The organism is Flavobacterium muglaense, from assembly GCF_014305155.1.
GTDB lineage: Bacteria > Bacteroidota > Bacteroidia > Flavobacteriales > Flavobacteriaceae > Flavobacterium > Flavobacterium muglaense.
In genome coordinates, this window is record NZ_JACRUK010000013.1 from 1 (window position 1) to 57671 (window position 57671).

Below are 57671 nucleotides of genomic sequence, written 5' to 3' on the forward strand. Positions count from 1 at the left end.
TATACAACTTTTCTTCCTTTTATATTATATTATGTGTTATATTTGAAAGAAATAAACGGAAGTTTTTTCACAGACTGACGTTAGCGGTAATGTTACCGTGAAAAGGAGAATTCAATAGTATAATATTGATTGATCAAAATGGAACGATTTGATCAAAAAAACTGCTCATAACGGATAGAAGATCAATAGTTACTGCATGAATCCAGGCAAACAAAAGCAAAATAAAACATGAAAAAGCAATTGGTAATACTACTTATTTCAGCTGTGATCTTGAGTTGTACAGCTACTAAAACAGTTAAAACAACTGATGAAGCAGTTGGTATCAAGCAAAAAACTTCGAATCCAAATAATCCCTATATTTACAAAAATGGCTATAAAAATTGGAAAATTAAACCCAATCTAATTATCCAAGATGCTGATTCAACTTACTTGAATGAATTGCGGTTCAATGCTGTTTTTTCGGCTATGTACACCCAAAAATTAATGTTTGATAAATACGGAAAATGGGACAAAGAAATTTGGCTTGAAGGAGATAGCACACCAATTCTAATCTGGGAAAACCGACAGTTGATCGATTCTAATCCCGAGTTATTTACTGTTGCTGCTACTGGAACCGAATCCATAACTGAAATGTTTGCCTCGGTCAATGTATTTAATTCTAAAAAGCAGGATTGTTTCAGTCAACAGTATCCTGCAAAAGATACACTCATTCATTTCTTTGCAACTGCAATTAGAAACTTGAAATCTAACCATACATTTTACACGCAATACTGGAAGTTGAAAACACAACACAGTGAAGAGCAATACCGCACTGTGGCACCTTAGTTTAAAGGGTTCATTTATTGCCTATTGCCCTACTGCTAGTTCTTTTGCCCTAGCAAAAAATTTCGTTTTTTTTAACGATAGTAACAATGGTGCATGATTTGGGTGAGGGATAGCAGCTAGCTACCATAGTAGCGCGTATGAGCCCGACAGCATTGTGGCAAGGGGCTTTATTAATGCAAACAAAGATAAGCCTCTTGACGCAATGGTGGCACGCCCCACTACTTAGCATGAAAATCAATGTATTGTGCCCTCTTTATGGAGATAAAAAAGTATATTTGAAATCTGTTTTTTTTAAACGTTTCGTACTTAAAGCCCAATATGATGAAAAAACATTATCTTATTATTAACTTATTTTTAAGTAGCATTATTAGTTTTGCGCAACAAAATCCGTTTTATGTAGGCCATAGTTTAGTCAATCAAGATATGCCGGCAATGACTCAGGCTTTGGCGGTAAATGCCTCTAAAACTTCGAGTTTTGGCTACCAAATTATCAATGGTTCTAGCTTGCAATACAATTACAATAATGCGGCGGGTGCACAAGGCACATCCTTTTTTAATGCTTTTCCGGCTGGGAATTTTAATAAATTGATTGTTACGGAAGCTGTGCCTTTGCAAAATCATTTGACTTGGAGCGCATCCTATCAATACGCCAACAATTTTTATACCTACGCTAAAAATAACAATTCTGGCAAACCCCTTAAATTTTATATTTACGAGACTTGGCATTGTATTAATTCGGGGATTTTAGGGACTAATGGCACTACTTACGGCTGTGCGTATGATGATTCGCAAAACAGTACCTTATTGTGGTACCCTAGATTAAAGGCTGATTTCCCACTGTGGACGGGAATTGTAAATTCGGTTCGCAGTCAAAACAATACAGACACACAAATATGGATGGTGCCTGCTGGACAAGCTATGTACAACTTGGCTACCTTAATAAATGCGGGATCTGTGCCCGGAATTTCTAGCATACGCGAGTTGTTTAAAGACGATATTCACTTGACAAATAAAGGAAACTATTTTATTGCTTGTGTAATGTTCTCGTGTATTTACGAACAGTCACCACAAGGGCTGACTAACAGTTTGAATACAATTTATGGCACTGCTTATGATGATATGCCTACCACGGCACAGGCTACTATAATGCAACGAATTGCTTGGGATACCGTAACGAGTTTGTCTAGTTGGACTGGCATACAGAGCTTGGATGTAGTGGAGTTTAATAAGGATAAAAAGGCGATTGTATATTATATAAAAAATCATTTACTAACCCTAGATTTTAAAGCGTTTGACCCTAAAAATATTAATATTTTTAATGCCTTGGGTCAAAAAGTTTTATCGGCAGTTACCAATGAAACCCATGTTGTGATTGATGTTTCTGGCCTTGCTACTGGAGTTTATTACATGAAGAATAATCAAACTAATGTGGGTAAATTTAGCCGTTAATCCTTATACTTATTTTCAAGACATGCAGTCCAATGAGTGGTGCAATACGGTGCTATTTAAAAGTATTTAACAATAATTTATCAGCAGTTCTTCGGGTAAATCAAGGCTGTTCCTTTAATAATGTTTAATTTTACGATAAACATAATTAAATTACAATACAATGAAAAACCTAAAACTGATTGCTGTAGGAATGATTTTGATCACTGCTATAGGCTGTAAGGACGCTAAAAAAAACACCGAAGAACCTATTACCGAAGTTGCAACAACAACAGGAACTTATACGGTAAATAGTGACTCAACCAAGGTAAGTTTTACGGCCTACAAAACTACGGATAAAGTGGCTGTGGGAGGTGTTTTTAAAGAAATCACATTGACAGAGACTCATGAAGGAAAGAGCGGATTAGAAAGCTTAAATGGTACTCAATTTAACATTCCGGTAAGTAGCTTGTTCACCAATGATGCGACGGGAACAAGAGATCCTAAAATCTTGAAATTCTTTTTTGGCATCATGAAAGATACGGAACTTATTAAAGGAACTTTTAAGCTGGCAGCCGATAATAGTTGCGAAATTGAGGTGACTTTAAACGGCAAGACTGCTACAATTCCGTTACAGGTGACAACTAATAGTGATACAAGCTTGTCATTTGATGGGGTGATGAATCTCGAAAATTGGGATGGCCTAGCAGCTGTTGCTTCGATCAATAAAGCTTGTGAAGCTTTGCATACTGGTAAAGATGGTATAAGTAAAACATGGAGCGAAGTGGCCGTACATGCTGATGTTTTGATGAATAAAAACTAAGAAGTGCACGCCTATTAATCACACAAAGATTGCTTTAAAATCTTAAATAACAATCCTGATAAAACGATCCGAACGCCATTAAGAGCTACTGACAACAAGTTAGTAGCTTTTATTTTGAGAGATTGTGGATACGCCAAAATAATATAAATAATTATGAATCCAAAAAACACTCCCTTCCTAGTAGGCAGTACAGTACTAACGATTACTGATCCTAAAAACAATCTTTCGTTTCCCGTTTTACTGCACTACCCTACTCTAGATGGTAGTAAGCCAACTCCTTTTGGACCATTTATAATGGATGTTGCAGTTGATGGAGTCCTAGCGGAAGGCAAGTTCCCTTTGGTCCTTATTTCACATGGCAATAGTGGGTCGCAGTATGTGTATCGTACGATTAGTACTTATTTAGCTACTCGCGGTTTTATTGTGGCGATGCCGGAACATTTTGGTAATAATCGGACGGATAATTCGCTTTCGGATAGTGTGAAAAATTTAGAATATAGACCACAACACATTAGCTTAATTATTGATTATCTGTTGGATAAGACTACTTTTAAGCAGCAAATAAATCCTAATACAATAGCCCTAATAGGCCATTCTTTTGGAGGTTATACGGCCCTAGCTGTTGCTGGAGGGAAACCGTACTCGATGACTGGCGAAGCCATTTCGACTCATAAAGACGAGCGCGTTAAAGCCTTAGTGATAATGGCGCCTGCAGCAGGGTATTTTAGTCCAAAGAGTGCGCTCGATCAAGTCAATATTCCCATTTTACTATACATTGCGACCGAGGATATTTACACTCCTAAAAAATGGACGGCTGATGTGATTTTAAAAGGCATTCAAAACCCAGAACAAGTACTCTTACGCGAAATTAAAAACGCAGGGCACTTCTCTTTTATTAGTCCGTTTCCTGATGGAATGAAAAACCCTAGTTTCCTTCCGGCAAATGATCCCGAAGGTTTTGACAGAGTTGCTTTTCATGAGGAATTGCCTGAGGAAATTTTTCAATATTTAGAAGAAAAACTAACTATTGACTAAAATTTAAAATCTATTTTTACCTTTAAGAAACTCTATTAAATTATTATGATTACACCAGCTACACTTGAAGACGTTAGTAGTTTAACGCGCTTAATTAACTCGGCTTATCGCGGAGAAAGTTCAAAAAAAGGATGGACTACCGAAGCTAATTTATTATCAGGAAGCCGAACGAACGAAGCCGAAATACAGCAAATCATAACCAATCCTAAGCATACGATGTTGAAGTTTACCGAAAAAGATAGTATTCTGGCTTGTGTGTTATTGATCGAAAAAGAAACCAAATTGTATTTAGGGATGTTAACTGTTTCTCCTGAATTGCAAAATAGTGGTATTGGTAAAAAATTATTGGCTGCAGCCGAAATTCATGCTCAAAAACTAGGTCTAAACCGAATTGTAATGACCGTGATTTCAATACGAAAAGAGTTAATTGACTGGTACAAACGCCATGGCTACGAAGACACAGGAGCGCGAGAAGCTTTTCCTGTAAGCGACATACATATTCCAATTATTGAAGAGCAATTGGATTTTATGGTGCTAGAGAAAAGACTCTAAATAATAAAGGTGATACAAATCAATGTATCACCTTTGATTTATAGCACCAACTCGGCAAATAAACGTTCTACTGTTTGGTCGAGATCATCGCAGATTCCTGGATGTGGTCTTGAAGTTTGAATTACGGAACTACGCAAAGCCGTTAACCATCGAAAACGAGACGGAATATCCATCATGGCAATAGGGCCACCATCTTTAGTACCGTGAGCTACTTTTGCGAAAGCTTGAATATTGGCTTGAATTTGTTCTACATCCGCCTCTACAGATAAAGCCAGAATTTTTTCAAGAGGAACGATTTGTTTCACTTTTATAAATTTGGCTTTTTTGCAAAAAAGAATAATCCCTACATTCAGGAATTCTTCGCGTTCTACCCTAGGCACAACCCGAATTACAGCATACTCATATAAGTTTTTCTCTTGCATTTTGTGCTTCCTTTATAAAAATTTCTGAATGATTTAATCGGGTGGTTAGGAACTGCAAATAAACCGTTCGTAACTCTTCTGGCGTGGCATCAACATCTTCCCATTGCAACCAATCTGTTGGAATTAACGCTACTATTGCAGTTAAAACCTCTGGAGTTAGTAGTTTTTTAAATGCCGTATCGATTGCTTCAAGATCTGATGCTTGTGGTAATAAAACATGATCTTTAATTAAGGCAAACGGACTCTGGGCATGTTTCTCCCAGGTCGTCCACGAATGATGAAAGTACAAACTTGCACCGTGGTCGATGAGCCATAATTCTTTGTGCCAAATCAACATATTGGTATTTCGAAACGTTCTATCAACATTTGTAATATAAGCATCTAGCCACACAATTTGTGAAGCTAAAACAGAATCAACCGCTGTAACTACGGGATCAAAATTAATAGCTCCTGAAAGAAAATGCAAAGCCAAATTCATGCCTTGGCTTCCTTGCAACAAATCCTGAATTTCCTCATCGGCCTCGGTTCTACCAAAAGCTTCATCGAGATTTGCAAAAACTAATTCGGGCATTTTCATTCCTAAAGCGCGGGCAATTTCGCCACCAATTAATTCGGCTATCAAGGCTTTTACGCCATGACCTGCACCTCTAAACTTAAGGACATATTTAAAATCATCATCGGCTTCCGCCAAAGCAGGCAAAGAACCGCCCTCGCGCAAAGGCGTGATGTACCGTGTGACATTTACGGTTCGAAGATTGAAGTTGGTTTTCATATTCGGGTTTTACTGAGGTACAAACTTACAAATAAGTTGAATGGATCCGGTTATTTCAATCCGAATTCCTGAATTCGAAATCTTGGATTACTTTTCGTTTTCCAATGTCAAAAACGCCTTTCCTAAATAATTAATGATATCTGATGCGATGAAAGCATGATGACCCGTTTCGGGCAAAGCAACATCAGCAGTCAAACCATGAAGGTAAACACCTAGTATTGATGCGTTTATGGGTTGGTAAGCTTGCGCTACAAGACTTGTAATAATTCCAGTGAGTACGTCTCCGCTTCCAGCGGTTGCCAATGCCGAATTTCCCGTACTATTTTCGTAAATAACAGCTCCGTCTATAATAAAGGTAGGCGCACCTTTCATCACGATAATGACATCGTGTTGTTTTGAAAACGCAATCGTTTTATCGAATTTCTCTTCGTCAGAATTCCATTTTCCTATTAACCTTTCTAACTCTTTAGGATGTGGGGTGAGGATGGTCTTGGATTGTAACAGTGACAACCATTCTTTTTTACTAGATAATATATTCAAGGCATCGGCATCTAGAATCAATGGAACTGTATTGTTTTTCAAGAACTGATGCAAAGCGTTTTGGGTTATCATTTCTTGACCTAAACCTGGCCCAATGGCAATAGCTTGTGGTTTGATATCGAATGTAATATTCGAAATAAACTTTTCCTGTTCATCCGTTATTGTCATGACTTCTGGATTTGAAATTTGCAGGATTTCGTAGCCACATTTTGGAACAAAAGCTGTTACGAGTCCGCAACCAGATTTCAAGCAAGCTTTTGACGATAGCGCCGCTGCTCCCATTTTGCCATAACTTCCAGCTACAATTAAAGCATGCCCTTGCGTTCCTTTGTGCGCCTTAGGATCGATGGGGTTGTACCTTTTAACAATTTCGCTTTTAGTACTATACAGTGTATCCATTATTCAAGTTTCTTTCTTTAAAATTACAACTTTTTAATTAAACTATAGATCAAAAACAAAAGCAAATCAGGTTGTTTTGTACTTAGACAATTGCTAAAACAACCGCCTTTCTTTTGTCATTCCTTTAAAAAAGAATACTTTAGTAACTTCGAATCTCTATTAAAAACAAAGCCATGAGAAAAACAATATTGCTATTACTACTAGCAGCACTTAATCTGCCCGTTCAAGCACAGGAAAAAGCTTCAAAAGCAAAAGAAGTTTCAAAAGAAACAGCCTCTGATGCCAATCTCGTTTTTAATCCTGATCAAAGCACTATTACCAATCACATTACCACTATCAAAGGACAAAAAATTCCTTATAAAGCCACAACAGGGACTATGCCTGTTTGGGATGCAGATGGAAAAGCAATAGCGGGACTGTTTTATACCTATTATGAACGCACCGATGTGAAAGATCGCGCTTCTCGCCCACTTGTGATTTCGTTTAATGGTGGCCCTGGATCTGCATCGGTTTGGATGCATATTGCTTACACAGGTCCTAAATTGTTGAATATTGACGACGAAGGATATCCAGTACAACCGTACGGAATTAAAGAAAACCCCTATTCTATTCTAGATGTGGCCGATATCGTTTTTGTTAATCCCGTTAACACCGCTTATTCTAGAGCAACAAGCAAAGACATTCCAAAAGAAAAGTTTTTTGGAGTCAATGCTGATATCAAATACCTAGCCGATTGGATTGGCGGATTTGTCACTCGATCTGATCGTTGGGCTTCGCCAAAATACCTTATTGGAGAAAGTTACGGAACTACTCGTGTTTCTGGGCTTGCACTAGAATTACAAAACAGTCAATGGATGTACTTGAACGGTGTGATATTAGTTTCACCAACTACTCTAGGCATTGATCGTGGTGTTGCTGCAGATGCAGCTTTGAAATTACCTTATTTTTCAGCTACAGCTTGGTTTCATAAAAAACTTCCTGCCGATCTTCAAGCCAAAGACCTGACTGCAATGCTACCCGAAGTCGAGGATTTCACCCTAAACGAACTACTACCTGCCATCAGTAAAGGAAGCTCACTAGACAAACAAAAAAAGAAAGAAATAGCGGGTAAAATTGCGCGCTACTCGGGTATATCCGAAAAAGTGGTTTTGCAAAATAACCTTGATGTCCCTTTTAATTATTTCTGGAAAGAGTTATTACGTGACGAAGGATTCACCGTAGGAAGACTTGATTCTCGTTACAAAGGAATTGACCGTAAAGACGCTGGAGACAGCCCTGATTTTAATGCGGAACTGACTTCTTGGTTACACTCTTTTACACCATCGATCAATATGTACATTCGAAATGAGTTAAACTATAAAACCGATTTTAAATACAATATGTTTGGTCCTGTGCATCCTTGGGACAGGTCTGGTGATGAAACAGCCGAAAATTTACGCCAAGCCATGGCACAGAACCCGTATTTAAACTTGATGGTACAATCCGGTTATTATGATGGGGCTTGCGATTATTTTAATGCCAAATATAATTTATGGCAAATGGATCCTAGCGGTAAACTAAAAGACCGAATGTCTTGGAAAGGCTACCGTAGCGGACATATGATGTACTTGAGAAAACAAGATTTAGAAACTGCTAATGAAGACATTAGAACTTTTATAAAAAACTCATTGCCTAAAGCTGGCGCACCAGCCAAATACTAAAACAAGTTTACTTTAAGACAACCCTCTTTAAAAAGACAAATCGAAATCGTATTTTGGTTTGTCTTTTTTTTGGATAAATTGAACTTGCTTTAAGCCGTTGTGAGTGACACCAACTTTATTGTTTTTTTTAACCACATAGAAGCATAGATTTTAAAAGTCATTTCATTTTATTGTAGAAAGTCATATCCGTTTGAGTCCTTGAATTGAGCTAACTAACTATGTTACTATCTAGCTAAATTTTGTATTTAATAAATTATTTGACTTTACGGTAAACACGACCAATATCAAGTGCTAATTTAATATGGGACAACTTAAAAACACAAATGCCCTAGCCCAGATAGCAGTGGAAATCCTTTTACTTTTTTCTTAAAAAGTAAAAGATTACTTCACTTATACTATTTATTTCGGTGTTCAGTGAATTACATTTGCAACGGATAGCTGAAAATAGCTCCTAAATACTATTAAATTTACATATTTGATGCCTTTAATTTGATAATTTTTCAATAAATTAGCCACTTCAAATTTTATATACACACACAATGAAAAATACTGCGCTTACGCACATACACGAAAGTTTGGGAGCAAAAATGCTTCCGTTTGCTGGATACAATATGCCTATTTTATACGAAGGGGTGAATGCTGAACATGAAACGGTACGTAATGACGTGGGTGTTTTTGATGTTTCGCACATGGGAGAATTTTTACTTACGGGTCCAAATGCTTTGGCTTTGATCCAAAAAGTGACTTCAAATGATGCATCCGTTTTAACGGTTGGTAGAGCGCAATATTCTTGTTTACCGAACAGTGACGGTGGAGTTGTAGATGATTTGATTATCTATAAAATGAAAGAAGAGCAGTATTTATTAGTAGTAAATGCTTCGAATATTGAAAAGGACTGGAACTGGATTTCGTCTCACAATGATTTAGGTGTAGAGATGAAAGACCTTTCGGAAGATTATTCTTTGCTTGCAATTCAAGGTCCAAAAGCGGTTGAAGCAATGCAATCCTTATCTTCAATTGATTTGGCTGCTATTAAATATTACCATTTTGAAGTAGCTGATTTTGCTGGAATTGACAATGTGATTATCTCGGCTACGGGTTATACGGGTTCAGGTGGATTTGAGATTTACTGTAAGAACAGTGAAGTAGAACAAATTTGGACTAAAGTTTTTGAGGCTGGAGCAGCTTTCGGAATAAAACCAATTGGTTTAGCAGCACGCGATACGTTGCGTTTAGAAATGGGTTTCTGTTTGTACGGTAATGACATTAGCGACACAACATCGCCACTTGAAGCAGGTTTGGGATGGATTACTAAATTCACGAAAGAATTTACAAATTCTGAAAACTTGAAAAAACAAAAAGAAGAAGGTGTTACTAGAAAATTAGTCGCTTTTGAAATGCAAGAACGCGCAGTACCAAGACATGACTACGAAATTGTTGATGGAACGGGTGCTGTAATTGGGATTGTCACTTCGGGAACTATGTCGCCTTCTATGAATAAAGGAATTGGATTGGGCTACGTAACTATTGCTAATAGTGCAGTCGATAACGATATCTATATCCGTATACGTAAAAATGATGTTGCTGCTAAGGTCGTGAAATTGCCTTTTTACAAGAAGTAAAAGGAATCAAAACAACTCATTTTAAACTTTTTTACTGGAATTAAATGTATTTTATGACGTGAAAGTTTGCTTATTTATAGTTCCTTTGTGTAACTTTATCTGATCCAAAAGCAAATTGTTTATATGTCCAAATTTACATTCGTATTTTTATTGTTGCCGTTTTTAGCCATCGCTCAAAATGATGCCCAAACATGTGAAATACTTTCTAAAATTAATACCCTAATTGAAAAGTATCATATACAACCTAAACCGATAGACGATAGTTTATCGGTTTTTGTGTTTGATAATTTGATTGATAATCTTGATGATGGTCGAACGATTTTCTTAAAATCAGAATACGACCAACTTTCAAAAAAATACCGTCTGCAAATTGACAATTTTATTGCCAAAAAAAATTGCTATTTCCTGACTGATATTCAAAAAATCTACACCGCTAATTTATTGAGAAACCAAGCTGCTCTTGAAAAAATAAAATTAAGCGAAATTGATTACTCCATTATCGATAGTATACGGTTTTACAAGAAAAACTTTCCTGTTTACCTGCAAAAAGAAGAGGTCCAAAAGGTCCTTACTAAAAAGTTACGCTACGACATCTTAGAAGATATTGCTTCTTCTAGCACCAATAAAGACAGTTTGAATTTGAATTTTAAGACACTCGAACACGAGGCTAAAAACCGAATAATAGACAATGAACTTTGTAGAATAAGTGCCGTTTTAGAAAACAAAAACAACTTACAAGAGTTGTTGTACAATATCTTCTGTACCTACTTCGACCCACATACTGCTTACTTTAGTAATGATTCCAAGTCAAATTTTGTTGCTTCATTGTCCAAAGAGCATTTGTCACTGGGCATGAACGTCAGCCTTAATAAACAAAATGAGATAATCATACAAAACATCGATACTAATGGACCGGTATTTAAAACAGGTCTAATAAAAAAAGGAGACCAAATTATATCCATTTCAAACTTAAAAGACACCTTACAGGTTTCCTGTGCCGCTTTAGAATCGATTTCGAATATGATATTATCTGATTCGAATAAAAAAATTATTCTGACTTTAAAAAGAAATTCAGGCAAATCATTTGATGTTTTAGTCGAAAAACAACTAATCAAGGATGAGGAAAACTCTGTCTACAGCTTTGTAATTAAGCAACGTAGTAAAAAATATGGATACCTAAAAATACCTAACTTTTATGGAGACCTTGAAGGAAACAATGGAAAAGGCTGTGCCGAAGATACCGCACTAGAAATTCTAAAGTTACAAAAGGAAAAAATCAAAGGCCTTGTAATTGACCTTACTGATAACGGTGGAGGGTCTATGGAAGAAGCCATAAAACTAGCTGGGATGTTTGTAGACTCTGGCCCTATCTCTATAGTTGTAGACAACAGCAAAAAGCAAGAAGTGATCTATGACCCCTACAAAGGAATGATTTTTAAAGATCCTATTGTTGTACTTATTAACGGAAATTCGGCCTCTGCAAGTGAGTTTTTCTCTTCGATCCTCCAGGATTACAACAGAGCGTTCTTAGTGGGATACCCATCGCTAGGCAAAGCAACTATGCAGTCTATTTTGCCACTGGATAATGATGACACTGAGAACTATGCCAAAGTAACCATCAATAAATTTTATCGCATAACAGGCAAAAGCCATCAAGGAATAGGTGTTATCCCTAACATAAAAATGCCTACCGTATACGAAACCATTAACGCAAAGGAAAGTGATAGTCCTACTGCGCTAAAAAACGACAGTATTGCGAGTCAATTGCGCTACAGAGTATATATGACAGATGACAGCGTATCCAAAATAGTGAACACAAGCACTAATAGAATCGCAGCGACACCATTCTATAATGATGTGATTCAAATGAATATTAAAATTGATGAATTATTAGAAAATCCCAAAGCAATTGTACCTATAACACTTGATGCTTTATTTGAGCAACAAACAGTTTTAACTCAATTATGGAAGGAAATTAGTATCCTTGAAAATCAGCCGAGCGATTTAACCATCAGCAACTCGAAAATCAACAACTTCTTACTGACACTCAATCCATCAGACAACGAAAACAACCTTTCTCAAATAGCCAATTTGAAAAAAAATTACTATTTACTGGAGGCAATATCCATCTTGGAAGATGTGAATACGTTGAAAAGTAACTAAAAAGGCGATTATTAACTTAATTTCTTGAAAAGAAGATACTATGTTTTTGGTAAAATAAGGAATAACTGTATTTTTGCAGTTCAAAATAATAATTTAGAAATGGGAAGAGCGTTTGAATTCAGAAAAGGTAGAAAAATGAAACGTTGGTCAGCAATGGCTAAAGCATTTACCAGAATTGGAAAAGATATTGTAATGGCCGTTAAGGAAGGTGGACCAAATCCTGACGCCAATTCAAGATTAAGAGCCGTAATCCAGAATGCGAAGGCTGCAAATATGCCTAAAGATAATGTTGAACGTGCAATTAAAAAAGCAACCGATAAAGATACTGCCAACTATAAAGAAGTACTTTTTGAAGGATATGCACCACACGGAATTGCATTATTGATCGAAACAGCTACTGATAATAATAATAGAACAGTTGCTAATGTTAGAAGTTATTTTAACAAATGTAACGGTACCATGGGAACACAAGGATCAGTTGAATTCATGTTTGACCATACCTGTAACTTCAGGATTCCTGCTGAAGGATTGGATGCTGAAGAATTAGAATTAGAGTTAATCGATTTTGGAGCCGAAGAAGTTTTTGAAGATGAAGACGGAATCTTAATCTACGCTCCTTTTGCTAGTTTTGGAACGATCCAAAAAGAATTAGAAAATCGTAATCTTGAAATTTTATCTTCTGGGTTCGAAAGAATTCCTCAAATCACTAAAAAACTATCTGAAGCTGAAATGGCAGATGTAGAAAAATTGATTGAAAAAATGGAAGAAGATGATGACGTTATGAACGTGTATCATACTATGGAAGAAGCATAAACTGTACTACAATTTTATATGAAACTCCAGCTCCGGCTGGAGTTTTTTGTCTTAAAAACATTCCTTAAAAACAATACTCATGTTATTTCTTATTTTAAGTATCCTTTGCAGTGTTACTGTAGGCGTGATTTTCAAACTAGGTCGCAACTATAGTTTGACCATTAGTCAAGTTGTATCTTGGAACTATGTCATGGCATTACTGCTTTGCTACTTCTTTTTTACCCCCGATTTAACAATGATTGATAGCACCGCGCCTTGGGAAATCTACGTTCCGTTAGGGATTTTATTACCCACTGTATTTCTATTCCTTGCGGCTTCAATCAAGCACATGGGAATCGTAAAAACGGATGCTGCACAGCGCTTATCTTTATTTATTCCCATTCTTGCGGCTTGGTTACTATTTGATGAAGCATTTAATAGTACCAAGCTCGTTGCCTTCCTAATTGCCCTACCCGCTTTATTGTTGATTTTAAATAAAAAAACCGACAATCATAACAACAATTGGATCTATCCTGCAGTGGTTTTAGTAGGTTTTGGAGCAATCGATATTTTGTTCAAACAAATCGCTTTGGCAACAAGCCTACCCTTTACAACTTCTCTATTTATAACCTTTGGAATTTCTTTAATTGTTATTCTAGCTGTTGCTATGTATGAACTAATCGCAAAAAAAGCTACACTTAAAAGGAATAATCTCTTTTTTGGAGCTGTTGTAGGATTGTTTAATTTTGGGAATATCTTGTTTTATCTAAAAGCACATCAGGCTTTCGCCAAAAATCCATCGACGGTATTTGCGGCTATGAATATGGGCGTTATCATAATAGGAAGCCTCGTAGGTGTGTTATTATTCAAGGAAAAGCTCAACACTAAAAATTATATTGGACTCGCATTTGCGCTGATAGCAATCGTACTCATAACATTTTCACAGATGGCAAATTAATAAAAATTATTAGCTGTAAATACTGTTTATTATTACTATATTACTTCATTATTTAATTGTGAAATACAGCCTTATGAACTTCAGAACAAGCTAACGGACCACTTTGTTGAACCAGTTTTTTTTTAGATGGTTTCAAGTTCATTATATTTGCTTCATTTTGAAAATTAAAAAAATAAGTAAATGAAACTTTTTTAGCGTTTAATAACCAACAAAGTGCTAAAAATCAGTTATTTAAAACCAAAAAATAGAATATTAAAGAACGAAATCAATAATAGGTTACGAATACCATTAGGATAAAAATGCCGATTGAAGCAAATGAAACTGACAATTATTCCTACTAAAGAATACCGTTCGCAAGAACATTATAAAATATCACACTTATGACAAACAACATTTTAATTGAAAATCAATATAATAGAACAAGTTTATTCGAAAAAGAAAATGTCAACTACCTGGTTCGCATTTTAAAGAGATTCAACACCGTACCGAAGGTAAATAACATCAATATTATTACCTCGACTACTCAACCTGATGTATTTAAAATAGTCCCTAATAAATCTATTATTATAGGTACTGCTTTTTTAGACAAACCTATCTTAGCGTTGCTGTATTTACGTTACGGAATCGAATGGCAACTATGGTACAAAGCATTGAATAATGAAAGTAAAGATGCATTGCTATGCGATATTGCAGCGCTTGAAGTGATCAAAATATTTTATAATTTACTACCAAAAGACGATAAAGAAAAACTAGAAGATCTAGACTATTTATTGATCAATTTAATTAAAGAAGATAATAATTTACAAAAAGAATGTCCATCAAAAAATGAAGAGCTACAGGCTTTTCATGGTATTCATAATGCAAACACACAGCTTAACAAGTCTTGGAAAGCTGTAGTTGAAAATCTAGCCAAACCTACAGAATATCTATTGATGTCTGGAGGTGATCTTAGATTGAATATTGACGAAATTGAGTTATTAAACAAATACGGTTGCCGCCCGTTCCCGAGACCTGATGCTTTTACATTTGCTTCTTCTACGGCTTCAAGCGTGTCAAATTTTGCTTTTGATAAAACAGATAAAGTACGAAGTATTCTAATTAGAAATAGCTTAAAAAACGGATTTAAAGAAACGACTATCGCATTTTCGGAATTATTAAAAACAAACCTTCGAAAAATATTCAAATTAAATGAAGAGTGCGAAATCATTTTCTCCCCTTCAGGAACAGACTCTGCATTGCAAATTGCCGCAATAACTCAAATTATTTCTGACAAAGAAATTACACATATCCTTGTAGCCTCTGACGAAACGGGAAGCGGTGTTGCTGCTGCCTTGAAAGGATGTCATTTTGAAAATACAACAGCATTGAATCATCCTATTAAAAAAGGAGATCAAATCGAAGGATTTAGAGATGTTGATGTGATTAAAATCCCTTTTAGAGATGAAAATGGCGACCTTAAATCGGCTCAACAATTAGACGATGAAGTATTTAACGCTGTTTCTAAAACCAAAGAATTAGGAAGACATGTGGTGCTACATACCATGGATCAATCTAAATTAGGGTATCAAGCACCTACTGATGAATTTATCAAAAAACTGAATGACTTGAAAGATTTATCAATGCAGATTATCGTTGATGGATCACAGTTAAGACTCGATCCTAAAGACATTCAGCATTATTTAAACAAAGGCTATATTGTTACTATTACAGGAAGTAAGTTTTTTACAGGACCTCCTTATTGTGGCGCTTTGATACTACCAAAAACGGTTAGTAAACTCATCAACTCTTCTAAAAACATTTTGCCGAAAGGCTTAACCCAATATTACAACCATTCTGATTGGCCTACTACATGGGCATGTGCCAATCAATTATCCGAAGGATACAATTACGGTTCATACATGCGCTGGAATGCAGCCGTTGTTGAAATGGATCGCTATTATAAAACACCTATTTTATATAGGAATATGGGTATTGAAATGTTTTGTGGCTTTGTTGACGACTCTATAAAAGAAGCTGCTTTTTTACAGCCTATTTATGGTGACGAGACTAACACGAAACGGTACAGCAGCAAAGAATTTGGAATTAGAAACATACGTACAATTTTCCCTTTCTTTATTTTTAAAGACAACGAAGTCCTCTCTGTTGAAAAAGTAAAAAAACTATACAGCTTGTTAAATTCTGATTTGTCTGACTCTTTTAAAGATTCATCTCTAGAAATCATTCGTCTTGCAGCACAAAAATGTCATATTGGTCAAGCCGTAAATGTAAAATACTCGAATGAAATTGAAAGTGCCATTTTACGTATTAGTTTGGGTTCACGTGTTATCTCTGAAAGCTGGGTAAATAGAGACATCAGTTTGTTTTTTAGAAACATAGAATTACAAATGAGCCAAATAACAATTACAATTAAAAAGATTGAATTGATTCTTGATCACCCAGATTTATTAAATTAAATATACGCTATAACCATATTTAGTGGTCTAAAAAAAGTCCCATTTGTAATTGCAAATGGGACTTTTTTAAATTAAATAAACTTGAACTTTATTTTATCATTTCGATTTTTTGAGCTTCTTCTTCGTTTACACTATCAAAGAACCCTTGTTCGTTCATCCAGTCATCACTAAATACTTTACTCATGTAACGTGAACCATGATCTGGAAAAATAGCAATTACATTACTGCTCGCGTCAAATTCTCCTTCCTCTGCATATTGCTTGATGGCTTGCATAACTGCTCCAGAAGTGTACCCAACAAATAATCCTTCTTTACGAGTGATTTCTCTTGCCGTATGTGCACTTTCTTCATCGGTTACTTTCATGAATTTATCAATCACATCAAAATCAGTTGCAGATGGAATCAAGTTTTTCCCTAACCCTTCAATTCTATACGGATAGATTTCGTCATTATCAAATTCTCTTGTTTCATGGTATTTTTTTAATACTGAACCAAAAGCATCTACTCCAAGTATTTTGATATTTGGGTTTTGTTCCTTCAAGTATTTTGCGGTTCCTGAAATTGTTCCTCCAGTTCCGCTACAAGCTACAAGGTGTGTAATCTTACCATTCGTTTGTTTCCAAATTTCAGGACCCGTTGATTTATAATGTGCATCAATATTCAACTGATTGAAATACTGATTAATATACACCGATCCTTTCGTTTCTTCATGTAATCTTTTGGCAACATTATAATAAGAACGTTCATCATCTGCAGATACGTGTGCAGGGCACACATAAACCTTAGCGCCTAAACTACGTAACATATCAATTTTGTCCTTAGACGATTTTGAACTTACGGCAAGAATGCAATTGTATCCCTTGATGATACTTACCATTGCTAAACTAAATCCAGTATTCCCAGATGTTGTTTCAATAATAGTATCACCCGGAGATAAAATTCCTTTTTTCTCGGCTTCTTCTATAATATATAATGCAATTCTGTCTTTCGAGGAATGACCTGGATTAAAAGCTTCTACTTTAGCATAAAAATTACCTTCTAATTTTTCGGTCACTTTGTTTAGCTTGATAAGAGGCGTATTGCCTATTAGCTCTAAAACGTTATTATAAGCATTTATTTCTTCTTTCATAAAAAAATAGTTAATCGAGCTCATTTTTATTCAAACACGATAGGTTGCAAATTTAACTAAAAATTCCTAATTACTTTTTAATTTTCTCTAAATCCAATAAAAAGCTGAATTCTTTGGCCAATTCTTTCAATGCTTCAAACCTTCCAGAAGCACCGCCATGCCCCGCATCCATATTGGTATCAAGGTACAAGACGGTATTATCATTTTTTAGCGCTCGCATTTTGGCAACCCATTTAGCTGGCTCCCAATACTGAACTTGCGAATCATGAAGCCCTGTAGAAACATAAATATTAGGATATTTCTTCGCTTTTACATTGTCATAAGGCGAGTATGACTTCATGTATTTGTAATATTTCTTTACATTAGGATTCCCCCATTCGTCATATTCACCTGTCGTTAACGGAATAGAATCATCTAGCATTGTTGTAACTACATCTACAAAAGGCACTTGTGCAATAATCCCTTTGTACAATTGTGGCGCCATATTGATAATTGCTCCCATTAACAAACCTCCAGCTGAACCTCCTTCGGCATACAAATGCTTTGCCGAAGTGTATTGATGTTGGATTACATATTTTGAGCAATCAATAAAATCAGTAAAAGTATTTTTCTTTTTGGCCAATTTTCCTCCTTCATACCACGGTCTTCCTAAATCCTCTCCTCCTCTAACATGCGCAATGGCATATATAAAACCTCTATCTAAAAGAGACAATCGTGTTGACGAAAAATAAGCATCCATTGAATGTCCGTAGGAACCGTAAGCATACAATAACAACGGATTTTTACCATCCTTTTTCAAGTCTTTTTTGTAGACCATTGAGATTGGTATTTTGGTTCCGTCTTTGGCTGTAGCCCAAACTCGTTCTTCGTGATAATTATTTTTATCGAAATTTCCTCCTAGTACTTCTTGTTCCTTCTTAACTTCTTTTTCCTTAGTCTTCATATTGAAATCAATCACAGACGAAGGAGTTGCCATCGATTGGTATCCATAACGAAGAATATCAGTGTCAAAGTCAATGTTTGCGGTTGTATAGGCAGTGTAAGTTTCGCTTTCGAAAGGCAAAAAATACTCCGCATCACCATTCCAAGGCATAATTCGGATGCGATTCAAACCATTGCTACGTTCTGAAACTACTAGAAAATCTCTAAAAATATCAATATCTTCTAGCAGTACATCTTCGCGGTGCATGATTACTTCTTCCCAATTTTTTCTATTGGTTGCCTTTTCGGGCGTTTTCATTAGTTTAAAATTGGTTGCTTTGTCTTTATTGGTAACAATATAAAAACTATCTCCATAAAAGGAAATACTATATTCTAAACCGCGGACTCTTTTTTGAAAAACCTTAAATTTTCCATTAGGATTATCGGCTAATAAGGTTCTAAACTCTGTTGTTAAAGTACTTGACGAACTAATCAAAATGTATTTTTTTGACTTTTCTTTCCCTACTGCTACATCAAATGTATCGTCTTCTTCAAAGTAAACCAATTCATCAGTAGCGGTATCTGTACCTAATTTGTGCTTCAACACTTTATCTGAACGTAAGGTTTTAGGATCTTGATTGGTATAAAACATTGTTTTATTATCATTCGCCCAAGTCGAATTCCCAGTTGTGTTTTCGATCTTATCGGTTAGAATCTCACCTGTAGTAAGATTTTTAACTTGTAAGGTATAAATGCGTCTTCCAACGGTATCAACCGCATAAGCAGCTAGTTGATTGTCAATACTAATACTTAGCCCGCTTAACTGAAAATACTTATGGTCTTTGGCCAATTCATTACAGTCAAACATGATTTCTTCATTTGCCGAAAGGCTTCCTTTTTTTCGAGAATAAATAGGATAATCTCTTCCTTTTTCAAATCGGGTGATGTAGTAATAGCCATTGTATAAATAAGGTACAGATTCATCATCCTCCTTGATACGGGCTTTCATTTCTTCAAATAAATCTTTTTGAAAATCTTTAGTATGAGCAGTCATGGCCTCATAATATTCATTTTCTTTATTGAGGTAATCTATGACTTCTGGATTTTCCCTGTCTTTCAACCAAAAATAATCATCGGTTCGAACGTCGTCAAACTTTTCTAATTGAGTAGGAATCTTCTTTGCAACGGGTGCTTGTATATTTTCTGTCATTTTTTGAGGATACATATTTTTACAAAAATAACACAAACGGGATTTAGAATACAACGTCTTTTCATGTTATTTAACATTGGTTATTGATTCAAAAATAGTAATTTCGTACGTAATAACTTTAAAAAGTACAAAAATGGATTTAATGGGAATGATGGGAAAATTAAAAGAAACCCAAAATAAAATTGAAGAAACTAAAAAACGTTTAGATACTGTTCTTGTAGACGAACAAAGTACAGATGGTTTATTAAAAGTAACCATGACTGCCAATAGAAAAATAAAATCATTGAGTATTGATGATACCTTGCTAGAAGACAAAGAGCAACTGGAAGATTATATGATTTTAGTACTAAACAAAGCCATCGAAAAAGCAACTAGAGTCAATGAAACGGAACTTGACGCTGTTGCAAAAATGGACATGCCTATGATTCCTGGTATGGACAATTTGTTTAAATAGTCCGAAAAAAAAAGGTGAATTAGGAAATTCAATTTTAAATTGTGCCTAATTCACCTTTTAAATTTACATTTTAGACAAGGTTTCCAGTACATAAGTATGCATCACTTCTCTATAATCAAGGTGCGTAACCATTCTTAATTTTCCCTGTCCCATAGAACTAATTGAGATGTTTTTTTGTTTCAAATTTTCAACTAAATCTTTCTCTTTATAATTAGTTTTTAAAGTAAAAATCAAAATATTTGTCTCTACAGGCTCTACCTTGGCAACCCATTCTCTAGTACTTAAGATCGATGCCAATTCCTTAGCCCTTCTATGATCTTCGGCAAGGCGGCTGATGTTGTGGTCTAAGGCATATAATCCGGCTGCCGCCAAATAACCTACTTGACGCATTCCGCCACCCAATATTTTACGAATACGCAAAGCACGATGAATTGTGGCTTTATCACCTAAAAGTACCGAACCTATTGGCGCACCTAACCCTTTAGAAAGACAAACTGAAATGGTATCAAAAATTTGCCCGAAGGATTTTGGATTTTGCTTCTTTGCAATCAATGCATTCCAAATTCGAGCTCCATCAAGATGAAATTTCAAATTATTAGCGTCGCAAACGGCTTTTATTTTTTGTAAATCTTCAATTTCATAACAAGCACCACCCCCTTTGTTAGTCGTGTTCTCAACACATACTAAACTCGTTAATGGACTGTGGTAAAACTCAGGATCGTTGATTGCGCCCGCTACTTGCTCAGCCGTAATCATACCGCGATCACCATCTAATAACGAAAAAGAAACACCGCTATTAAAGGATGCCCCCCCGCCTTCATACAGGTAAACATGTGCATATTTATCGGCAATAATTTGCTCGCCTGGTTGTGTATGTAACTTCAATGCGGCTTGATTTGCCATGGTTCCTGACGGAAAAAACAATCCCGCTTCCATTCCAAAAAGATCGGCAATAGTACTCTCTAACTCAATAACTGTGGGGTCTTGCTTGTACACATCATCACCAACTTCGGCATTGAACATGTACTGTAACATTTCATATGTGGGCTTAGTAATTGTATCGCTAACTAAATTTATTTCCATATAGCACTTTTATATTTATTTAAAAAGACAAGTCAATACTTGCCTCTTCTTAAATTTTCTTATTTTTGTCCAACAAAATTACACAATTTATGACAACTACCGAACAAATTAAAGGTATTGTAGAGCGCCTTGGTGCGTTGAGGAGGTATCTTTGACGTTGATGCCAAACTTATTGAAATTTCTAACGAAGAAGAAAAGACATTTGCTCCCGATTTTTGGAATAACGCCAAGGAAGCCGAGCTTATTGTAAAGAACCTTCGAAACAAGAAAAAATGGATCGAAGACTACGACAAAGCTGTTGAAATCACAGACGAATTGCAGCTGGCTTACGAGTTTTATCGCGAAGGCGAATTGACCGCTGAGGAGCTCGATGAACAATATGCTCTTGTTGAAAAACACATTGATGCCATTGAATTCAAAAATATGCTTTCGGACGAAGGCGATACTTTGAGTGCCGTGGTACAAATTACAGCTGGTGCCGGTGGTACCGAAAGTTGTGATTGGGCTTCCATGTTGATGCGCATGTACATGATGTGGGGTGAAAAATATGGCTATAAAATAAAAGAATTAAACTTTCAAAAAGGAGATGCTGCGGGTATAAAAACCGTAACACTTGAATTTGAAGGCGATTATTCTTTTGGTTACTTAAAAGGTGAAAACGGTGTGCATCGATTGGTGCGTATTTCTCCTTTTGATAGTAATGCCAAACGCCATACTTCATTTGCCTCTGTTTATGTATATCCATTAGTGGATGATAGTATCGAGATTGACATTAATCCGGCTGATATCGAAATTACAACTTCGAGATCAAGTGGTGCTGGAGGACAGAATGTAAATAAGGTAGAGACTAAAGTGCAGCTTTTTCATAAGCCTACAGGAATTCAGATTCAATGTTCGGAAACACGTTCACAACAAGACAACAGACAACGCGCCATGCAAATGTTACGTTCTCAATTGTACGAAATTGAATTAAAAAAACAACTTGCACAACGTGCCGATATTGAAGCCGGAAAAATGAAAATTGAATGGGGTTCACAAATCAGAAACTACGTAATGCAACCTTACAAATTAGTAAAGGATGTGCGCACTGGCTATGAAAGCAGCAATGTAGATGGCGTCATGAATGGTGAAATAGACGAGTTTTTAAAAGCCTATTTGATGATGATGGGACAAAGAGACGAAGAATAAAACAGCTTGTCCGTGACACTTAAAACATACAAAAATCGCTCTATTTTGATCTAAAATAGAGCGGTTTTTTTTATTTTTATCGAAAGTAAATCTACAAACCGTTTTTCAAAACGCCATAATTCCCCATAAGAATCATTGGGTTTTGTTGCGGATCTAGCCAATTTACCATGAGTTTCATATTTGTTTCATCAATAGCCACGCAACCAGCAGTAAAAACAGGCTTTTTTACAGCCAAGTGGAAGAAAATGGCACTACCCGCTCCTTTTATAATTGGGTTTGTATTGTACTCTATAACCATACAATATTTATAAGCATCGTTTTTTAATACTAAATTCTCATAGGACTTGGCATCCGTAGCGCCTTGCACATACCTGTTATACTGATCTGAATTGGGATCATCAATCCATTTATCATCGGCAGTAGTTTGCTGGTTTTCAAGTAAGGTATTTTGTTGCTTCTCGTACGAAAATAATTTTCCCAATCGAAAAACTCCCGTTGGCGACTTGCCATCGCCTTCACGTTTTTCTAGTGGCAAAGCAAAACCGTTTTTACCAATACCCACATCCACAGGTCCCTCTTTAACAATCCAATTAGATCCTTTTCGCTCGAAGGCAACAAAAACAGCTGCATAACTTTCCGCTACATCATTATATACTACCAATAATTGATTGCTGTTTTCCAACAATTTTTCATTTCGAGTCACTATTTGTTCCGCTTTTTTCATAACAATTTCATCCGATTGGGCTTGTACCTGCATTCCTCCAAAAAACAGGCTCATCAAAAATATTTTTCCATAAAGTATTCGTCCCATTTTACATCCTGTTTTAATCCCATTAGAAACAAAAATACAAATTTATTCATGACTCCAGTTTGACTAAACTAAAATAAACAGCTTATCAGTATACTGTTTCTTTAATTGTAAAAACAAACCCTAAAATTTAATTTTGTTCAATCAATAAAATCTTTATTTGTAAGAAATAAATCCTATTTTTGCTCCGAAAATTCAATAGCAACATCATGAAAAAATTACTACTCCTATTTATTTTAATAGCAACCGTTACATTATACGGGCAAAAAAAGACATACTATACCGAAGATTTTAAAGAAGTCCCTACAGCCGAAGGTGCTACTTATTACAGTACCTACGAAGATTTTGAAGGCGGAACCCAAAGAAAAACTTATTACCTAGACGGGAACATTAGAAATGCGGACCAATTTTCGAATATGAAAAGAAAAATACGCAATGGATTAGCTGAGACTTGGTACAAAAGCGGCGCTAAAGAAACGACCGCAACTTATAGTAAAGACAAACTAGAAGGGGCTCAAACACGGTATTATGAAAATGGAGCAGTAAAACGAATAGAAAATTATAAAAATAACGAATTCGTTGATGGAAAATGCTTTGATGAAAATGGAGCCGAAATCGCTTTCTTTCCCTATGTTGTAAAACCAGAGTTTCCTGGCGGAATTAAAGAATTCTACAAATACGTTGCAAAGAATTTCAAAAGACCTAATAATTCAAAAGGCGAAATTAAAGTTTCATTCTTTGTTGAAGTTGACGGTACTTTAAGAGATTACAAAATACTGGAAGGATTTAATTACGATATGAATGTTGAGACCTTAAGAGTATTATTCAACAGTCCGCTATGGATTCCTGGCAAACTAGACGGAAAGATAACGCGAACACGCTACAATATGCCGTTAACATTTAAATAATGGTATCAATAAAGTGTGTGCAACTCATCGTGTGTCTATGACGATTCGTTTTCAAACCCATTAAAGAGTTTCGAAATATTAGGAAATCCAAAGTCAATTTGTTTTATTTGGTGTCTATTACAAACCAAACACATTCCAGACTACATGAAAACGTATTCAATCGAAGAAATTAATGACATTTTAAATGGTACTATTGTGGGACAAGTACTTCACAAAATTACTGCTCCCGAACAACTTGAAGTGGCAACCGAACATGAAATTTCATTTATTGGCAACAAAAAATATGAGAAACTATGGTTGACGTCAAAAGCTGGTGTAGCAGTCGTTAATGAAGACATTTCGATTGAACCGGGTGAAAACAGAGCTTTTATAAAAGTAAAAAATGCCGATTTGGCGATGTCACAAATCTTAACACTTTTTGCACCTCCTACTCCTGTTTTTCAAGTCGATATTCATCCTACTGCTGTTATTGATGCCACTGCTACAGTTTGCAATGGTGCTAGAATTGGAGCTAGCTGCTACTTGGGTCCCAATGTAATAATAGGCGACAACAGTACTATTTATCCTAATGTGACCATTCTAGACGAAAGTACCGTAGGGAAAAACACTGTAATCTGGTCAGTAACTGTCGTTAGAGAACGTTGTCATATTGGGAATGATTGTATTATTCATCCTAATGCAACTATTGGAGCAGATGGATTTGGATTCCGTCCTGATCCACAAAGAGGATTAGTAAAAATACCACAAATAGGAAACGTAATCATAGGAAACAGTGTCGAAATTGGCGCAAATTCATGCGTTGATAGAGGTAAATTTAGCTCGACTGTTCTAGGTGACGGATGTAAAATTGATAATCTAGTACAAATAGGTCACAACAGTAAATTAGGTCGTTTTTGTATCATGGCTGGTAACAGTGGATTAGCCGGATCAGTTACTTTGGGTGATGGAGTTATCATTGGCGGAAGCGCTTCTATAAAAGACCATACTACCATAGGTAGTGGTGCAATTGTAGGTGCCGGATCTGGTGTAACTGGTGATATTGCTGCTGGAAAAACCATGCTTGGTTACCCTGCAGTTGAAGCACGAGATGCTTTAAAACAATGGGCCATTTTAAAAAGACTGGTTAACGAGTCTAAAAAATAAAGACATAAATTTTATTATATTCATAAAAAAACAGAAGTTCGCTTCTGTTTTTTTGGTTATAATACCTAAATTATTTCCTTTTTAAAAGATAATCCCATTCAAATACTAATTTTATTTGATGGGATTTTGTACTTTAGCACAAACTATTATAACCTTATTTTACTTATGGATTTGAACTTCAACAAAAACGAAGACCACAATAAACTTTTATTAAGTCAGTTAAAACAAAATTTCTCTAAAGTAAAACTAGGCGGTGGAGAAAAACGCATTCAAAAGCTTCATGCCGAAGGCAAAATGACAGCTAGAGAACGTATTGACTACTTACTAGATCCTAAGGCTAAAAGTATTGAAATTGGTGCTTTTGTAGGAGAAGGAATGTATGCTGCTTACGGTGGTTGTCCATCAGGTGGTGTTGTTGTGAAAATTGGGTACATCCGAGGCAAACAATGTATTGTGGTTGCTAATGATGCTACCGTAAAAGCTGGCGCTTGGTTCCCAATTACCGCTAAGAAAAATTTAAGAGCGCAAGAAATTGCCATGGAAAATAAGTTGCCTATCATTTATTTAGTAGACAGCGCGGGTGTGTTTTTGCCTTTACAGGATGAAATTTTCCCTGATAAAGAACATTTTGGACGCATCTTTAGAAACAATGCTCAAATGAGTAGTATGGGTATCACCCAAATTTCGGCAATTATGGGAAGCTGTGTTGCTGGTGGTGCGTACTTACCTATCATGAGTGATGAGGCAATCATAGTGGAAGGAACGGGAAGTATTTTCCTTGCAGGAAGTTATTTAGTAAAAGCGGCCATTGGCGAAAGCATCGATAATGAAACACTGGGCGGCGCAACTACACACTGCGAAATCTCGGGCGTGACAGATTATAAAGCGACAGACGATAAAGATGCCTTAGATAAAATAAAAAATATCGTTGATAAAATAGGCGATTTTAACAAAGCAGGATACAGCCGCATTGCACCGGCAAAACCAGCCTTGGATGAAACCGAATTGTATGGTGTGTTACCCAAAGCGCGTAATGAACAGTACGATATGATGGAAATCATCAACCGTTTAGTCGATAATTCAGAATTTGAAGCATACAAAGACGGTTACGGACAAACCATTATCACGGGTTATGCACGTATTGATGGATGGGCTGTAGGTATTGTTGCCAATCAAAGAAAAGTGGTAAAAACTAAAAAAGGCGAAATGCAATTTGGAGGTGTGATCTATTCTGATAGTGCTGATAAAGCCACTCGTTTTATAGCCAATTGCAACCAAAAGAAAATCCCGTTAGTATTCGTTCAAGATGTAACTGGCTTTATGGTTGGTTCAAAATCTGAACAAGGCGGAATCATAAAAGATGGGGCTAAAATGGTAAACGCAGTAAGTAACTCTGTAGTTCCAAAATTTACAGTAATTGTAGGGAACTCCTACGGAGCTGGAAATTATGCCATGTGTGGAAAAGCATATGATCCAAGATTAATTTTTGCTTGGCCAAGTGCCGAGCTAGCTGTAATGGGCGGAACGCAAGCGGCAAAAGTATTGGCACAAATTGAAGCTTCTTCGCTTAAAGCAAAAGGAGAAAAAGTGGATGAAGCTAAAGAAGCTGAATTATTTGCTAAAATTAAAGCTAGATATGACGAACAAGTTTCACCATATTACGCTGCTTCTCGTTTGTGGACTGATGCTATTATTGACCCGCTAGATACTAGAACATGGATATCTATGGGAATTGAAGCCGCTAACCACGCTCCTATTGAAAAACAATTTAACTTAGGAGTAATTCAAGTTTAATTTAAATATAAATGAATTAGTAGTCTGATAGACTAAAACTCTTTGAGCAATACTAAGAAGTACACTATTAACTTCATTGTGAAGAAAATAGTTACAATTTAGTATTGCTTTTTTTATTTAATTATCTAAATTCGTCGTAGGATGCTTTTTTACTGAACATCCTTTAAAACTAACTAATGAAAAAAGCAACACTATTTGTTTTAACTACAATCCTAATTTTAGGTTGTTCAGCGGCTAAAATCAGAAAAAACAATACTCAGCTCGAGCAACTAATCGCTATAAATGATCTAAAAGCAGATGTAGATTATATGCATAAAAACATCCTGCAATTGCATCCGGACTTGTACCGCTATATCGACAAAGCGGCATTCGATTATAAATTTGATAGTATAAAAAACACTATTCATAGTCCGATGAACAATGTAGCTTTTTATAAAAAAATAAGTCCGCTTGTCGCTTCCATACGCCAAGGCCACAGCTTTATTTATGCTCCAGCAAAACAGTTGGATAAAAAAGAAAGTAAAGCCATGACTAAAAAAGGAACTGGACCTTTTTCTCAGTTTGATTTTGCTTCATTCAACGATAAACTATATGTAATTAAGAATAAATCCTACAATCCAGCGATGAAAGTAGGTAGCGAAGTTGTTGCTGTCAATGGTATAAAGCCAATTGATGTCATCAATGAACACAATCATTATTACAGCTCCGATGGATACAACACCACTTTCAAAACCAACACCTATAGCAGACGGTTTTCTAATTATTTCACGGACGATTACGGCTATAAAGACAGCTTAAAGTATGATTATAAAATAAACGATAGCATCAAAACCGTAACTATTTTAAGACGCAACAAAGACACCGCAAAAACTAGCGTACAGAAACTAGTATCAAAAAAAATAGTGGTAGACAAAGCACAACAAAAAGCATTAAAAAGAAGAAGAAAAATTGCTGGCTTTGATAAAGCAAACAATCGATACAATCGTAATTTACGTTTTGTAGAAAAAGACAGCAGTGTAGCAATCCTGAAGATCAATAGTTTTTCTCTGGGGAAATACAAAAAATTCTATAAAGAAACTTTTACTGCAATAAACCGCCACCATACCAAAACGCTTATCATCGATTTAAGAGACAATGGAGGTGGTGATTTGAGCGAAATTGTAAACTTATATTCCTACTTATCCCATGATGACTTTATTTTTCTAGACGAATCTGAAGTTGTTTCTAAAGCAAGTCTATTTCGAGGGGCTTATTTTAACGAAGGCTCAATACTTAAAAAATCAATTAAAGCGTTATTCTCCCCGCTCGTTTATGGGTATTTGCTTTTTAGCGTTCATAAAAAAGATGACGGTAAAAACTATATTGTCAACAACTCAAAAATTCGTAAAATAGATGAGAAAACCTTCAAAGGAAAGTTGTACGTACTAATTAATGGAGGTAGTTTTTCGGCTTCTAGTATTATTTCTTCCAATTTAAAAGGATCGAAAAGAGCCACTTTTGTAGGTGAAGAAACGGGAGGTGCTTATAATGGGACAGTTGCCGGATTCATGCCTATTGTAAAACTACCCAACTCTAAACTAAAAATGCGAATTGGAACTTTATTGATTGCACCTCATTATAAAACGGATATTGAAGGCCACGGAATCTATCCCGATGTTGCCATTAAACCCACTTTACAAGATGTTATTTCTGGTAATGATCCAGAACTCAACTGGATTTTAAAAGACCTCCAGAATAACTAATCCGATGTTTTAACTACATAAAAAAATCCCGATTAAATTCCAAACGTCCATCGTTTGGGGTTTAATCGGGATTTAATATTTTAAGAAAACTATTTTAATGTACGCAGCATTTCTTTCCTTTTTATTTTTCCGGTAGCTGTTTCTAGAAAATCGGCTTTATAAAACACCTTTTTTGGTTTTTCATATTTATCTAAATTTTCTAAAAGACTTTCGTCAAAAGATCCTTTTTTGCCTTCAACAACTAAAACTAATTTTTCTCCTAAAGTTGGATCAGCTATACCACCTACAAAAAAGCGATTGTTAATAATGGAAGCTAATTTTTCTTCAATTTGTTCGGGCATTAATTTTATGCCGCCACTATTCACCACATTATCAATACGACCTAAAAACACAAATTGATTGTCATTTTTAATTTCGACCAAATCATTTGTTACAATCAAATCACTTGAAATCCTTGGCGCATCAATTACTAAACAGTTAGTCTCGTTTTGCGAAATTTTGATATTAGGCAAAATAGAGAAAGCGCTTTCACCAATTTTTTTTGCCGCAATATGTGTAATGGTTTCCGTCATACCGTAAGTTTCATACACTTCAGTCTTTCCTTTTAAAAGACTTTTCTCTAATTCCTTACTCATTCTAGCACCACCTACAATCATCTTCTTTACGTTTTTTAGACCTTCCAAAGAGTTTTGTGCTTGTAAAGGAACCATGGCAACAAAATCATACTTGGTTTCATTTTTAGCCAAGGGATGCGAGCTTGGCTCAACAAAATCAATATCTAAACCTAAAATAAAACTTCGAACCAGCATCATTTTTCCTGCTATAAACTTCGTTGGCAAGCAATACAATGCTTTATCCCCAGGACTTAATTCGAAAAAATCACCTGTAGCCAAAGCCGAGTTCACCATAGCTTGCTTATTAGTCCTGATCAACTTTGGTTCTCCAGTAGTTCCTGAAGTTTGCAAATCGATGTACGACTTATTATCAAACCAGTCTAGTAAAAAATCTCCAATCGATTTTTCGAACTCATCGCCTTCCTTAATTAAACAATAAGAAACCCGACACAAATCGTCTTTAGTTAAATGAAAACCATTTAACTTGAATTGATTGTGCACGTTTTTGTACGTTACTTTTTCCATGGGTAGTGTGTTGTTTATAAAACGGTTGTTTCTTGATTTAACTCTATCTTCCCGGTTAGTTTTTCCTTCCAGTTAGACCAGTTGTATTTTCTACTAAAGATATACAAAACAATTGGGTAAATAACCACAACAGGAAAGATAACATCTAAGCCTGCTTGAGGTTCTGATATATCTTTAAAAATAGAATGCGTTTGAAATGCCGACCAATCCGATGTGACTAACAAAGCTCCTATTAAATTATTAGCAGCATGGAATCCTAGTGCGAGCTCCATACCTTCATCCATCAAGGTTAAAATTCCTAAAAAGAAACCTGTACCTATATAATAAACCATAATGATATTACCCATTTTAGTCACTTCGGGATTAAAAAAATGCATCCCTCCAAAGATTAAAGAGGTCATCAGCAAAGGAAACCATTTATTTTTGGCCAAATTACCAAAACCTTGCATTAAATAGCCACGAAAAACATACTCTTCTGTACTAGTTTGAAACGGAATTAAAACAGTCGCTATCACCACTAAAATAGCAAAAGGAATGGGTTTAAAATTGATTACAAAACCTTCCGGATTTATAAAATAATATGCTAAAGCAGACACAACGCTAAAAACAGCCCAAATAGAAAAGGAAAAGAAAATGCGATTCCAGTCTATTTTTTTTCTCGAAGTTGTAACTGATAATAGGGTTTGATGATGCAAGTAACGCACCACTATAAAAATACCAACTATAGCAAATACAAAAGAAATCAGTATTAGAAACAAAGTCAGATTAGGTTCAAAAAAACGCATCATATCTCTTTCGTTCACTGGATAAGTTTTGCCATTTACAGCTACTTCGTAAACAAAACCAAGAATTAACGGTATTTGTCCAACAAACGACGCTATAATAATAATAAACGAACCTACTATATAGGTCCAAAATGAATTATTCGGTTTTATGCCTTGTTCGATAAACATTAATTTTTAATTTAATTGGTAAATAAATAGCCATTCAAAAGCCTATTTTTGTCATTCGAAAATACCTTTTTTATTTCAATAATCCCTAAAAAACGATACAAATGATAGAAATATATCACAACCCACGTTGCGGAAAATCAAGAACAGCACTAGCGGCGGTAGAAGAAAAAACAACCGATTATAAAATCACTAAATATTTAGAAGAAATACCTACTTATGATTCCCTTAAAACGCTCTTAAAAAAACTAGATTTTAAACCCTTGGAATTAGTGCGCCAAAAAGAAAAAGTTTGGGTCGAAAATTATAAAAACAATCCAATGTCCGATGACGAAATCATAAAAGCCATGATTTTAAACCCAATTCTTATTGAAAGACCTATTCTTATAAAAGAAGATAAAGCAATAATAGCCAGAGACTTAGGTTCTTTAAATGATTTCCTTTCGTAGCTTATTTTTTATTTAACTTTTTTTTATGATTTATAAATTAAACAAAAAGCACTTTTTGTAGTCCTATAAGCCATAACTCAAATAAAAAAATAATGCATTATCAATTAAAGAACATCTTAAGTCTGACTTTATTCTTTGCTTTCTTGTTCAGTTTTGCACAACAAAGACCTAACCAAGGACCCGCTTCTGGACCTGCTGTTGAGAGAATAAAAATTACTGGAACTGTTATAGAAAAAATCAGTAAACAACCTCTTGAATATGCAACTGTTACTTTTATAAATTCTAAAAGTGCTAAAGTTGTCGCCGGAGGAATTACAAACCCAAAGGGAGAATTCAATATCGATATCAACCCTGGTATGTATACTATTAAAATTGAATTCATTTCGTTTAAGTCTGTCGAATTAAAAGATAAGGCGTTAAAAACAAGTACCGACTTAGGTACAATTGCGCTAAGTGAAGATGCTGCTCAATTGAACGAAGTTGTGATACGTGCAGAAAAATCGACAGTCGAGATCAAACTAGACAAAAAAGTCTACAATGTAGGACAAGACATGCTTGTAAAAGGAGGAACTGTAAGTGATGTTCTTGAAAACGTGCCTTCGGTATCTGTTGATGTTGAAGGAAACGTGAGTTTAAGAGGTAGCGACAACGTACGTATCTTTATTGACGGTCGCCCTTCTAATGCATTAAACATGGCAGAGGCTTTACGCCAAATTCCTGCTGATGCGATTGATAAAGTCGAAGTTATTACAAATCCATCGGCTCGTTACGATGCCGAAGGTGGAGCAGGTATCTTGAACATCATCCTTAAAAAAGGTAAAAATCAAGGCCTTAATGGTACTTTCATTGCCTCTACAGGAATTCCTGAAACTTATGGTTTAAGTGGTAACTTAAATTATAAAACAGAGAAAATGAACTACTTCACGACCACTGGATACAATTACAGAACCAATCAAGGAGCTGGAAAAACAGATTCTCAATATTTTAACGCTGATGGAACTACAAATAAATTCATCAATGAATCTCGCGATACAGAAAGAGTCCGTAAAGGAATTACCACTAAAACTGGTGTAGAATGGTCTATTACTCCTAATACTTTTTGGACCAATTCTATAAGCTACCAAAACAATGGTGGTAGCACTAAAGACTTAGTAGACTATAACAACTTTGACGCAAGTAAAAACTTTACTTCAAGCAACTACCGTCTAAACCAAGGAGAAACGAGCGGAGACGATATTGAATTTGCATCTAACTTCTTAAAGAACTTTAACGATAAAGGGCATAAACTAACCGTTGACGGAACTTACTCTAGAGAAAACGACATTGACAACTCGGTAATTACGGGAATCAATGCAACATTCCCTACTCAAAATACTTATGGCACCACAAACAATGATGCGGTACAAAAACAATTTCAAATTCAAGCAGATTATGTTTTACCAATCGGTGAAGGAAGTCAGTTTGAAGCGGGTTACAAGGGAAACTTTAACAGCCTAAACAAAGCATACGATATTTTCTCAAGCACAAACAATGATCTCGGTTCTTTATTGTCTAACAATTTAGAATACAAAGAAAAAATAAATGCTATCTACACACAATATGGTTTCAAAGTAAACAAGTTTTCATACCTTTTTGGACTGCGTTGGGAGGACACTAATATCGATGTAAACTTGCTAGACAATAAAAAATACAATAATTTATTCCCAAGTGCTTTCATTAACTATGAAATCTCGGATAAAAGCGGCATGTCTTTGAGTTATAGCAAGCGTTTATCACGACCTAGAGGTAGATTCTTAGACCCTACTCCAAACGTATCAAGTAACATTAATATCTTTAAAGGAAATCCAGACTTAGATCCTTCTCTTACTGATAAATTTGACTTTGGTTACATCAACCGTTGGGAAAAAGTTACGTTTAACACCTCTGTCTATTTCGAAAATACTAAAAATGTTTTCTCATTTGTACGTTATGAAAGCGGTGATTATGTAGGTGGAACAACAGATGTAAACGGAAATAATGTAGGTGGAACTCCAGTAATTTTAAGTACTCCTATTAATATTGGAAAAGAACAAAAATTTGGTTTCGAATTCACATTGAATTACAACCCAATTAAAAAATGGAAAATAAACAGTAGTTTCAACCTATTCAATGCTACTACAACAGGTGATTTTAGCGATGTTAATTCAAATAAGATTGTTGTAGTTCAAAACCTGGACAACCAAGCTACATCATGGTTTGCAAGAGTAAATTCTCGTCTTACTTTGCCATACAAAATAGATTGGCAGTTGAGCGGAATGTACTTTGGACCAAGTAGAACAGCTCAAGGAAGAAGTTTAGGACAATACATGATTAATACCTCTTTGAGTAAAGATGTATTAAAAGACAAAGGTACTATTGCTTTTAACATTAGTGATATTTTCAATAGCCGAAAAATGAGATCCGAAGTCAACTTAGCAAGCGTAAGCTCTAACAGTGAATTTCAATGGAGAAAAAGACAATTCAACCTTTCTTTTACCTACCGTATCAATAAAAAGAAAACGGATAAAGATAAAAATGCTCCAAAAGGCAACGAAGAAGAAGGTGGCGGATTTCCTGGATAATCAACATCATAAAAACGGACTCATGAAAATGAGTCCGTTTTTTTATACAATACTTTCCTTGTTTTTAAATGTAAGGCATAAAAAAAAGGACTCGCATCACGAGTCCTTTTTCTATCTGGCAATCAAACTAAACTGATTGCTCTTTCTTTGCTTTTCTTTTCTCTTTATATGCTTCCCAAGATGCTCCTCCTACCCAATACGATACGAAACCAACTAAAAAAAACATTAACCAAAACCCTAATGTAAGGATTGATAAAAAAAGTAAAAAGCCTAAATACTGTGAAAATTCAAACATGTTTTCCGGAATTTTTGAATGTAAGTACAAATGTATGTTTATTATTTTTTCTTAGCAATAAAAAACAGAATCAATTTTAATAAAAAAGTAATTTTATGTATTTTTATGGAGCTGTTCTCGCTATCCGTTACAATCTTATATGCCAAACACTGGCATATAAGGATTTTCACTTCTATCAAGGCTAGCATTTAGTACACAGTAAAACATTTCTCTTTTCAATAACCTCGAAAAAAAACATCAAATGAAATTCAGAATCGAAAAAGATACCATGGGCGAAGTGCAAGTTCCCGCCGATAAATATTGGGGTGCACAAACAGAACGTTCCAGAAATAATTTTAAAATAGGCCCTTCAGCCTCTATGCCCAAAGAAATTATCTATGGTTTTGCTTATTTAAAAAAAGCGGCCGCTTATACCAATTGTGATCTTGGTACACTTACTACAGCCAAACGAGATGCTATAGCTGCCGTTTGTGACGAAATATTGGACGGAAAACTAGACGATCAGTTTCCGTTAGTAATCTGGCAAACAGGTTCCGGCACACAAAGCAATATGAACGTAAATGAGGTAATTGCTCATAGAGCTCAACTGCTAAAAGGATTTACTATTGGCGAAAGCGAACCCTTTATTAAAGCCAATGACGATGTCAATAAATCACAATCATCCAATGATACTTTTCCTACAGCTATGCATATTGCAGCTTACAAACTAGTTGTTGAACATACCATTCCTGCCATTGAAAAACTTAGAGACACATTAGATACTAAAGCCATTCAATTTAAAAATGTGGTAAAAATAGGCCGTACACATCTTATGGACGCAACGCCACTTACGCTTGGTCAAGAAATTTCCGGTTATGTAGCACAGCTCAATTATGGTGTAAAGGCGCTAAAAAACACTTTAGCCCATTTGTCTGAAATTGCTTTGGGAGGGACAGCAGTAGGCACAGGATTAAACACACCTGTAGGATATGACATAAAAGTTGCTCAGTATATCGCTGCGTTTACAGGCCATCCATTTGTAACCGCCGAAAATAAATTTGAAGCATTGGCCGCACACGACGCTATTGTTGAATCGCACGGTGCCTTGAAACAACTAGCCGTTTCATTAAATAAAATTGCCAATGACATCAGGATGTTAGCCTCTGGTCCACGATCTGGAATTGGTGAGCTACTACTGCCCGAAAATGAACCTGGCTCATCCATCATGCCCGGAAAAGTAAACCCTACTCAATGCGAAGCATTAACTATGGTTTGCGCTCAAGTAATAGGCAATGATGTTGCGATCACCGTGGGCGGCATGCAAGGACAATACGAGCTCAATGTTTTTAAACCACTTATGGCGGCTAACTTTTTACAATCGGCACGCTTACTCGCAGACGCATGCTCATCATTTGATACCCATTGCGCTCAAGGCATTGAACCCAATTACAAACGCATCACAGAACTAGTTGACAATTCACTAATGCTAGTCACTGCTTTAAATACAAAAATAGGCTACTACAAAGCCGCCGAAATTGCTCAAACAGCACATAAAAACGGTACTAGTTTAAAAGAAGAAGCCATCCGACTTGGCTACGTGACTGCAACCAACTTTGATGCTTGGGTTAAACCCGAAGACATGGTGTAATTACAGGTAGAAATAATAAAAAAGCTAACCCTAAAAAAAAAACGCCTAATTTACAAACAGTGTAAACTAGGCGCTTCTATCTCAATATTCAGCCTTATTTATTATCTACATAATCTTGTAAATAACTAAATTTAGAAGTAAGTTTTCCTTTTTCGGTCATTTTACCTCTTGCTAAAATTCCTTCTTGGTCTTCATTAAAAAAGGCCGGAATCACATGTTCCATGAACATAGCTCCAAATCCTTCACTAGCATCCTTTGGCAACTCACAAGGCAAGTTATCCACCGCCATAACAACAATTGCAGCTGGATGAAAAACTTCTACCTCCTTATGTTCTGATGGTAAATAACCATATAATGGACTCTCAATTGTAGAAGCTCTTACTGTTGATGCTATCGGTCCATTAATATCGCATGAAACATCTCCTATGATTTTTATTTGGCAATCCTTAGCCTGTAGCATCGCTCTAGTTAAAATATCTGGCGCATTATTTCCATGAAAATGTCCTGTAATCAAAACATCGGCTACTTTAGTAAAACGCTCAAAATCGCCTACATAGTCGGTTGGATTTTCATAGAAATCTTTACAATTAATCACTTGCCCATCAATGCGCTTGTTATAATCCAACACATCAATTTGAGTATAAACCGCTTGTGCGTATTTTTTAGATAAGAAATTATCAACTGAAGCTTCGGTAATTTTTATAGCATCTAGAATTTCTTTGATCCCACCTCCTACTTTACCACCTCCAGTAACAACAAACTTAATGGGTGGAAAAACAATGCGTTTCAACTGTCTGATTAACTCCTCCTTACCCGAAAGGGTTTCTGCTTTTGGTAATTTAAACAATTCAAACTTGATCCCAAACGCACGAATAGTGTTGTATGCACCCACGATACCTGCGTAACGACCAAAACCAATTAATCGGCGATTATCAGCATCTACAATCGTTTCATGATCATATAAATCTATGTTATTTGCTAATACAGCTTGCAATAATTTTTTATTGTAGGGCTGTTTTTTGATCGTATGTGAAAAAAAGAAATAAGACTTATTAGCAATCAAAGCTTCAACAGGAACTTCTTTAACACCAAATAAAACATCACAATCACTCACGTCATCCGTAACTTCTATCCCCAAACTTCTATAAGCATCATCTGAAAATATTCTAATATCTGAGCTTTCTACTTTTACAACAGCATCAGGAAAAAGTGTTTTCAATTGTACGAGTGCAGCAGGAGAAAAAACGACTCTACGATCTGGCGGGTTTTTTCTTTCTTTTAAAATTCCGAATTTCATATTTATATGGTGCTTTGTATTAATATAACTTTAATCACTTGTATTGTTACAAATATAACATTTTAAACAATAATATCTTTGTTAATCTAAAATTTTTTAAATCTTATAAAACATTAAAACCTGAGCTACAAAACAATAGAATACTCCTTTTAATAAATACAAAAAAGACACTACAACCCTATAAAATAAATGCATCAAAGAAATTGATTCCTTATATTTGCATTTCAAGCACGATGACAATGATTTTTATAAAAAAAGCAAATATACTACAAATACTCCTGCTCCTATTGGTTTTAAGCGGATGTAAAGAAAAGAAAAAACCAACCACCGATCCAATTGAGATCATAAAAGAGAAAATAACCGAAGAAGTAAAAGCTGAGCCGAAACTTACGGAAGAGTATATCGCAGCCAAAACAAAAAGTATAGATCATTTTTATCAAAAAAACTGGCCTAATAATTCCTTAAACGGTGAATTTCTTGTGGCAAAAAATGGTCAAATCATATACGAAAAATACAACGGCTACGCTGATTATAAAGCCAAAACTCCAATGACCAGTAGTACTCCTCTGCATATTGCATCCGTGAGTAAAGTGATTACAGCAACTGCTATACTTAAATTAATAAGTGCAAACAAATTACAATTGGACCAAAAAGTAAGCACCATCCTCAAAGAGTTTCCGTACCCTAATGTTACAGTAAAACATTTACTTAATCATCGTTCTGGTATTCGCAGCTATGCCTACTTTACTGATAAAAGAGGACTTTGGGACAAGCATAAAATGTTAAGTAATCAGGACGTTTTAACCTTACTTGCTACAAAAGGTCTTGATCTAGAATACAAAACCAATACCCGATTTGCGTATTGCAATACTAATTATGCCATGTTGGCATTAATTATCGAAAAGCTAACAGGCAAAGCATACAAAGATGCGATGCAAGACCTTATTTTCAAACCATTGGATATGAAAGATAGCTTTGTATTTGATTATGAAAAGGATAAACTTAAAGCAACCCCTTCATACCGTGGCAATTTCTCTAAATTCAACTTGGATTTCTTAGACGCTATTTATGGAGATAAAAACATCTTTTCGACTGCACGCGATTTATTAAAATTCGATATCGGTCGTAACTCTCCTAGCTTTTTAGACCCTAAACTTTTAGAAGAAGCCTATACACCCTACAGTAACGAACATCCAGGTAAAAAAAATTACGGTCTTGGGATGCGAATGATCAACTGGCCTACAGGTCAAAACTTTTATTTTCATAATGGTTGGTGGCACGGAAGCACTTCATCCTATGTAACTTTACCCGAAGAAAAAGTAACGATCATAGCTATATCAAATAAATTTAGTAGAATGCCGTATCGCGTACGTAAATTATCAGTTTTATTTGGCGATTATCCCTTTAAGTTAGATGATGACGAAAAAGAGGAATAGTATTTGCTTTATAATAATAGTAGTGCAAAATGATGGTTTTTGATTCAAAAACAATACATTTGCACTCTCAAAAATTTTTGAATAAAAATGGGGTCGACTGGTTTTGACAGCAAGTCGAATTGAAAAGTAAGCAGGCCGAGCATTGAGACCTTGCTCGTAAATATAAGATCTTACAATTTTACACGGCGAAAATAACTACGCTTTAGCTGCATAATCCGAATTATAGTACGATTACGCCACGTTCCTATCAGATAGGAAAGCTGGATTCTCCTTGAAAGCCTTGGTTTGTGGCGTTCTATTCAGGAGAACCGTAAAAATAGACCTAGATTTCCATAAGCTTCGGGTGGATTTCAAAATTAAGAAGATAAGTAATAAGTGGCTGTTTCTGGCCTAGCTTGTTATCGAAAATCTAATCAGGAAATAAGCCCGTAGAAAGCCTTTTAGTTGCTTGTTTGGACCCGGGTTCGATTCCCGGCGACTCCACAAAAAAGCCTGTAAACATCTTGTTTACAGGCTTTTTTATTTTTAGTTGACAATTTGGTTGACAATAATTTCAATTATTCAGGACTAATACCAAACACTAATATAATATAGTCCAATAAATTTTTGTCACATCGAGCGAAGTCGAGATGCTATAAAGGTTCTCGACTTCGCTCGAACTGACAATTGGACTATTTTATAATTATGAATGGTATAATCTAATAGTACAAATTGTCTTTTTTTGTACTAAAATATACTCATTTTAAAAATTATCATTTAAAAAATAGTGCGTACTTCTACCACCTGAATTTGCTTTGATCAAAATACCTTTGTTAACCAAATCAGTGATATCTCTTAATGCGGTGTCTGGAGAAGTCTTAGTCATTTTAGCCCACTTGCTTGTATTTAAATTACCTTCAAAATTGTCCATGAGCTTGTTAAGCATCACTTGTTGACGGTCATTACTAATCTTAGTAGCATACTTCATCCAAAAATTGTGCTTTGCTACGACTTTATCAACTATAACACTCGAATGGATTATACTGTTTTTAAGACGTCCTAAAAACCAGATAATCCATTCTGTGATATTAAGGTCGTCCTTTTGAGTGCGTTCTAGGATGCTATAATAGCTTTTCTTTTGTTTGTTTATTTCTGTAGACATACTATAGAATCTTTGGTTTACACCGTCTGATTTTGAGAGTTGCATATCTGTTATTGCTCTGGCTATTCTTCCGTTACCATCATCAAACGGATGTATCGTTATAAACCATAAATGGGCAACGGCTGCTTTAAGTAATGATTCTAATCCTTGCTCGTTATTATACCACTCTATAAAATGTTTCATTTCGTTATTCAGCAGTTCAGCTTTTGGAGCTTCGTAATGAACTACCTCTCTTCCCATTCCACCGGAAACAACTTGCATAGCGCCTGAGCGCCATTTAGCTACTTCGATTTTATGCATACCACTTCTACCTGTTGGAAATAGTGCTGCATGCCAACCAAACAAACGATCTTCAGTAAGTACCTTATCATCGTTTTGGGTTGCATCAATCATCAATTCTACAATCCCATCCACATTCCCATCTGAGTTTTCCAGTCCAGAATATTCTAAACCTAGCCTAGTTGCAATTGACGAACGAACCAATTCCGGATTTAGAATCTCCCCTTCTATTTCAGAAGTTTGCAAGACGTCTTGAATTAAAGTTTCTAAATTGGCCTTCCCTTTTAGTTCAAATCCCAATAATTCTACTTTGCCCATAAGTTTGCCTTGCAAGTGACGCACTTCGCTTAATAGCGAAATAAAATCCTGCTCGTTCCAGTTAAATTGAGGCCATTTTATAAGTTGATGAATATAGATTGCCATAGCGCTTTTAGTTTATGCGGTAAATATAGCGATTATTCACCGCAAAAAATGCGGTGAATAAATTGATTAATCACCGCATTTTTTATATTTCTCTTTCATTTCTCTTTTAAGCCATCATCCCCTTAACAAATACCTCCACAAACTCTTTCATCTTTCCGATGATTCGATCTCCAATAGTTCTGGCTTGTAGCACGCTTGGTCTATTATCCAAACATTGAAAAACTTCATCCTTTATAGGTTCTCTACCGCTGTAGATGTAGGCATCGATTAAGGCTTTGAATTGTGCTTTGTCTAGGTTTTCGTCTTCACAGAGCTTACCTAATGCTAGTACTTTTTGGTCTTGCCAGAATTTCTCAAATTCATCGTCAATATTGTCGCTATCCTTGATGTGAGGCATGTTCTCGTCTATGAATTTCTCGATTAATTCTCGTTTGCTTCTTAATTGTATATCACCTCCCAATAAATCAACAATCGCTTTCTTTTGAGCCGCTGCTGCAGATGGTGTTTTTTCTCCTTTTAGCTGTGCAATTAATTTTAGGATATAGGCAACATTGATCTGATCTCGATGAATTAATTCTAATTCAAAATCAATATCGTCGAGTATTGATGTTTTTTGTTTTTCAGTGTCTCGTTTTACCTTTTCGTATAAATCCAGATACTTGCTTTTGTAATCTTCAAATTCCTGCTCGTCAATAGGTAAATCTTCCCAATCAAAATCAGTGTAAGACTGCAAGACATTCATAGCACGCATTAATTTTCTAAAAGCTTGTACAAACTCTGCTTCATCTTGCTCGCTTTCCAAATCATTTACACTTTGATGCGTAGGTGTGATTTCTCTTAATAGTTTCAAAGCCTCATCAAACTTCTCGGCTATTTTTTCATAATCAGGCATGGTAACTACTTCGATGGCGTCTTTGTTCGAAAACAACGTAATGGCTTCGTCTGTAGCTTTTTTTAGGTTTCTAAAGGACAGAATGTTCCCTTGTGACTTCTGTTCTCCCAATATCCTGTTGGTTCTTGAATACGCCTGAATTAAGCCGTGTTGTTTCAGGTTTTTATCAACGTAAAGGGTATTTACTTTTTTAGCATCAAAACCAGTTAGCATCATATTAACCACAATGACAATATCCAAACGGTCTTTGTCATTATTGAAACTTTCTTTTTCGCGATCTTTTAAACGTTTGCTTATATTTTTGAAATAATTTTCAAATTGCTGGCTGTCTTTGGTCGAAAAGCTTGTACCGTACATTTTATTATAGTCAGCTATATAACTTTCTAATTTATCTCTGGTGTGCTTGGATTGATAAGGTGTTGGGGCTTCCGCCAAAACATCAAAATCGACTTCATCACTGGGTAAAAAATCCTGTGCTTCGTCTGAATCCTCATTAGTGCCGTAAGTGAAAATCGTAGCGATACGCAAATCGTGTTCACCTGCTAGCTTCTTTTCCTGAAATAAATCGTAATATTTGATCACGTTATCAATGCTGCTAACCGCTAACAAGGCCGAATAATCTTTATTGAAAGTCTTTTGATTGTGATGCGCAATGATGTAATCTACGATCTTAGAGATTCGTTTTTCAGAATTCAATACTTCTTGTTTGTCAATATCTTCGACTTCAATATCGATAAAAGTCTTGCTCTTATTTTTATATTTCCCAATGTATTCTATCCCAAAACGCAATACGTTTTGATCTTTAATTGCATCTGTAATTACATATTTATGCAGGCAGTTGCCAAACAAATCTTTGGTAGTTCGTTTTCCGTAATCGTTCTTAGAAGCATTTTCGGCAAAAATGGGCGTTCCTGTAAAACCGATTAACTGACTTTTCTCAAAGAATTTGGTAATACGGTCGTGCGTATCACCAAATTGCGAGCGGTGGCACTCATCAAATATAAAAACTATTTTCTGGTGGCGTAAAGCTTCATTTTTACCCGCAAATCGTTCTGAAATGGCATTGTTTAGTTTTTGTATTGTGGTTAAAACCAATTTGGTATTATCCGTCAATTGGTTTACTAAGGATTGCGTATTATTGGTAACATCTACACTGTCTTTCTTGAACGCATTGAACTCGTTCATGGTTTGGTAATCCAAATCTTTTCTATCCACCACAAAAACTACTTTGTGTACTTCGGGCAAGTCCATCAATATTTGACTGGCTTTGAAAGAGGTTAGTGTTTTTCCCGAACCTGTCGTGTGCCAAATGTAAGCGTTGTCATTTGAGTTTTTAACCTGATGAATAATAGCTTCAGTAGCAAAATATTGATACGGACGCAAAACCATCATTACCTTATGTGTTTCATTGATCACAATATAATGCGCAATCATCTTACCCAAATGCGCTGGGTTTAAGAATGAAGCTGCAAACTCTGGTAACGCTGTTATATTTTTATTTTTGGCATCCGCCCAAAAGAAGGTTTGTTTAACCGATTGCAATTTATTATTTGCCAAATATTTGGTATTGACTCCATTGCTGATCACAAACAATTGCACGTACTGAAATAAGGCGTAGGTGCTCCAAAAAGAATGTTTTTGATAGCGATTGATTTGGTTGAATGCTTCTTTGATTTCGATTCCTGAACGTTTTAATTCTATTTGTACCAAAGGCAAACCATTGACCAAAAGCGTTACGTCAAAACGGTTTTTGTAGCTTCCTTCTAAGGATATTTGGTTGGTAACTTGGTATAGATTCTGGCTTGTATCTTCGGTATTAAAGAAACGTACGTAAAAGGAAGTCCCATCTTCTTTGGTTAATTGAAAACGATCCCGCAAGGTTTTAGCTTTTTCGAATACATTTCCTTTGGATAAATGATTCAAAATCGCATCAAACTCCTTAGCTGTAAAAGTGGTTTGGTTGAAAACTTGCAACTGCCTTTTTAGATTAGAAACTAAAGCGTCTCCATCTTGAATTTGTACAGATGCATAGTTTAAACCAATCAATTGCTTGATTAATTTGTTTTCTAATTGTAATTCGGATTGATGGCTCATTTATTAATTTTCTAATTTCTTTTGTTCGTCAATAAACGTACTATCTGATAATTTTTGTAAAGATTTCATCGCATTAGAATTATCTAATATAGCTAACTGTTGTAAAGCTATTCTATGCAGGTATTGAAATCTTTGAGTTTTAGAAAGTTTGTTTTTAACCAGCTCAGAGTTCATAACTTCTAAATTTGATAGTACCGTTAATTGATTTATACTTGCCATATCTCTCATGTTTTTTCCTTCAAGAGCTAATTGTGCATTGGATTGCCTCCATATTTTTGCAGTGCAACCAAACAAAGCTACATTTAATACATCTGCTTCGTCCGCATAGGTTATCCATTCTTTGTCTTTAGCTATATTTAAACTTGGTATGACATGATTTTTTATGGCGTCCGTATGTATGCTATAATTTGCTTTTGATACTATTCTTTTCACATCCCATTCTAAATTGAATTGGTTGCTTTCAATTTCTTTTAGTCGCTGAAATTCTTTGATTAATAAAAGTTTGAACATTGGACTTATCCACGCTCCAAATTCAAATGCTAAATCTTTATGAGCGTAAGTACCACCTTGTCTACCACTTTTGGAAATAATTCCAATAGCTCCAGTCGTTTCAACCCATTTTTTTGGAGTTAAATTAAAAGAGTTTAATCCTGCTTCTTTTTTTAAGGTGTCGAATTCGACACTTTTAAAATTGGAATTGTATAATTGTTCCCAAAGTCCTAGAAATTCAATTGTATTTCTGTTACGCATCCAGTTTCTAATATGATCGTTACCTTCCTCTCCACGAACCATATCAGTCAAACAAATATAGTCATCCTCATTGAATGAAGTAATAGCAATAATTTTATTTTCAACTTCAATTTGTTTTAATTTTGCGTTCATAATCAATAAATTACATTATACTTTTATAAAGGTGTCGAATTCGACACCTTTACCTTTTCACTATTTTTTTTCACACAAACATTTGTTGCAACAACCCCTTTTTGAATCCTTGCATGTTATTTATTTCTTGATGCGTATTTTCTATTTTATCATCGATGCCCGATAAAAAATTGGCGATTTTTTGTTGTTCGGGAAGGGAGGGAATACCACAAATTTCATTGGAATAATCTTTAAAATAGATATGAGGAATTGTGCTACCTGTCACATATTTAACAAAATCAATATTAGAAAGTAAGCAATATAAAAAATAGGTATCAATATTTTGTTTTGGGCTTATTAACTCCATTGTTCCTAATACAGAAGATTTTCCTTTACAGAAAAATAATCGACCAACTCCAGCTCCGTCCTTTACGATACTTATATAATCATTTTCCTCTTTGTAAAAATCAACTTTCTTTAATATTCCTGATGCTCCATAAATGATAAAGTCTCCAAAATTATCTTCAATTTTATTTGCCGAAATATTAGAAGATTTTTTAGTAGCAACCTCCCCCAAATTCTTCTCCTCCCAATCCGCATAATCTTCCCCATTCATCCCTTCGACTTCGCTCTGGGCAGGCTTAAACCGCAATTTACCCGAGAACAATTGTTGCATTACGCCTTTTTTGTATTGTTCTAATAGTTCCTTTTTGCGGGACAATTGCTGTATTTTGTCATCTACCGAACTTAAAAATGAGGCTATTTTTTGTTGTTCGGGGAGGGATGGAAGTGTAATTGCTAAGGTCTTTAAATCAGAATTATAGACATTACTAATACTTGAGCCTTTAGCTAACTTTGAAATTTTCTTTCTTAATTTTTCGTTGATATAATATGAAACATAAATCTGCGAATAAACATTTTCTTTAATTGGGCTTAAAATATTTATTGTTCTTCCAATTGCAATATTTTCAATTGTTAATGCTGATGCTGAACCAATATCTAAAGGATCTTCGCCAGCAGAAGGCAATAAAATTTCATTTCCTTTGCTAAAAACTAGTTCTGATTTATCAAGGTTGGTTTTATTTATTACTTTATGAATTACTTCATTATACATATGGTACAATTCTCCATACCTGACACAAGGTGTTTCAAAATCAGGAGAAGCTTCATTTTGCTTAATATTTTTCCCTGTTGAAAACAGAAACATATCTTTAAATGAATATTTTTCATACGTATTATTCTCCCCCTCAAACCCACAAAATCGTAATTTTGGAATACATACTTTATTCATGGCAGGGATTTTTTTGCGTTAGGGATAGAAGTGGAAATCCTTTTTTGCCCTTTTTTGGGCAAAAAAGATTGAAACGGATAGCCCGACCCGATAGGGAAACGCCCAAATCATTGGTGTCTAAATTGTTTTTCATGATTAAAATGGGGTTTCGATTCCTAATTCGGTGCAAAATCCTGCGATGGTGGCATCGGTGGTTTTGGCTTGGGTGGCTAATGCTCTTAATTCGGTTGTTATGGCGGTTAGGTCTATGGCATCTTCTTCTTCGAAGGTGTCTACGTAGCGCGGGATATTTAAATTATAATCATTTTCGGCAATTGACGCGGCAACGGCAATATGAGAATATTTATCTTCGGCGGTGCGGTTTTTATAGGTATCGATTATTTTGTCGATATCCTGGGTACGCAATACGTTTTGGGTTTTTACTTTCTCGTAATGCTGGCTGGCATCGATAAAGAGAATACTTCGACTCCGCTCAGTATCCTTGTTTCGGTCTTTCTTTAAAACCAAAATACAGGTTGGGATGCTGGTTCCGTAAAAAATATTGCCGGGTAGGCCTATTACGGCATCGAGGTAATTTTTCTCTTTGATTAGGTATTGGCGTATGTGACCTTCGGCACCGCCACGAAACAAAACGCCGTGAGGTAATACGATTGCCATGGTTCCGTTGTCATCCAGTTGGTGCACCATGTGTTGTACAAAGGCAAAATCGGCTTTGCTGGATGGGGCTAGTTTTCCGTAGGCCGAGAAACGCTCATCGGTCATGTGTAGCGGGCTGGCACTCCAATTGGCCGAGAATGGCGGATTGGCCACTATGGCTTCAAAACGCATATCATAATGTTGTGGACGTTCGAGGGTGTCTTCGTTCTTGATGTCGAACCGCTTGTAGTGTACGTCGTGCATGATCATGTTCATGCGACAGAGGTTGTAAGTGGTAGGGTTCATTTCTTGTCCGTAAAAGGCGCTGACATCTTTGACTTCTTTGGCTACTCGCAATAATAACGAGCCGGATCCACAGGTGGGATCATAAACGCTTTTTAGCTTGTCTTTGCCCACGGTTACTAGTTGTGCCAAGATGCTGCTGACTTGTTGCGGGGTATAAAACTCCCCTGCTTTCTTGCCTGCGCCACTGGCAAACTGCCCGATTAGGTATTCGTAAGCATCGCCTAGAACATCGCTGTCGGTATTCTCTAGGTCAAAGTCGATTTCGTCCAGATGTATGAGGACTTTTACGATGAGTTCGTTTTTATCGGCTTCGGATTTCCCTAGTTTGTGGGAGGTAAGGTCAAGATCAGAAAATAAGTTTCCAAAGTCGTCTTCGCTCTCCGATCCCATGGTGCTTTGCTCGATGTGGGTGAGTACTTTGGCGAGATCGCCCAAAATAAAATTGTTTTTTCCGCCTGCGTTGCCTCTTCTTGCCAACTCTGAAAACAATTCAGAAGGCAATAAAAAGTAGCCTAGTTTGTCTAAAGCGAGTTGTTTTATTTCTTCCAGAAGGGCGGTTTCTTCTTGATGTCCTTCGACTTCTTGGAAGGTCAATCCGTCTGGTTTTAGGATGGTATTGGCATACAAATCCATCTTGGTGCTCAGGTATTTATAAAAAATAAAACCTAATATGTAATCACGGAAATCATCGGCGTCCATCTTCCCACGTAGGGTGTTTGCAATGTTCCAGAGTTGTTGTTCTAATTTTTGTTTTTGTTCGGCTGCCATTATTTAGTGTTCATTTAATTCCAATCGCTAAGGTATTGAAAATAAATTCATACATATTACGGTTTACCGCAAAAGGAGTTTATTTTTTATTTTCCACCATTAAGAAATTAAGGTTGGTTAAGCTCCAAAACTTAATTTTCTTAATGGTGTATAAAAGGCATTTTTTTTTTGGTATGAATTGCGGACATTCATAAAAAAAAACAAAATCAGGAATCACATAATCCTTTTCTTTTGAACCCTTTTATTAAACTAAAACTATCCCCCAATTTTTATCATACTTCTGTTTTGAGAAAAGAGTTTCGGATTTTGAAATTTAGCATCGTCATCCATGCCGCCACGCATGGCGTGTTTTGATTTTATATTCTGAAAAATAAGTGGTTCAATAGCTCCTCCAGAACGCAGCGTTTGTAATAAATCAGTTTCAGAATTCGAAAAAAGACAGTTTTTAAGTTTACCGTCGGCGGTTAATCGGATGCGGTTACAGCTACTGCAAAAAGGATTTGTAACGGAACTAATCACCGAAAAACGCCCTTTGTAGGATGCTATTTTATGATTTTTGGCAGTGTCATGTGGTTTATCGATCAAGCGTTCTACTTTTTCAACACTGTATTTATCATTGACTTGTGAAAGGATTTCGGCATAAGAAACCAACTTTTCTTTGTTCCATTGATTGCCATCAAAAGGCATAAATTCGATAAACCGAATTTGGATATTACGGTTTTTGGTCAATTCGATAAAATCGATGATTTCATTGTCATTAAAGCCTTTCATAACTACCACATTCAGTTTCAACTGGAAACCATTGGCGTCAAGCAACTCCAAGTTTTCATTGAATTTATCGAAATAATTCCTGCGGGTAATCTGGTTGAACTTCTCTTTTTGCAAACTATCAATACTTAGGTTTAGTGTATGAACACCCGCTTCCTTAAAAGTATCTATAAAATCATGAACCAAGATTCCATTTGTAGTCAGTGTGAGTTCTACTCCTAATTTCCCAAGACGCAGCATAATATCTTTGGCATCTTTTCGAACCAAAGGCTCTCCCCCTGTCAACCTGATTTTGTTTACACCTTGATTTACAAAAGTTTGTGCTATAGTAACAATTTCATCTGCAGTCATCAGATGGGCTTTTGGCGTAAGCGAAATCCCTTCGGCCGGCATGCAATACGTACATCTCAAATTACAATTCTCAGTAATTGAAATGCGCAAATAGCTGTGTCCGCGACCGTGAGTATCCTGCATTTGAATGTTATTTTCCATGGTTGAACCCTTTTAAAATTTTAAACAAATGCAAAACCGAAGGAAAAACGGCATCCATTGATTCCCCCGCTCCTGCGGTAGATCCGGGCAAGGCCATAATTAACGTATCGCCTTTAAAACCTACAACACTTCTCGATAACATCGCATAAGGCGTGCGATCCTGACCGTAAGCGCGAATCGCTTCCTCGATACCGGGAATGCGACGGTCAAGCAACGGAATCACCGCCTCAGGAGTGACATCTCTGTCAGACAATCCTGTTCCTCCAGTCAAAATAACCAAGTCCATATTCTTAGCACATAATTTATTAATGGTGTCCTGAATGTCTAAAACCTCATCCGGAATAACGATATAATTAGAAACACTTAATCCTAAATTTTTGATTTTATCCGAGATTACTTTTCCTGCTCTATCTTCTTTCTTTCCGCTTGAAACACTATCCGAACAGACCATTACCGCTACTGATAAATCTTGTACTTCTTTGTTGCCATAATCTGATTTTCCGCCTTTTTTATGCAATAATTTAATGGTCGAAATTTCCACTTGTTTGTCAATAGGTTTCAGCATGTCGTACATCGTTAATGCCACAATCGAAGCACCGTGCATGGCCTCGACCTCAACACCTGTTCTATAAATTGCTTTTACGGTAACCTTAATTAAAACCGAATCTTCCAAAAATTCATAGTCGATTCCAGTATATTCAATTGGCATGGGGTGGCAATCCGGAATAGAATTAGAAGTATTTTTCACTGCAAAAAGCCCAGCGGTTCTTGCTACTTCTAGCACATCGCCTTTAGGAACTGTTTTATCCAATATCGCTTTCATCGTGTCAGGCGAGCCTACTTTTACGATGGCCTGTGCCGTTGCAGTGCGAAGCGTAATTATTTTATGTGTAATGTCTACCATTTTATTGCTTTTGGCTATTGGCACTTGGCTTTTAGCTTCGTTTATATTATTTGGGCGTGTCCCTACGGGTCGGGCTTTCCGTTACAATCTTTTTGGTGGCGGAAAAAGCCACAAAAAAGGATTTACACTTCAATCCCTCACGCAAAACCACGTTATTGAATCAAATTCTAGTTCATCTATTGTTACTAAAAACCAAAGATTTAAACCTCTTTAACAGTCCTTTAGACAAAATATTAGGAATCAATCGTAATCTATCTAAAACCCTTTTGTTTACTCTAACCTCTTGTTTCTTAACTCTTGTTTCTTTCCTCTCTCAAGAATTCTCTTTCCAACTATAACTCTCGTCATCCATTATTTCTTTACCAAAAACAGCGGTCTTTTCTTTTATTTCTTCGACCAAAAATTCTAAAGCTTCATACACCACTTTTCGTCTTGATGCCGACACAAAAACAAAAAGACAAATCTCCCCTGTTTTTACCGTTCCTAGACTGTGATAAATATGTAAACATGACAATTCATACTTGGCGAAAGCCGCTTCTCGAATTTCATGAAAAGTTTGTTCGGCCATTTCCTCGTAAGCCGAATATTCGATAGCTACAACTGTTTTCCCATCAATAACGTCGGCACGAACTTGCCCTAAAAAAATATTATGAGCGCCAATAGTGGTCTTACTCTGATGCTTTGCAATAGCATTTCCAATGAAATCTGAGGATATTGCTCCTTGAATGAAAGAGTTTTTTTTAGGTTTTGTTGTTGCCATTATATTGGTATTATTATTTTGTTTCTAAATGTATTTTTATAGATTCAATTCCTTTTTCAAGATGAGAAAGCTTCGTAAATCCTTCTTTTTTTAAATAGGCCAAAGCAAGTTCACTGCGTTGTCCACTTTGACAGAACAAAACAATCTCTTGCGATTTATCAAGCGTACCGCAATAGTTTTCCAAGTCAGCAAGTGGTACGTTGACCACATTAAGCTCGTTGAATTTCGGTTCTTCGTAGGCCTCTCTAATGTCGATGACTACGCAATGGTCTTGACGACACTTTTCTAAAAAAGTTTCTTGAGTTAGAGTTGCGCCTACTTTATCAGAATCTTGATTTCGGATTAAAAAACCGTTTTTAAGTCCGTTTTCAATTTCTCTAGGATTTTTACTGAAATCAATTATTTGTGTTTGATACTGTAATGCATCATAAAGTAATAATTTACCTGACAGTACACTTCCTATTTCAAGAATAATCTTTAATACTTCGGTAGCTTGGAGTGCACCAAGTGTATTGGGCAAAACGCCCAAAACTCCCGAACTAACGCAATTTGGAACGGCATTCAACCCCTCCTTTTGAGGAAATAAGCAACGGTAACTTGGTCCATTTTTATAATTAAAAACTGAAACCTGCCCTTCAAATTTGTAAATTGATGCGTACACAACAGGAACTTTTTTGACTAGTGAAACATCATTAATCAAATAACGAGCACTAATCGTGTCTGTACAATCTACGATAATCTGATAATTGCTTACAATTTCAAAGGCATTTTGAGTATTAAAAAACTCAGGAAACACCTTAACTTCAACATTAGGATTCAGTTCTTTAATCACGTTAGCAGCCGTTATTGCTTTACTTTTTCCGCAATCTTTTAAAGTATACAACAATTGTCGATGCAAATTGGTTTCTTCGACGATATCACCATCTACAATTCCGATACACCCCACTCCTGCAGCTGCTAAATTTTGCAAAACAGGACAACCCAAACCACCCGCGCCAATTACTAGAACACGAGCGTTCTGTAATTTTTGCTGTCCTAACGCTCCTATTTCTGGTAGCGCTATTTGTCTGGTATATCGTGTTGAATTTTTCATTAAAGAATTTTATTCCCTTTCAGGGGTTAGGTGATTATCCTCCCGCAAATGGCGGTAGAAATGCAATTATGTCTTGGTCTTTTATATTGGTATCCATGCCCGCCATTGCCTGATTTACAGCAACTGAATAATTGGTGTTTTGTAATTCTTGATACGCTGATTCCATTTTAGATTTTAAAAAACCAACAGAAAAACTGGATTCATCCAACACCATTTGCTCTTCTTTCTTCTTAGTGATATCAGCCAGTAAACCAAAATATTTGATATTTATAATCATGATATTATTTTTTGATATTCTTCTTGTGTGTTTATATTTTGCACTTGATCGTTCCATTTCTCCGGAACTATAATCGTTTGATGCGCAATCTCATCTCGTACACGTCGCAATCTTAATTGGTCTCGCTTTAGATTATCCTCAAAAACAGTTACTACCGATTGGTCATAAATCGCAATCAAAGGATAGCTTTTATCATTGGCCTTCACCTGAGTCATTAAAAAGGAGTCCGCGTGATTTTTGAAAATCCAAAGTAACAATTCGGTTGTAACCAAAGGCGCATCCACGCTTAGGACAAAGTTTAATTTTGTTTTGGTCTGTTGCAAAGCAGTATAAATTCCGCCCACAGGCCCTTTGTCTTCTATTATATCTTCAATTCGGGTATAACCCAAAAAATCATAGTCGGTACTCGACGAAACAATAACAATATTCTCGCCCACAATAGGGCTTACAGCTTCACAAATATGACTCACAAATGGTTTTCCGTTCAAAAGCAACAAGCCTTTATCGGTTCCCATGCGCTGGCTTTTTCCGCCTGCCAATATAAATGCGGTTACATTATTTTTCATGCGGTTACATATAATTTATAAATTGCTATGCTGAGTACTACCGCCAATACATTTCGTAAAACCAGTGTATTGAATTTCTTGCTCCCGTAATAAGCGCCAAAAAAACCACCTATAAAAACAATTCCAATCAATGGCAACGACGATTCTGGAAGCAAGCCACCTTTAAGCAAGAAACCAGAAATTCCGGATATTGAGTTGACAAGTATAAACAAGGCCGAAACTGCTGCCGTTTCTTTCATTGTCCCCCAACCTAAAAGAAGGATTACAGGACTTAATATTATACCACCACCAATACCTATCAAACCAGACAAAAGCCCGATAACAGCTCCCACAAATAAGGCTAGGTATATATTTACGGGCGTTATCTCCTCTTTCGTTTTTCCCAAGAAACCCAACAACCTCATCACCGCAAAAATTAAGGCTGTCGCCAAAATTATTTTATAATAAAAAGTGGGAACCGTAAGATATCCTCCCAAAAATGAAAAAGGAACCGAGGTTATTGCAAAAGGATAAAATAAGTTCCACTTGAATTTTTTCTCTCTATAATAAAAATAGAATGAAATTCCCGAAACCAAAATATTAAGCACTAAAGCCGTTGGTTTCATAAACGTTACCGGAAAAGCAAAAGCACTCATTAATGCCAAATACCCGCTTGCGCCTCCATGTCCCACGCTAGCATACAAAAAAGCAACGATAGCTAACAAAATGAATAACAAAGGGATATCAAATAAATCTACGGCAGTCATAGCGAATGTTTTTTGAGCTGTTCGTCAAGAAACTCCCAACAAGCTGCATTAATAGATTCGAAAGAGGTTATGAGTGATTCGCCATAGGGAGTTAATATCGTACCGCCGCCTTTGCTTCCACCCACTTGGGTTGCTATCAAAGGACTGCTTGCCGCTTTATTGGACACGTCTACTAATTTCCAAGCTTTTTGGTAGGATAGATTCATGGCTTTGGCTGCTTTATTCAGCGAGCCGGTTTCGGCAATCAATTTCAATAATTGAACACGGCCTTCACTAATGAGAATGCCCTCCTCTGTTTCTATCCAAATTTTACTCTTTATCTTCAAAACTAAAATACGTTCGTTATACTTTTACAAATATAACGAAAAGAAGTATCACTTATATATGATAAATGTCAACTTATGAACCTTTCTACATATAATGCGCTCAAAAACACAGATAAAGCAATGTATTAGCAAGCAAAAAAACTCATAGTGTTTACTAAAGCGTTACCATTGTTAGGATACGAAGAACTTTTATTCCTTTTTCATTCTATCTAACAAAATGTCTTTTTTATTCTCAATTGGGAACTTAGTCAAAACCATACTCCAATTTATCTAGTTCGGGATTTATTCCCCTTAAATGGTCTCACAACTAGGAAAATGCACAATAGGAAAATTGCACGAATTAGCAATAAAACAAAGTTCGTTTGCTTTTTTATGTAAATCAATGGCGAGATCTATTTTTTCGGATTGGGTTATTTTTACCTGTGGATACAGACGCACTTCTGTAAAACGACCGCTACCATTGTCTAGTACTTCCAGAGTTGCTTCGGCTTCGTCTGTATAAGTCACCACTTCAATGTCGTTTTGACTACAAACATACAAATAGGACATCATATGGCACGAAACAATGCTACTGAGCAATAAATCTTCGGGATTGTACAATTGCGGATCTCCTTTGAAAGCCTTAGCCGCCGAGACATTCAAATCGGGCTTTTCTGCGAAGGAAACGGTATGATTTTTTGTGTGAATTTTAGCAGTTGTCTGTTGTTGCTTTCCTTTTGAAAACCAATTCAATCGCGCTTTGAATATATGCTTAAAACTCATCTTTTATATTTTATTTCAAAAATAAGCCAAAACTACAAAAGGTTGCTGATTATAATACAATACTCCTTACTAACTTTACGAATTTTCTACCGCTTATTTTTGTAGTTTTACCGCCCAACAACGCAAGTTCAAAGTGAAAAATAAGTTTTATAACATTCCGCCAATACCCGCCGTTTTATTTGCCATTATCAGTGTACAATCAGGTGCTGCAATTGCTAAAACCTTGTTCCCAGCTCTTGGAGCTGCTTCCACTGCATCGATAAGAATCGGGTTATCAGCCATTATTTTACTCGCAGTTTACCGACCTAATTTATCAAAAATAACCAAACCACAATGGACAATTGTCATTCCGTATGGCCTGTCACTTGGTGCTATGAATTTGATTTTTTATATGGCTATTGAAAGAATTCCCATTGGACTAGCAGTTACTCTGGAGTTCATAGGTCCTCTGGTAGTAGCTGTTTTAGGATCAAAAAGATGGCTGGATTATTTATGGGTTGTACTAGCTGCCTCTGGAATTGTATTGATTGCCCCTTGGGCAGATAATGGCGTAGATTTAGTTGGTGTTTTGTACGCTTTAACCGCTGGAGCGCTTTGGGCGGCCTACATAGTACTAGGTGGTAAAGTATCTAAAATCATGAAAGGAGGCGAAGCTGTTGCTACAGGAATGCTTTTTGCGACACTGTTGATCCTTCCCTTTGGAATTATGAGTCATGGTTTTGAGAATATGACTCCTTCATTTCTTGGACTAGGACTGGCTCTCGCATTGTTATCCAGTGCGATTCCATTTACTTTAGAAATGCAAGCACTTGGACAATTACCTGCCCGAACCTTTAGTATTTTAATGAGCTTAGAACCTGCCGCAGCTTCTATTTGTGGGTTGTTGTTTTTGCAAGAATACCTTACCTTAAATGAACTTATTGCTGTTTTTTTGCGTAGTCATTGCCTCTGTCGGATCAACGCTTAGTTCTAAAAAAAGAAAGCATTAATCTAGCTACAAAAGATAATTAATCCAATTTTACACAAAGAAAAAACCCATCGCAAATTGATTACAATGGGTTTCTCTTATTTTTAATTCTTTCTAGAAAATTAATCCTGATCAATCATTTTATCCATAAAAGCCTGAACTTCTTTAGCACTCTTACCTGTTATTTTTGAAAAAGCATCTATAAACTCTTTCGTTTTTTTGGCCGATTGCTCTTTTTTAACTCCTATTCCATTTGATGCAGAACTTTTTCCATTACTATCATCATCTTCTGCCATATATGCTTGTCGCGCTTCCAGCACTTGAAATGTTTTTTCGTTATCCAGTTGGAATTCTTTGATCGCTGCTTCTAAAAAGTTATTGATTTTTACCTCTTTTTCAGAACTTTGCGCTTTTACGCCTGTGAAAGACAAACCTACAAATAGTAGTATTAAAATATTTTTCATGCTTTTTTTATTTAATTGGATGTAAATTTTTAGGGTGTCATTCAACCAAACTGTAATACACTACTTTGAATTGAATAAACTAATTCGTACGAAAACACAAAGCTACAAGAAAAACAGGAAACTAGTGATAATAAAATCTATTTTTAATGTTTTTTATATCGTTTTGTCGAAAAAACAACTTACGCTGGACCATAATTTTAATTAACTAAAGAAAGAAAAAGCAAAAAACATACCAATTATTAATTAGCCGATTTTAACACAAAATCCAATCCTTCGACAATAGCACCATCTACCAACGTTTTAATCATGAAACTTTTACAATCAATGTCCAACATTAAATTCAAATTAGACAATTATTCTATACCTAAACATGTGTTAAATTCTCCCGGCTGAAGACCTAATAAATACATATACCCATCGAATGCATGGGCAGATTTACACGCTTAAATTGATTGGGGTCGGCCATGGCTTGGTAAATTTTGTCTTTGAATCTCCCTGCAATATTTGACAAATCAGAATCACTTAAGGTCAAATTATAATTATTACCTCCTCCAAAAGCGAAACAGATTGGCAAACATTTGGTTCACCTGATTAATTAATAAAAATTATAAAATCGATTGGCTAAAAAATGAATCAGCTGATAAGCAATGAAGGCAATGATTGCAAAAGCAATTGCAAAGGTGATCGTGTTAACCACAATATTAGGAATAAACTTTAGTTTTGGGTGACTGTAGTAAGGCGCACGATGCAATCTACCGTGGATTTTTTCTTTTACTATTTTAATTTTCTTTTTGATAGCTCCGTTTTTTAAATTAGTAGCTTAGTAAATATAATAATAAAATATTTTTTACTACTATTCTAAGTAGATTATATAAAAAAGCCTTCTCGTTTTTTCAAATCGAGAAGGCTTAATTGTTTATTGCTGATTTATTTACAGAATATAATCGGTAGTGATAAAATTAGATTGATCACTATTTAATAATGCTTGTAAAATTTCATTGTTGTATTCATTGTCTTTTGCCGCTACAAAGGTTCTAATAGAAAAAGAACGCAAGGCATCATGAATACTTAAAGTTCCCACAGCCGAATCTTTACGACCTGTAAACGGATAAATATCGGGACCTCTCTGGCATGAACTGTTTAAGTTTACACGACATACTAGGTTTACTAATGTATCAATAAGCGGTGCTATTGTTTTGATGTCTTGACCAAATAAACTCACCTGTTGTCCGTAATTTGATTCGGCCATGTCGTTTAAAGGTTCTTGAATATCATTAAAAGTCAAGATAGGCACCACTGGTCCAAATTGCTCTTCATGATACACTCTCATCTCTTTATTTATAGGGAACAAAACGGCTGGAAAAATATAATTAGAAGAATGCTGTCCTCCTTTTTCATTGATCACTTTTGCTCCTTTGCTTGTAGCATCATCAATTAGTTCCTGAATATAAGCTGGTTTTTCCTTTTCTGGAAGTGGTGTCAATGACACGCCTTTTTCCCATGGATTTCCAAACTTCAATTCATCAACCTTGGCTGCAAATCGTTTGTTAAACTCCACTGCAATATTTTCATGTACGTAAAGTACTTTCAAAGCAGTACAACGTTGTCCATTGAATGACAAACTTCCCGCAATACATTCTTGTATCGCTAGATCTAAGTCGGCATCCGGAAGGATTATCGCTGGGTTTTTGGCTTCAAGCCCTAAAATTAAACGCAGTCTGTTTTTATTAGGATGTTGATCTTGCAATGCAATAGCCGACTTACTGTTTCCAATCAAAGCCAAAACGGTTACTTTTCCCGAAGCCATGATCGGTGACGCTACTTCGCGACCACGTCCATAAACCACATTTATTACACCCGCTGGAAAACTATTTCTAAAAGCTTCTAATAAAGGTGACAACAATAAAACCCCGTGCTTCGCTGGTTTAAAAACCACTGTATTCCCCATAATTAATGCAGGAATAAGTAATGAAAAAGTTTCGTTTAAAGGATAGTTATAAGGCCCTAGACACAATACAACTCCTAGTGGTCCACGGCGTACCATAGCATTAACCCCTTGGCTTTTTGTAAAACGAGCACTGTTACGGTCTAATTGTTTGTAATCTTCAATAGTGTCATAGATGTATTCTACCGTTCTATCAAACTCTTTTTGAGAATCACCAAGCGTTTTCCCTATTTCCCACATCAAGTATTTTACTACT

Annotated in this window: 48 protein-coding genes, 1 other RNA gene and 1 pseudogene (1 of these 50 running past the window's edge); 23 read left to right on the top strand and 27 right to left on the bottom strand. The window is 35.8% G+C overall.

The window, feature by feature from the left end; genetic code table 11:
• The first annotated feature begins 228 nt into the window (after window positions 1-228).
• The 5 genes from H8R24_RS07350 (at window position 229) to H8R24_RS07370 (ending at window position 4660) form a co-directional block, all read left to right on the top strand.
• Window positions 229-825, top strand: a complete 597-nt coding sequence (locus tag H8R24_RS07350; RefSeq protein ID WP_187017917.1) for a hypothetical protein — start codon at window positions 229-231, stop codon at window positions 823-825.
• Window positions 826-1143: 318 nt separating this feature from the next.
• Window positions 1144-2274 (top strand): T9SS type A sorting domain-containing protein, encoded by a 1131-nt coding sequence (locus H8R24_RS07355; RefSeq protein WP_187017918.1) that lies wholly within the window; start codon window positions 1144-1146, stop codon window positions 2272-2274.
• A gap of 160 nt (window positions 2275-2434) precedes the next feature.
• Window positions 2435-3073 (top strand): YceI family protein, encoded by a 639-nt coding sequence (locus H8R24_RS07360; protein ID WP_187017919.1) that lies wholly within the window; start codon window positions 2435-2437, stop codon window positions 3071-3073.
• Between the two features lie 153 nt (window positions 3074-3226).
• Window positions 3227-4108: an alpha/beta hydrolase family protein gene (locus H8R24_RS07365; protein ID WP_187017920.1), complete on the top strand. Its 882-nt coding sequence runs from the start codon at window positions 3227-3229 to the stop codon at window positions 4106-4108.
• Window positions 4109-4153: 45 nt separating this feature from the next.
• Complete coding sequence (locus H8R24_RS07370; RefSeq protein ID WP_187017921.1) at window positions 4154-4660, top strand: GNAT family N-acetyltransferase; 507 nt, start codon at window positions 4154-4156, stop codon at window positions 4658-4660.
• 38 nt (window positions 4661-4698) lie between these two features.
• On the opposite strand, the gene H8R24_RS07375 is transcribed toward H8R24_RS07370, so the two are convergent.
• The 3 genes from H8R24_RS07375 to H8R24_RS07385 all read right to left on the bottom strand — a co-directional run bounded on the left by H8R24_RS07375 (window position 4699) and on the right by H8R24_RS07385 (window position 6793).
• Window positions 4699-5082, bottom strand: a complete 384-nt coding sequence (locus H8R24_RS07375) for a DUF3037 domain-containing protein (protein ID WP_187017922.1) — start codon at window positions 5080-5082, stop codon at window positions 4699-4701.
• Entirely contained in the window at window positions 5060-5854 is a 795-nt protein-coding gene (locus H8R24_RS07380) for a HipA family kinase (protein WP_187017923.1), read from the bottom strand. The genes H8R24_RS07375 and H8R24_RS07380 overlap by 23 nt, the downstream gene beginning before the upstream one ends.
• Window positions 5855-5941: 87 nt before the next feature.
• Window positions 5942-6793: an NAD(P)H-hydrate dehydratase gene (locus H8R24_RS07385; protein ID WP_187017924.1), complete on the bottom strand. Its 852-nt coding sequence runs from the start codon at window positions 6791-6793 to the stop codon at window positions 5942-5944.
• Window positions 6794-6966: 173 nt separating this feature from the next.
• Here H8R24_RS07385 and H8R24_RS07390 point away from each other — a divergent pair, with 173 nt between their 5' ends.
• From H8R24_RS07390 to H8R24_RS07415, 6 genes are all read left to right on the top strand, one after another.
• A complete protein-coding gene (locus H8R24_RS07390; protein ID WP_187017925.1) occupies window positions 6967-8493 on the top strand; it encodes a S10 family peptidase in 1527 nt (508 codons plus the stop codon).
• A gap of 539 nt (window positions 8494-9032) precedes the next feature.
• Entirely contained in the window at window positions 9033-10115 is a 1083-nt protein-coding gene (gcvT, locus tag H8R24_RS07395) for a glycine cleavage system aminomethyltransferase GcvT (RefSeq protein ID WP_187017926.1), read from the top strand.
• Window positions 10116-10238: 123 nt separating this feature from the next.
• Entirely contained in the window at window positions 10239-12278 is a 2040-nt protein-coding gene (locus tag H8R24_RS07400; RefSeq protein WP_187017927.1) for a S41 family peptidase, read from the top strand.
• 99 nt (window positions 12279-12377) lie between these two features.
• Window positions 12378-13091, top strand: coding sequence for a YebC/PmpR family DNA-binding transcriptional regulator (locus H8R24_RS07405; protein WP_187017988.1), 714 nt, complete (start codon window positions 12378-12380; stop codon window positions 13089-13091).
• A 79-nt stretch (window positions 13092-13170) separates the two neighbouring features.
• Window positions 13171-14028, top strand: a complete 858-nt coding sequence (locus tag H8R24_RS07410; protein WP_187017928.1) for an EamA family transporter — start codon at window positions 13171-13173, stop codon at window positions 14026-14028.
• A gap of 380 nt (window positions 14029-14408) precedes the next feature.
• Window positions 14409-16481, top strand: a complete 2073-nt coding sequence (locus H8R24_RS07415; RefSeq protein ID WP_187017929.1) for a hypothetical protein — start codon at window positions 14409-14411, stop codon at window positions 16479-16481.
• Between the two features lie 88 nt (window positions 16482-16569).
• On the opposite strand, the gene H8R24_RS07420 is transcribed toward H8R24_RS07415, so the two are convergent.
• Both H8R24_RS07420 and H8R24_RS07425 read right to left on the bottom strand, forming a co-directional pair.
• Window positions 16570-17610 (bottom strand): PLP-dependent cysteine synthase family protein, encoded by a 1041-nt coding sequence (locus H8R24_RS07420; RefSeq protein ID WP_187017930.1) that lies wholly within the window; start codon window positions 17608-17610, stop codon window positions 16570-16572.
• Window positions 17611-17680: 70 nt separating this feature from the next.
• Window positions 17681-19741, bottom strand: coding sequence for a S9 family peptidase (locus H8R24_RS07425; RefSeq protein ID WP_187017931.1), 2061 nt, complete (start codon window positions 19739-19741; stop codon window positions 17681-17683).
• Window positions 19742-19874: 133 nt separating this feature from the next.
• Here H8R24_RS07425 and H8R24_RS07430 point away from each other — a divergent pair, with 133 nt between their 5' ends.
• Window positions 19875-20195: a YbaB/EbfC family nucleoid-associated protein gene (locus tag H8R24_RS07430; RefSeq protein WP_187017932.1), complete on the top strand. Its 321-nt coding sequence runs from the start codon at window positions 19875-19877 to the stop codon at window positions 20193-20195.
• Between the two features lie 63 nt (window positions 20196-20258).
• Here the strand turns inward: H8R24_RS07430 and H8R24_RS07435 are convergent, their stop codons facing one another.
• Entirely contained in the window at window positions 20259-21278 is a 1020-nt protein-coding gene (locus tag H8R24_RS07435; RefSeq protein ID WP_187017933.1) for a threonine aldolase family protein, read from the bottom strand.
• A gap of 89 nt (window positions 21279-21367) precedes the next feature.
• Between H8R24_RS07435 and prfB the strand changes: the two genes are divergently transcribed.
• Window positions 21368-22466 (top strand): peptide chain release factor 2 gene (gene prfB / locus H8R24_RS07440; RefSeq protein ID WP_187017934.1). Its coding sequence is split into 2 segments (ribosomal slippage): window positions 21368-21430 and window positions 21432-22466, totalling 1098 coding nucleotides; the frame shifts between segments, so codons are not numbered across the junction.
• Window positions 22467-22557: 91 nt separating this feature from the next.
• Here prfB and H8R24_RS07445 read toward each other — a convergent pair.
• The gene (locus tag H8R24_RS07445) at window positions 22558-23277 is read right to left on the bottom strand and encodes a L,D-transpeptidase family protein (RefSeq protein WP_187017935.1); all 720 of its coding nucleotides are present in this window, start codon (window positions 23275-23277) and stop codon (window positions 22558-22560) included.
• A gap of 206 nt (window positions 23278-23483) precedes the next feature.
• Between H8R24_RS07445 and H8R24_RS07450 the strand changes: the two genes are divergently transcribed.
• The 4 genes from H8R24_RS07450 to H8R24_RS07465 all read left to right on the top strand — a co-directional run bounded on the left by H8R24_RS07450 (window position 23484) and on the right by H8R24_RS07465 (window position 28861).
• Complete coding sequence (locus H8R24_RS07450) at window positions 23484-24182, top strand: toxin-antitoxin system YwqK family antitoxin (RefSeq protein WP_187017936.1); 699 nt, start codon at window positions 23484-23486, stop codon at window positions 24180-24182.
• 144 nt (window positions 24183-24326) lie between these two features.
• The gene (gene lpxD / locus H8R24_RS07455; RefSeq protein WP_187017937.1) at window positions 24327-25325 is read left to right on the top strand and encodes a UDP-3-O-(3-hydroxymyristoyl)glucosamine N-acyltransferase; all 999 of its coding nucleotides are present in this window, start codon (window positions 24327-24329) and stop codon (window positions 25323-25325) included.
• 165 nt (window positions 25326-25490) lie between these two features.
• The gene (locus H8R24_RS07460; RefSeq protein ID WP_187017938.1) at window positions 25491-27119 is read left to right on the top strand and encodes an acyl-CoA carboxylase subunit beta; all 1629 of its coding nucleotides are present in this window, start codon (window positions 25491-25493) and stop codon (window positions 27117-27119) included.
• A gap of 176 nt (window positions 27120-27295) precedes the next feature.
• A complete protein-coding gene (locus tag H8R24_RS07465) occupies window positions 27296-28861 on the top strand; it encodes a S41 family peptidase (RefSeq protein WP_187017939.1) in 1566 nt (521 codons plus the stop codon).
• Between the two features lie 89 nt (window positions 28862-28950).
• Here the strand turns inward: H8R24_RS07465 and H8R24_RS07470 are convergent, their stop codons facing one another.
• Complete coding sequence (locus H8R24_RS07470) at window positions 28951-30000, bottom strand: AMP-binding protein (RefSeq protein WP_187017940.1); 1050 nt, start codon at window positions 29998-30000, stop codon at window positions 28951-28953.
• A gap of 14 nt (window positions 30001-30014) precedes the next feature.
• Window positions 30015-30953 carry a CPBP family intramembrane glutamic endopeptidase gene (locus H8R24_RS07475; protein ID WP_187017941.1) on the bottom strand — a complete coding sequence of 313 codons (939 nt, stop codon included), beginning with the start codon at window positions 30951-30953 and terminating at the stop codon, window positions 30015-30017.
• 101 nt (window positions 30954-31054) lie between these two features.
• Between H8R24_RS07475 and H8R24_RS07480 the strand changes: the two genes are divergently transcribed.
• Together H8R24_RS07480 and H8R24_RS07485 are read left to right on the top strand one after the other, a co-directional pair.
• A complete protein-coding gene (locus tag H8R24_RS07480) occupies window positions 31055-31399 on the top strand; it encodes an ArsC/Spx/MgsR family protein (protein WP_187017942.1) in 345 nt (114 codons plus the stop codon).
• Window positions 31400-31491: 92 nt separating this feature from the next.
• Window positions 31492-33999 (top strand): TonB-dependent receptor domain-containing protein, encoded by a 2508-nt coding sequence (locus tag H8R24_RS07485; RefSeq protein WP_187017943.1) that lies wholly within the window; start codon window positions 31492-31494, stop codon window positions 33997-33999.
• Between the two features lie 127 nt (window positions 34000-34126).
• Here H8R24_RS07485 and H8R24_RS07490 read toward each other — a convergent pair whose 3' ends face one another.
• Window positions 34127-34294, bottom strand: coding sequence for a hypothetical protein (locus H8R24_RS07490; protein ID WP_187017944.1), 168 nt, complete (start codon window positions 34292-34294; stop codon window positions 34127-34129).
• 241 nt (window positions 34295-34535) lie between these two features.
• Here H8R24_RS07490 and fumC point away from each other — a divergent pair, with 241 nt between their 5' ends.
• Window positions 34536-35921: a class II fumarate hydratase gene (gene fumC, locus H8R24_RS07495; RefSeq protein WP_187017945.1), complete on the top strand. Its 1386-nt coding sequence runs from the start codon at window positions 34536-34538 to the stop codon at window positions 35919-35921.
• Window positions 35922-36015: 94 nt separating this feature from the next.
• Here the strand turns inward: fumC and H8R24_RS07500 are convergent, their stop codons facing one another.
• Window positions 36016-37218, bottom strand: a complete 1203-nt coding sequence (locus tag H8R24_RS07500) for an NAD(P)-dependent oxidoreductase (RefSeq protein WP_187017946.1) — start codon at window positions 37216-37218, stop codon at window positions 36016-36018.
• Between the two features lie 239 nt (window positions 37219-37457).
• Between H8R24_RS07500 and H8R24_RS07505 the strand changes: the two genes are divergently transcribed.
• Window positions 37458-38654 (top strand): serine hydrolase domain-containing protein, encoded by a 1197-nt coding sequence (locus tag H8R24_RS07505; RefSeq protein WP_394354171.1) that lies wholly within the window; start codon window positions 37458-37460, stop codon window positions 38652-38654.
• Window positions 38655-38743: 89 nt separating this feature from the next.
• Window positions 38744-39140: a transfer-messenger RNA gene (gene ssrA / locus H8R24_RS07510) on the top strand.
• A gap of 256 nt (window positions 39141-39396) precedes the next feature.
• Here the strand turns inward: ssrA and H8R24_RS07515 are convergent.
• The 14 genes from H8R24_RS07515 to H8R24_RS07580 all read right to left on the bottom strand — a co-directional run bounded on the left by H8R24_RS07515 (window position 39397) and on the right by H8R24_RS07580 (window position 54039).
• Window positions 39397-40497 (bottom strand): Fic family protein, encoded by a 1101-nt coding sequence (locus H8R24_RS07515; protein ID WP_187017948.1) that lies wholly within the window; start codon window positions 40495-40497, stop codon window positions 39397-39399.
• A 106-nt stretch (window positions 40498-40603) separates the two neighbouring features.
• Window positions 40604-43483, bottom strand: coding sequence for a type I restriction endonuclease subunit R (locus tag H8R24_RS07520; RefSeq protein WP_187017949.1), 2880 nt, complete (start codon window positions 43481-43483; stop codon window positions 40604-40606).
• Window positions 43484-43486: 3 nt separating this feature from the next.
• Window positions 43487-44365, bottom strand: a complete 879-nt coding sequence (locus H8R24_RS07525) for a KilA-N domain-containing protein (RefSeq protein WP_187017950.1) — start codon at window positions 44363-44365, stop codon at window positions 43487-43489.
• Between the two features lie 70 nt (window positions 44366-44435).
• Window positions 44436-45635 (bottom strand): restriction endonuclease subunit S, encoded by a 1200-nt coding sequence (locus tag H8R24_RS07530; protein ID WP_187017951.1) that lies wholly within the window; start codon window positions 45633-45635, stop codon window positions 44436-44438.
• 135 nt (window positions 45636-45770) lie between these two features.
• Entirely contained in the window at window positions 45771-47345 is a 1575-nt protein-coding gene (locus H8R24_RS07535; RefSeq protein ID WP_187017952.1) for a type I restriction-modification system subunit M, read from the bottom strand.
• Window positions 47346-47600: 255 nt separating this feature from the next.
• The gene (gene moaA / locus H8R24_RS07540; protein WP_187017953.1) at window positions 47601-48605 is read right to left on the bottom strand and encodes a GTP 3',8-cyclase MoaA; all 1005 of its coding nucleotides are present in this window, start codon (window positions 48603-48605) and stop codon (window positions 47601-47603) included.
• Window positions 48595-49509: a bifunctional molybdenum cofactor biosynthesis protein MoaC/MoaB gene (gene moaCB, locus H8R24_RS07545; protein ID WP_187017954.1), complete on the bottom strand. Its 915-nt coding sequence runs from the start codon at window positions 49507-49509 to the stop codon at window positions 48595-48597. The genes moaA and moaCB overlap by 11 nt, the downstream gene beginning before the upstream one ends.
• Before the next feature lie 313 nt (window positions 49510-49822).
• Window positions 49823-50269, bottom strand: coding sequence for a molybdenum cofactor biosynthesis protein MoaE (locus H8R24_RS07550; protein ID WP_187017955.1), 447 nt, complete (start codon window positions 50267-50269; stop codon window positions 49823-49825).
• Between the two features lie 13 nt (window positions 50270-50282).
• Window positions 50283-51362, bottom strand: a complete 1080-nt coding sequence (locus H8R24_RS07555) for a HesA/MoeB/ThiF family protein (RefSeq protein ID WP_187017956.1) — start codon at window positions 51360-51362, stop codon at window positions 50283-50285.
• A gap of 34 nt (window positions 51363-51396) precedes the next feature.
• Window positions 51397-51639: a MoaD/ThiS family protein gene (locus H8R24_RS07560; protein WP_187017957.1), complete on the bottom strand. Its 243-nt coding sequence runs from the start codon at window positions 51637-51639 to the stop codon at window positions 51397-51399.
• Window positions 51636-52205, bottom strand: coding sequence for a molybdenum cofactor guanylyltransferase (gene mobA / locus H8R24_RS07565; RefSeq protein WP_187017958.1), 570 nt, complete (start codon window positions 52203-52205; stop codon window positions 51636-51638). The genes H8R24_RS07560 and mobA overlap by 4 nt, the downstream gene beginning before the upstream one ends.
• Complete coding sequence (locus tag H8R24_RS07570) at window positions 52202-52951, bottom strand: sulfite exporter TauE/SafE family protein (protein ID WP_187017959.1); 750 nt, start codon at window positions 52949-52951, stop codon at window positions 52202-52204. The genes mobA and H8R24_RS07570 overlap by 4 nt, the downstream gene beginning before the upstream one ends.
• Entirely contained in the window at window positions 52948-53157 is a 210-nt protein-coding gene (locus tag H8R24_RS18420; protein WP_394354172.1) for a winged helix-turn-helix domain-containing protein, read from the bottom strand. The genes H8R24_RS07570 and H8R24_RS18420 overlap by 4 nt, the downstream gene beginning before the upstream one ends.
• A 411-nt stretch (window positions 53158-53568) precedes the next feature.
• A complete protein-coding gene (locus tag H8R24_RS07580; protein WP_187017960.1) occupies window positions 53569-54039 on the bottom strand; it encodes an OsmC family protein in 471 nt (156 codons plus the stop codon).
• A gap of 133 nt (window positions 54040-54172) precedes the next feature.
• On the opposite strand from H8R24_RS07580, the pseudogene H8R24_RS07585 reads away from it, so the two are divergent.
• Window positions 54173-55028: pseudogene (locus tag H8R24_RS07585) on the top strand (EamA family transporter).
• 100 nt (window positions 55029-55128) lie between these two features.
• Here H8R24_RS07585 and H8R24_RS07590 read toward each other — a convergent pair.
• Together H8R24_RS07590 and H8R24_RS07595 are read right to left on the bottom strand one after the other, a co-directional pair.
• Window positions 55129-55470 (bottom strand): hypothetical protein, encoded by a 342-nt coding sequence (locus tag H8R24_RS07590; protein ID WP_187017961.1) that lies wholly within the window; start codon window positions 55468-55470, stop codon window positions 55129-55131.
• A gap of 931 nt (window positions 55471-56401) precedes the next feature.
• Window positions 56402-57671 carry the 3' portion of an NADP-dependent glyceraldehyde-3-phosphate dehydrogenase gene (locus H8R24_RS07595; protein WP_187017962.1) on the bottom strand. Its footprint extends 311 nt past the window's final position, so only the last 1270 of its 1581 coding nucleotides appear in the window; its start codon lies beyond the right edge, outside the window; it ends in the stop codon at window positions 56402-56404.

Bases quoted from the DNA above. Each gene is read 5' to 3' on its own strand.
- H8R24_RS07520 (WP_187017949.1), bottom strand. From the start codon at position 43,483: ATGAGCCATCAATCCGAATTACAATTAGAAAACAAATTAATCAAGCAA.
- H8R24_RS07480 (WP_187017942.1), top strand. From the start codon at position 31,055: ATGATAGAAATATATCACAACCCACGTTGCGGAAAATCAAGAACAGCA.
- H8R24_RS07355 (WP_187017918.1), top strand. From the start codon at position 1,144: ATGATGAAAAAACATTATCTTATTATTAACTTATTTTTAAGTAGCATT.
- H8R24_RS07445 (WP_187017935.1), bottom strand. From the start codon at position 23,277: ATGGGACGAATACTTTATGGAAAAATATTTTTGATGAGCCTGTTTTTT.
- H8R24_RS07430 (WP_187017932.1), top strand. From the start codon at position 19,875: ATGGATTTAATGGGAATGATGGGAAAATTAAAAGAAACCCAAAATAAA.
- H8R24_RS07415 (WP_187017929.1), top strand. From the start codon at position 14,409: ATGACAAACAACATTTTAATTGAAAATCAATATAATAGAACAAGTTTA.
- H8R24_RS07350 (WP_187017917.1), top strand. From the start codon at position 229: ATGAAAAAGCAATTGGTAATACTACTTATTTCAGCTGTGATCTTGAGT.
- lpxD (WP_187017937.1), top strand. From the start codon at position 24,327: ATGAAAACGTATTCAATCGAAGAAATTAATGACATTTTAAATGGTACT.
- H8R24_RS07465 (WP_187017939.1), top strand. From the start codon at position 27,296: ATGAAAAAAGCAACACTATTTGTTTTAACTACAATCCTAATTTTAGGT.
- H8R24_RS07555 (WP_187017956.1), bottom strand. From the start codon at position 51,362: ATGAAAAATTCAACACGATATACCAGACAAATAGCGCTACCAGAAATA.
- H8R24_RS07420 (WP_187017930.1), bottom strand. From the start codon at position 17,610: ATGAAAGAAGAAATAAATGCTTATAATAACGTTTTAGAGCTAATAGGC.
- H8R24_RS07500 (WP_187017946.1), bottom strand. From the start codon at position 37,218: ATGAAATTCGGAATTTTAAAAGAAAGAAAAAACCCGCCAGATCGTAGA.
- H8R24_RS18420 (WP_394354172.1), bottom strand. From the start codon at position 53,157: ATGAATCTATCCTACCAAAAAGCTTGGAAATTAGTAGACGTGTCCAAT.
- mobA (WP_187017958.1), bottom strand. From the start codon at position 52,205: ATGAAAAATAATGTAACCGCATTTATATTGGCAGGCGGAAAAAGCCAG.
- H8R24_RS07515 (WP_187017948.1), bottom strand. From the start codon at position 40,497: ATGGCAATCTATATTCATCAACTTATAAAATGGCCTCAATTTAACTGG.
- H8R24_RS07485 (WP_187017943.1), top strand. From the start codon at position 31,492: ATGCATTATCAATTAAAGAACATCTTAAGTCTGACTTTATTCTTTGCT.
- H8R24_RS07375 (WP_187017922.1), bottom strand. From the start codon at position 5,082: ATGCAAGAGAAAAACTTATATGAGTATGCTGTAATTCGGGTTGTGCCT.
- H8R24_RS07535 (WP_187017952.1), bottom strand. From the start codon at position 47,345: ATGGCAGCCGAACAAAAACAAAAATTAGAACAACAACTCTGGAACATT.
- H8R24_RS07590 (WP_187017961.1), bottom strand. From the start codon at position 55,470: ATGAAAAATATTTTAATACTACTATTTGTAGGTTTGTCTTTCACAGGC.
- H8R24_RS07410 (WP_187017928.1), top strand. From the start codon at position 13,171: ATGTTATTTCTTATTTTAAGTATCCTTTGCAGTGTTACTGTAGGCGTG.
- H8R24_RS07385 (WP_187017924.1), bottom strand. From the start codon at position 6,793: ATGGATACACTGTATAGTACTAAAAGCGAAATTGTTAAAAGGTACAAC.
- H8R24_RS07390 (WP_187017925.1), top strand. From the start codon at position 6,967: ATGAGAAAAACAATATTGCTATTACTACTAGCAGCACTTAATCTGCCC.
- moaA (WP_187017953.1), bottom strand. From the start codon at position 48,605: ATGGAAAATAACATTCAAATGCAGGATACTCACGGTCGCGGACACAGC.
- H8R24_RS07550 (WP_187017955.1), bottom strand. From the start codon at position 50,269: ATGGCAACAACAAAACCTAAAAAAAACTCTTTCATTCAAGGAGCAATA.
- H8R24_RS07435 (WP_187017933.1), bottom strand. From the start codon at position 21,278: ATGGAAATAAATTTAGTTAGCGATACAATTACTAAGCCCACATATGAA.
- H8R24_RS07530 (WP_187017951.1), bottom strand. From the start codon at position 45,635: ATGAATAAAGTATGTATTCCAAAATTACGATTTTGTGGGTTTGAGGGG.
- H8R24_RS07370 (WP_187017921.1), top strand. From the start codon at position 4,154: ATGATTACACCAGCTACACTTGAAGACGTTAGTAGTTTAACGCGCTTA.
- H8R24_RS07360 (WP_187017919.1), top strand. From the start codon at position 2,435: ATGAAAAACCTAAAACTGATTGCTGTAGGAATGATTTTGATCACTGCT.
- H8R24_RS07505 (WP_394354171.1), top strand. From the start codon at position 37,458: ATGATTTTTATAAAAAAAGCAAATATACTACAAATACTCCTGCTCCTA.
- H8R24_RS07580 (WP_187017960.1), bottom strand. From the start codon at position 54,039: ATGAGTTTTAAGCATATATTCAAAGCGCGATTGAATTGGTTTTCAAAA.
- H8R24_RS07470 (WP_187017940.1), bottom strand. From the start codon at position 30,000: ATGGAAAAAGTAACGTACAAAAACGTGCACAATCAATTCAAGTTAAAT.
- H8R24_RS07475 (WP_187017941.1), bottom strand. From the start codon at position 30,953: ATGTTTATCGAACAAGGCATAAAACCGAATAATTCATTTTGGACCTAT.
- H8R24_RS07400 (WP_187017927.1), top strand. From the start codon at position 10,239: ATGTCCAAATTTACATTCGTATTTTTATTGTTGCCGTTTTTAGCCATC.
- H8R24_RS07525 (WP_187017950.1), bottom strand. From the start codon at position 44,365: ATGAACGCAAAATTAAAACAAATTGAAGTTGAAAATAAAATTATTGCT.
- H8R24_RS07425 (WP_187017931.1), bottom strand. From the start codon at position 19,741: ATGACAGAAAATATACAAGCACCCGTTGCAAAGAAGATTCCTACTCAA.
- moaCB (WP_187017954.1), bottom strand. From the start codon at position 49,509: ATGGTAGACATTACACATAAAATAATTACGCTTCGCACTGCAACGGCA.
- H8R24_RS07365 (WP_187017920.1), top strand. From the start codon at position 3,227: ATGAATCCAAAAAACACTCCCTTCCTAGTAGGCAGTACAGTACTAACG.
- H8R24_RS07380 (WP_187017923.1), bottom strand. From the start codon at position 5,854: ATGAAAACCAACTTCAATCTTCGAACCGTAAATGTCACACGGTACATC.
- gcvT (WP_187017926.1), top strand. From the start codon at position 9,033: ATGAAAAATACTGCGCTTACGCACATACACGAAAGTTTGGGAGCAAAA.
- H8R24_RS07405 (WP_187017988.1), top strand. From the start codon at position 12,378: ATGGGAAGAGCGTTTGAATTCAGAAAAGGTAGAAAAATGAAACGTTGG.
- H8R24_RS07460 (WP_187017938.1), top strand. From the start codon at position 25,491: ATGGATTTGAACTTCAACAAAAACGAAGACCACAATAAACTTTTATTA.
- H8R24_RS07570 (WP_187017959.1), bottom strand. From the start codon at position 52,951: ATGACTGCCGTAGATTTATTTGATATCCCTTTGTTATTCATTTTGTTA.
- H8R24_RS07560 (WP_187017957.1), bottom strand. From the start codon at position 51,639: ATGATTATAAATATCAAATATTTTGGTTTACTGGCTGATATCACTAAG.
- H8R24_RS07490 (WP_187017944.1), bottom strand. From the start codon at position 34,294: ATGTTTGAATTTTCACAGTATTTAGGCTTTTTACTTTTTTTATCAATC.
- H8R24_RS07450 (WP_187017936.1), top strand. From the start codon at position 23,484: ATGAAAAAATTACTACTCCTATTTATTTTAATAGCAACCGTTACATTA.
- fumC (WP_187017945.1), top strand. From the start codon at position 34,536: ATGAAATTCAGAATCGAAAAAGATACCATGGGCGAAGTGCAAGTTCCC.